Annotated in this window: 60 protein-coding genes and 1 pseudogene (1 of these 61 only partly in view); 28 read left to right on the top strand and 33 right to left on the bottom strand. The window is 69.0% G+C overall.

Annotated elements, in window-relative coordinates:
• Window positions 1-612 (bottom strand): glucose-6-phosphate dehydrogenase (coenzyme-F420) (gene fgd / locus RHCRD62_RS10120; protein WP_084734188.1); only part of this gene is annotated, 612 nt, incomplete at its 3' end.
• Between the two features lie 171 nt (window positions 613-783).
• Between fgd and RHCRD62_RS10125 the strand changes: the two genes are divergently transcribed.
• Window positions 784-1548, top strand: coding sequence for a DeoR/GlpR family DNA-binding transcription regulator (locus tag RHCRD62_RS10125; protein ID WP_050064608.1), 765 nt, complete (start codon window positions 784-786; stop codon window positions 1546-1548).
• On the opposite strand, the gene RHCRD62_RS10130 is transcribed toward RHCRD62_RS10125, so the two are convergent.
• A complete protein-coding gene (locus tag RHCRD62_RS10130) occupies window positions 1545-2393 on the bottom strand; it encodes an SDR family oxidoreductase (RefSeq protein WP_050064609.1) in 849 nt (282 codons plus the stop codon). The two genes, RHCRD62_RS10125 and RHCRD62_RS10130, sit on opposite strands and share 4 nt — an antisense overlap.
• A gap of 154 nt (window positions 2394-2547) precedes the next feature.
• On the opposite strand from RHCRD62_RS10130, the gene RHCRD62_RS10135 reads away from it, so the two are divergent.
• Entirely contained in the window at window positions 2548-3111 is a 564-nt protein-coding gene (locus RHCRD62_RS10135; protein WP_253277275.1) for a TetR/AcrR family transcriptional regulator, read from the top strand.
• Window positions 3112-3195: 84 nt separating this feature from the next.
• Here RHCRD62_RS10135 and RHCRD62_RS10140 read toward each other — a convergent pair whose 3' ends face one another.
• Window positions 3196-3867 carry a TetR/AcrR family transcriptional regulator gene (locus tag RHCRD62_RS10140; protein WP_050064611.1) on the bottom strand — a complete coding sequence of 224 codons (672 nt, stop codon included), beginning with the start codon at window positions 3865-3867 and terminating at the stop codon, window positions 3196-3198.
• Window positions 3868-4033: 166 nt separating this feature from the next.
• Between RHCRD62_RS10140 and RHCRD62_RS10145 the strand changes: the two genes are divergently transcribed.
• Entirely contained in the window at window positions 4034-5263 is a 1230-nt protein-coding gene (locus RHCRD62_RS10145) for an oxygenase MpaB family protein (protein ID WP_050064612.1), read from the top strand.
• Window positions 5264-5395: 132 nt separating this feature from the next.
• Here RHCRD62_RS10145 and RHCRD62_RS10150 read toward each other — a convergent pair whose 3' ends face one another.
• The 7 genes from RHCRD62_RS10150 to RHCRD62_RS10180 form a co-directional block, all read right to left on the bottom strand.
• The gene (locus RHCRD62_RS10150; protein ID WP_050064613.1) at window positions 5396-6193 is read right to left on the bottom strand and encodes an SDR family NAD(P)-dependent oxidoreductase; all 798 of its coding nucleotides are present in this window, start codon (window positions 6191-6193) and stop codon (window positions 5396-5398) included.
• A 122-nt stretch (window positions 6194-6315) separates the two neighbouring features.
• Complete coding sequence (locus RHCRD62_RS10155; protein ID WP_050064614.1) at window positions 6316-6744, bottom strand: MaoC/PaaZ C-terminal domain-containing protein; 429 nt, start codon at window positions 6742-6744, stop codon at window positions 6316-6318.
• Window positions 6741-7190, bottom strand: a complete 450-nt coding sequence (locus RHCRD62_RS10160; protein WP_050065193.1) for an FAS1-like dehydratase domain-containing protein — start codon at window positions 7188-7190, stop codon at window positions 6741-6743. Before RHCRD62_RS10160 ends, RHCRD62_RS10155 begins: the two co-directional genes overlap by 4 nt.
• Before the next feature lie 30 nt (window positions 7191-7220).
• Window positions 7221-7781 carry an LppU family putative lipoprotein gene (locus tag RHCRD62_RS10165; protein WP_253277276.1) on the bottom strand — a complete coding sequence of 187 codons (561 nt, stop codon included), beginning with the start codon at window positions 7779-7781 and terminating at the stop codon, window positions 7221-7223.
• A gap of 63 nt (window positions 7782-7844) precedes the next feature.
• Entirely contained in the window at window positions 7845-8438 is a 594-nt protein-coding gene (locus RHCRD62_RS10170) for a TetR/AcrR family transcriptional regulator (protein WP_253277277.1), read from the bottom strand.
• Window positions 8439-8573: 135 nt separating this feature from the next.
• Window positions 8574-8840, bottom strand: coding sequence for a hypothetical protein (locus tag RHCRD62_RS10175; protein ID WP_050064616.1), 267 nt, complete (start codon window positions 8838-8840; stop codon window positions 8574-8576).
• 324 nt (window positions 8841-9164) lie between these two features.
• On the bottom strand, window positions 9165-10919 hold the full coding sequence (locus RHCRD62_RS10180) for an N-acyl-D-amino-acid deacylase family protein (protein ID WP_050064617.1): 1755 nt from the start codon (window positions 10917-10919) through the stop codon (window positions 9165-9167).
• Between the two features lie 202 nt (window positions 10920-11121).
• Between RHCRD62_RS10180 and RHCRD62_RS10185 the strand changes: the two genes are divergently transcribed.
• Window positions 11122-11958, top strand: coding sequence for an alpha/beta fold hydrolase (locus RHCRD62_RS10185; protein WP_050064618.1), 837 nt, complete (start codon window positions 11122-11124; stop codon window positions 11956-11958).
• Window positions 11959-11972: 14 nt separating this feature from the next.
• Here RHCRD62_RS10185 and RHCRD62_RS10190 read toward each other — a convergent pair whose 3' ends face one another.
• Complete coding sequence (locus tag RHCRD62_RS10190) at window positions 11973-13214, bottom strand: MFS transporter (protein ID WP_050064619.1); 1242 nt, start codon at window positions 13212-13214, stop codon at window positions 11973-11975.
• A 48-nt stretch (window positions 13215-13262) separates the two neighbouring features.
• Between RHCRD62_RS10190 and RHCRD62_RS10195 the strand changes: the two genes are divergently transcribed.
• The gene (locus RHCRD62_RS10195; RefSeq protein ID WP_050064620.1) at window positions 13263-13586 is read left to right on the top strand and encodes an ArsR family transcriptional regulator; all 324 of its coding nucleotides are present in this window, start codon (window positions 13263-13265) and stop codon (window positions 13584-13586) included.
• A 34-nt stretch (window positions 13587-13620) separates the two neighbouring features.
• Window positions 13621-14772: an NADH:flavin oxidoreductase gene (locus RHCRD62_RS10200; protein ID WP_050064621.1), complete on the top strand. Its 1152-nt coding sequence runs from the start codon at window positions 13621-13623 to the stop codon at window positions 14770-14772.
• A 92-nt stretch (window positions 14773-14864) separates the two neighbouring features.
• Here RHCRD62_RS10200 and RHCRD62_RS10205 read toward each other — a convergent pair whose 3' ends face one another.
• On the bottom strand, window positions 14865-15398 hold the full coding sequence (locus RHCRD62_RS10205) for a hypothetical protein (protein ID WP_253277278.1): 534 nt from the start codon (window positions 15396-15398) through the stop codon (window positions 14865-14867).
• Window positions 15399-15490: 92 nt separating this feature from the next.
• Between RHCRD62_RS10205 and RHCRD62_RS10210 the strand changes: the two genes are divergently transcribed.
• From RHCRD62_RS10210 to RHCRD62_RS10230, 5 genes are all read left to right on the top strand, one after another.
• Complete coding sequence (locus tag RHCRD62_RS10210; RefSeq protein ID WP_050064622.1) at window positions 15491-16246, top strand: IclR family transcriptional regulator; 756 nt, start codon at window positions 15491-15493, stop codon at window positions 16244-16246.
• A 150-nt stretch (window positions 16247-16396) separates the two neighbouring features.
• Window positions 16397-17197, top strand: a complete 801-nt coding sequence (locus RHCRD62_RS10215; RefSeq protein WP_050064623.1) for a 2-keto-4-pentenoate hydratase — start codon at window positions 16397-16399, stop codon at window positions 17195-17197.
• 5 nt (window positions 17198-17202) lie between these two features.
• A complete protein-coding gene (locus RHCRD62_RS10220; RefSeq protein ID WP_050064624.1) occupies window positions 17203-18153 on the top strand; it encodes an acetaldehyde dehydrogenase (acetylating) in 951 nt (316 codons plus the stop codon).
• Window positions 18150-19175: a 4-hydroxy-2-oxovalerate aldolase gene (gene dmpG / locus RHCRD62_RS10225; protein ID WP_050064625.1), complete on the top strand. Its 1026-nt coding sequence runs from the start codon at window positions 18150-18152 to the stop codon at window positions 19173-19175. The genes RHCRD62_RS10220 and dmpG overlap by 4 nt, the downstream gene beginning before the upstream one ends.
• 162 nt (window positions 19176-19337) lie before the next feature.
• Window positions 19338-20090, top strand: coding sequence for a GTP pyrophosphokinase (locus RHCRD62_RS10230; RefSeq protein WP_216596628.1), 753 nt, complete (start codon window positions 19338-19340; stop codon window positions 20088-20090).
• An 86-nt stretch (window positions 20091-20176) separates the two neighbouring features.
• Here the strand turns inward: RHCRD62_RS10230 and RHCRD62_RS10235 are convergent, their stop codons facing one another.
• From RHCRD62_RS10235 to RHCRD62_RS10245, 3 genes are all read right to left on the bottom strand, one after another.
• Window positions 20177-20668 carry a DUF1990 domain-containing protein gene (locus tag RHCRD62_RS10235; protein WP_050064626.1) on the bottom strand — a complete coding sequence of 164 codons (492 nt, stop codon included), beginning with the start codon at window positions 20666-20668 and terminating at the stop codon, window positions 20177-20179.
• 85 nt (window positions 20669-20753) lie between these two features.
• On the bottom strand, window positions 20754-21941 hold the full coding sequence (locus RHCRD62_RS10240; protein ID WP_050064627.1) for a CaiB/BaiF CoA transferase family protein: 1188 nt from the start codon (window positions 21939-21941) through the stop codon (window positions 20754-20756).
• 1 nt (window position 21942) lies between these two features.
• Complete coding sequence (locus RHCRD62_RS10245) at window positions 21943-23145, bottom strand: acyl-CoA dehydrogenase family protein (protein ID WP_050065197.1); 1203 nt, start codon at window positions 23143-23145, stop codon at window positions 21943-21945.
• Window positions 23146-23334: 189 nt separating this feature from the next.
• Between RHCRD62_RS10245 and fabG the strand changes: the two genes are divergently transcribed.
• From fabG to RHCRD62_RS10275, 6 genes are read left to right on the top strand one after another with little or no spacing between them, the layout of a single operon-like run.
• On the top strand, window positions 23335-24075 hold the full coding sequence (gene fabG / locus RHCRD62_RS10250) for a 3-oxoacyl-ACP reductase FabG (RefSeq protein ID WP_050064628.1): 741 nt from the start codon (window positions 23335-23337) through the stop codon (window positions 24073-24075).
• A gap of 48 nt (window positions 24076-24123) precedes the next feature.
• Window positions 24124-25335, top strand: a complete 1212-nt coding sequence (locus RHCRD62_RS10255; RefSeq protein WP_050064629.1) for an acetyl-CoA C-acetyltransferase — start codon at window positions 24124-24126, stop codon at window positions 25333-25335.
• Between the two features lies 1 nt (window position 25336).
• A complete protein-coding gene (locus RHCRD62_RS10260; protein WP_050064630.1) occupies window positions 25337-25792 on the top strand; it encodes a MaoC family dehydratase in 456 nt (151 codons plus the stop codon).
• On the top strand, window positions 25789-26310 hold the full coding sequence (locus RHCRD62_RS10265; protein ID WP_050064631.1) for an acyl-CoA thioesterase: 522 nt from the start codon (window positions 25789-25791) through the stop codon (window positions 26308-26310). Before RHCRD62_RS10260 ends, RHCRD62_RS10265 begins: the two co-directional genes overlap by 4 nt.
• 35 nt (window positions 26311-26345) lie before the next feature.
• Window positions 26346-27230, top strand: a complete 885-nt coding sequence (locus RHCRD62_RS10270) for a LysR family transcriptional regulator (protein ID WP_050065198.1) — start codon at window positions 26346-26348, stop codon at window positions 27228-27230.
• Window positions 27230-28096: a LysR family transcriptional regulator gene (locus tag RHCRD62_RS10275; protein ID WP_050065199.1), complete on the top strand. Its 867-nt coding sequence runs from the start codon at window positions 27230-27232 to the stop codon at window positions 28094-28096. Before RHCRD62_RS10270 ends, RHCRD62_RS10275 begins: the two co-directional genes overlap by 1 nt.
• On the opposite strand, the gene RHCRD62_RS10280 is transcribed toward RHCRD62_RS10275, so the two are convergent.
• Entirely contained in the window at window positions 28093-28692 is a 600-nt protein-coding gene (locus tag RHCRD62_RS10280; protein WP_050064632.1) for a TetR/AcrR family transcriptional regulator, read from the bottom strand. The two genes, RHCRD62_RS10275 and RHCRD62_RS10280, sit on opposite strands and share 4 nt — an antisense overlap.
• A 69-nt stretch (window positions 28693-28761) precedes the next feature.
• Here RHCRD62_RS10280 and RHCRD62_RS10285 point away from each other — a divergent pair, with 69 nt between their 5' ends.
• Complete coding sequence (locus RHCRD62_RS10285; protein WP_253277279.1) at window positions 28762-29307, top strand: hypothetical protein; 546 nt, start codon at window positions 28762-28764, stop codon at window positions 29305-29307.
• Here RHCRD62_RS10285 and RHCRD62_RS10290 read toward each other — a convergent pair.
• A complete protein-coding gene (locus tag RHCRD62_RS10290; RefSeq protein WP_050064633.1) occupies window positions 29304-30068 on the bottom strand; it encodes an SDR family NAD(P)-dependent oxidoreductase in 765 nt (254 codons plus the stop codon). The genes RHCRD62_RS10285 and RHCRD62_RS10290 overlap by 4 nt on opposite strands.
• A 273-nt stretch (window positions 30069-30341) precedes the next feature.
• On the opposite strand from RHCRD62_RS10290, the gene RHCRD62_RS10295 reads away from it, so the two are divergent.
• The 5 genes from RHCRD62_RS10295 to RHCRD62_RS10315 are packed head-to-tail and all read left to right on the top strand — an operon-like array spanning window position 30342 to window position 36152.
• Window positions 30342-31601: a CoA transferase gene (locus RHCRD62_RS10295; protein ID WP_084734249.1), complete on the top strand. Its 1260-nt coding sequence runs from the start codon at window positions 30342-30344 to the stop codon at window positions 31599-31601.
• Window positions 31598-32788, top strand: coding sequence for an acyl-CoA dehydrogenase family protein (locus tag RHCRD62_RS10300; protein WP_050064635.1), 1191 nt, complete (start codon window positions 31598-31600; stop codon window positions 32786-32788). Before RHCRD62_RS10295 ends, RHCRD62_RS10300 begins: the two co-directional genes overlap by 4 nt.
• Before the next feature lie 31 nt (window positions 32789-32819).
• Window positions 32820-33977: an acyl-CoA dehydrogenase family protein gene (locus RHCRD62_RS10305; protein WP_050064636.1), complete on the top strand. Its 1158-nt coding sequence runs from the start codon at window positions 32820-32822 to the stop codon at window positions 33975-33977.
• A 31-nt stretch (window positions 33978-34008) separates the two neighbouring features.
• Window positions 34009-35151, top strand: coding sequence for an acyl-CoA dehydrogenase family protein (locus RHCRD62_RS10310; protein ID WP_050064637.1), 1143 nt, complete (start codon window positions 34009-34011; stop codon window positions 35149-35151).
• Window positions 35152-35177: 26 nt separating this feature from the next.
• Entirely contained in the window at window positions 35178-36152 is a 975-nt protein-coding gene (locus RHCRD62_RS10315) for an acyl-CoA dehydrogenase family protein (protein WP_050065201.1), read from the top strand.
• On the opposite strand, the pseudogene RHCRD62_RS10320 reads toward RHCRD62_RS10315, so the two are convergent.
• A pseudogene (locus RHCRD62_RS10320) lies at window positions 36142-37208 on the bottom strand (enoyl-CoA hydratase/isomerase family protein). The gene RHCRD62_RS10315 and the pseudogene RHCRD62_RS10320 sit on opposite strands and share 11 nt — an antisense overlap.
• A gap of 89 nt (window positions 37209-37297) precedes the next feature.
• Here RHCRD62_RS10320 and RHCRD62_RS10325 point away from each other — a divergent pair.
• The 3 genes from RHCRD62_RS10325 (at window position 37298) to RHCRD62_RS10335 (ending at window position 40691) form a co-directional block, all read left to right on the top strand.
• A complete protein-coding gene (locus tag RHCRD62_RS10325; RefSeq protein ID WP_050064638.1) occupies window positions 37298-38425 on the top strand; it encodes a CoA transferase in 1128 nt (375 codons plus the stop codon).
• The gene (locus RHCRD62_RS10330; RefSeq protein ID WP_050064639.1) at window positions 38422-39831 is read left to right on the top strand and encodes an amidohydrolase family protein; all 1410 of its coding nucleotides are present in this window, start codon (window positions 38422-38424) and stop codon (window positions 39829-39831) included. The genes RHCRD62_RS10325 and RHCRD62_RS10330 overlap by 4 nt, the downstream gene beginning before the upstream one ends.
• Window positions 39832-39896: 65 nt before the next feature.
• Window positions 39897-40691, top strand: a complete 795-nt coding sequence (locus RHCRD62_RS10335; RefSeq protein WP_050064640.1) for a FadR/GntR family transcriptional regulator — start codon at window positions 39897-39899, stop codon at window positions 40689-40691.
• 12 nt (window positions 40692-40703) lie between these two features.
• On the opposite strand, the gene RHCRD62_RS10340 is transcribed toward RHCRD62_RS10335, so the two are convergent.
• Window positions 40704-41717, bottom strand: a complete 1014-nt coding sequence (locus RHCRD62_RS10340) for a MaoC family dehydratase (RefSeq protein WP_050064641.1) — start codon at window positions 41715-41717, stop codon at window positions 40704-40706.
• Between the two features lie 3 nt (window positions 41718-41720).
• Complete coding sequence (locus RHCRD62_RS10345) at window positions 41721-42605, bottom strand: HpcH/HpaI aldolase/citrate lyase family protein (protein WP_050064642.1); 885 nt, start codon at window positions 42603-42605, stop codon at window positions 41721-41723.
• Between the two features lie 51 nt (window positions 42606-42656).
• On the opposite strand from RHCRD62_RS10345, the gene RHCRD62_RS10350 reads away from it, so the two are divergent.
• Window positions 42657-43838, top strand: a complete 1182-nt coding sequence (locus RHCRD62_RS10350) for an acyl-CoA dehydrogenase family protein (RefSeq protein WP_050064643.1) — start codon at window positions 42657-42659, stop codon at window positions 43836-43838.
• A gap of 4 nt (window positions 43839-43842) precedes the next feature.
• Here the strand turns inward: RHCRD62_RS10350 and RHCRD62_RS10355 are convergent, their stop codons facing one another.
• The 12 genes from RHCRD62_RS10355 to RHCRD62_RS10410 all read right to left on the bottom strand — a co-directional run bounded on the left by RHCRD62_RS10355 (window position 43843) and on the right by RHCRD62_RS10410 (window position 54587).
• A complete protein-coding gene (locus tag RHCRD62_RS10355; RefSeq protein WP_050064644.1) occupies window positions 43843-44610 on the bottom strand; it encodes a 2-phosphosulfolactate phosphatase in 768 nt (255 codons plus the stop codon).
• A 66-nt stretch (window positions 44611-44676) separates the two neighbouring features.
• Window positions 44677-45060, bottom strand: a complete 384-nt coding sequence (locus tag RHCRD62_RS10360) for a PaaI family thioesterase (RefSeq protein WP_050064645.1) — start codon at window positions 45058-45060, stop codon at window positions 44677-44679.
• A 76-nt stretch (window positions 45061-45136) separates the two neighbouring features.
• Window positions 45137-45913 carry an enoyl-CoA hydratase gene (locus tag RHCRD62_RS10365; RefSeq protein WP_050064646.1) on the bottom strand — a complete coding sequence of 259 codons (777 nt, stop codon included), beginning with the start codon at window positions 45911-45913 and terminating at the stop codon, window positions 45137-45139.
• Between the two features lie 154 nt (window positions 45914-46067).
• Window positions 46068-46364 (bottom strand): putative quinol monooxygenase, encoded by a 297-nt coding sequence (locus tag RHCRD62_RS10370; protein WP_050064647.1) that lies wholly within the window; start codon window positions 46362-46364, stop codon window positions 46068-46070.
• Window positions 46365-46479: 115 nt separating this feature from the next.
• A complete protein-coding gene (locus RHCRD62_RS10375) occupies window positions 46480-47034 on the bottom strand; it encodes a DUF1707 SHOCT-like domain-containing protein (RefSeq protein WP_050064648.1) in 555 nt (184 codons plus the stop codon).
• A 77-nt stretch (window positions 47035-47111) separates the two neighbouring features.
• The gene (locus RHCRD62_RS10380) at window positions 47112-48902 is read right to left on the bottom strand and encodes an acetyl/propionyl/methylcrotonyl-CoA carboxylase subunit alpha (protein WP_050064649.1); all 1791 of its coding nucleotides are present in this window, start codon (window positions 48900-48902) and stop codon (window positions 47112-47114) included.
• A gap of 202 nt (window positions 48903-49104) precedes the next feature.
• Window positions 49105-50415: a condensation domain-containing protein gene (locus tag RHCRD62_RS10385; RefSeq protein WP_253277280.1), complete on the bottom strand. Its 1311-nt coding sequence runs from the start codon at window positions 50413-50415 to the stop codon at window positions 49105-49107.
• Between the two features lie 139 nt (window positions 50416-50554).
• On the bottom strand, window positions 50555-50968 hold the full coding sequence (locus RHCRD62_RS10390; protein ID WP_050064651.1) for a SufE family protein: 414 nt from the start codon (window positions 50966-50968) through the stop codon (window positions 50555-50557).
• Window positions 50965-51861 (bottom strand): sulfurtransferase, encoded by an 897-nt coding sequence (locus RHCRD62_RS10395; protein ID WP_050064652.1) that lies wholly within the window; start codon window positions 51859-51861, stop codon window positions 50965-50967. The genes RHCRD62_RS10390 and RHCRD62_RS10395 overlap by 4 nt, the downstream gene beginning before the upstream one ends.
• A gap of 109 nt (window positions 51862-51970) precedes the next feature.
• The gene (locus tag RHCRD62_RS10400) at window positions 51971-52615 is read right to left on the bottom strand and encodes a Maf family protein (RefSeq protein ID WP_050064653.1); all 645 of its coding nucleotides are present in this window, start codon (window positions 52613-52615) and stop codon (window positions 51971-51973) included.
• Entirely contained in the window at window positions 52612-52896 is a 285-nt protein-coding gene (locus RHCRD62_RS10405; protein ID WP_249353284.1) for an acyl-CoA carboxylase subunit epsilon, read from the bottom strand. The genes RHCRD62_RS10400 and RHCRD62_RS10405 overlap by 4 nt, the downstream gene beginning before the upstream one ends.
• A gap of 50 nt (window positions 52897-52946) precedes the next feature.
• The gene (locus tag RHCRD62_RS10410) at window positions 52947-54587 is read right to left on the bottom strand and encodes an acyl-CoA carboxylase subunit beta (RefSeq protein ID WP_050064655.1); all 1641 of its coding nucleotides are present in this window, start codon (window positions 54585-54587) and stop codon (window positions 52947-52949) included.
• Between the two features lie 136 nt (window positions 54588-54723).
• Here RHCRD62_RS10410 and RHCRD62_RS10415 point away from each other — a divergent pair, with 136 nt between their 5' ends.
• On the top strand, window positions 54724-55566 hold the full coding sequence (locus RHCRD62_RS10415) for a biotin--[acetyl-CoA-carboxylase] ligase (protein WP_050064656.1): 843 nt from the start codon (window positions 54724-54726) through the stop codon (window positions 55564-55566).
• A gap of 75 nt (window positions 55567-55641) precedes the next feature.
• Here RHCRD62_RS10415 and RHCRD62_RS10420 read toward each other — a convergent pair whose 3' ends face one another.
• On the bottom strand, window positions 55642-55749 hold the 3' portion of the coding sequence (locus RHCRD62_RS10420) for a DUF7144 family membrane protein (RefSeq protein WP_050064657.1). The gene runs 312 nt beyond the window's last position; the window shows 108 of its 420 coding nt (coding positions 313-420); the start codon falls outside the window, past its right edge — the gene reads right to left on this strand; the stop codon is at window positions 55642-55644.

The raw sequence follows: 55749 nt of genomic DNA on the forward strand, positions 1-55749 counted from the left end.
GTACAGATCCATACCCTTACCCGAAGTACAGATGAACCCATCCCCCGCCCGACCCGCATACCGCGCCACCACCGGACCACCCGCCGCGATGTACACCGGAATCCCACCCTCCGGCACGTCATAGATCGACGCCCCCACCGTCTTGTAGAACTCCCCCTCGAAATCCACCCGGTCACCGGTCCACAACTCCCGCATCAACCGCACCGACTCCCGCAACCGCGCAAACCGCTCCTTGAACTCCGGCCACTCCCCGGAGTAGCCGGTGGCGATCTCGTTGAGCGCCTCACCCGTCCCCACCCCGAGCATCACCCGCCCCGGATACAGGCACCCCATCGTCGCGAACGCCTGCGCAATCACCGCCGGGTTGTACCGAAACGTCGGCGTCAACACACTCGTCCCCAACTGCAGAGTCGACGTCCGCTCCCCCACCGCCGTCATCCACGCCAACGAAAACGGCGCATGACCACCGTTGTGCCGCCACGGCTGAAAATGATCCGACACCGTCGCCGAATCCATCCCCCGCGACTCCGCCAACACCGCCAACTCCACCAACTCACGCGGACCGAACTGCTCCGCCGACGCCTTGTACCCCAGCTTCAATGCCACTGTCATCCTCCGGTCGGTGGTGCTGCGCGCGGCGGTCGCGCACTTGCGCGATTTCGCGCACTAGTTGCCCGTAATCATGCAAAGGGGGTGTTCGGCTGTCAATACGCGAGCAGCAGGCGGCTAGTATCGGCGGGCGTCGCCCACGAAGAAGCCGGTCATCGCCCGAGGAGGAACCGCTTGTCCGCGAGCACCAGACGACACCAGATACTCGAGCGACTCCTCGCCGACGGCTACGTCGAGGCCAAGACACTCTCGCGTGACCTCGATGTCGACGCGTCGACCATCCGCCGCGACCTCGACGCCCTCGTCCGCCTCGGCAAGGCGGAACGAACCCACGGTGGCGCGCGGCCGATCGAGGGTGCACACTCCGAAATACCCTATGCGGTAAAGGAACACGTCAGTCGGGACGAGAAGATGGCCATCGCACAGGAGGCGTCCGCACTTGTCAGCGACGGCGACAGCGTCATCCTCGACAGCGGCTCGACCACATATCAGGTCGCTGCCGCTCTGCGGAACCGGTCGGGGTTGACCGTCATCACCAACGACCTGCGGATCGGGAAGTTCGTGGCGACGTTCCCGGACGTCCGGCTTCTCGTCGCAGGCGGCGAACTCCTCGGCTCGGTGTTCACCCTCGTCGGCGAGCGGACTGTCGAGTTCCTCTCCGACTACTCCGTCGACTGGACGTTCCTCGGGGCCGATGCCATCGACCCCGTCGCCGGAATCACCAACACCAACACCCTCGAAATCCCCGTCAAGCGGGCCATGATCGCGGCGGCAGCCCGCACCGCCGTCCTCGCCGACAGCTCCAAGTTCGGTCAGCGCGCCCTGGCCCGCGTCGCGACGCTCGCGGAGGTGGACGCCATCGTCACGGACGCCGGACTGGACGCCGACGCGGCCGCACTCTACGGCGACCACCTCCGCAGGGTGGACCTGGCGCCTTAACGCCGAAAACGGACGAACCGGAACAGGTAGGTCGCGATCCGAGTCAGCGGAACCGGCCGCGGCCAGGCGTCCGGGCGGAAGTAGGCGTCCGAACCACCGTCGACGAAGACGACACTTCCGCAGAGGAAGTCCGCGGCGTCCGAGAGCATGAACACCGCCCAGTCTCCGAGCTGCCCGGCATCACCGAAGCCTCCGACAGGGACGGGGAAGGCCCGGACGGCTTTCGATTCGGTCGGGTTCGAGAGCTGCTCCTCCAGCAGTGGCGTCATGATCGCGCCGGGCGCGAGCGCGTTGAGGCGAATGCCCGCGCCTGCCCAATCGCCCCGGACGGCGGTGCGGCGAATCCACCTGCTGACGGCGATCTTCGAGCCCGCGTACATGATCGCGGACGCCCCGCGGCCGAACAGTCGCACGGACTTGACTGCCTTGTCCGCGTCCCCGCCCAGGAGGGCACGCACCGTGCGCCGAGGGACGGCGGGGGTGGTCGTGGTCGAGTTGCTGGAGAACACCACCACCTTGGCGGAGGCGGATGCCGCGAGCGCCGACCGCCATCCTTCGAGCAGGTCGACGACACCGAAGTAGTTGACCTGCGCGATGACCCTGGGGCGATCCTTGCCGGGTCCCGGCCCGAGACCAGCCGCCAGGACGGCGCCGTCGAGGCGTCCGTTCACGGCGGCGAGCACCTCACGCACGGCGCGTTGCCGGCCGCTGTCGGTGGACAGATCGGCAACGACGTCAGCTTCCTTGACATCGACTCCGATGACGGTGTGTCCGGCGGCTCGGAGCTTGTCCGCGACCGCGCGTCCCATACCCGAGGCGGATCCGGTCACCGCGTAGACACCCACAGTTGTTCCCCTTCATACTTTTTCGTGCCACTGTCGCCGTTCGTAGATATTTGACATACTATGCCAATAATGGTGTGCTCAGGACGTGAACCGGGAAGACGGCACGAACGCGACTCCCTCACCCACGACGACGCGAGGGCGAGGTCGTCCGACGGTGCTCGAACCCGAGGCCGTCGCCGAGACCGCATTCCGCCTGTGGGCGGATCGCGGCTACTCCGCCACGAGCTGGGCCGACCTCGCGGACGCCACCGGGATCAGCAGCCGCACGCTCATCAGGCATTTCTCGGCGAAGTCGGCGATCGCCTGGGTCGGTGTCGCATCCGCCACCGCCCGGCTTCGCGAGACCCTTTCCCGCACCGACGATTCGACGCCGCTGTCCGAGGCGGTACGGCGCGCTATCGTCGACTCCGTCTCTCACGATCCGCGCGTACAGCGCGCGAGCACCGACTGGTTGCGCCTGATCGCCGGCGAGCCCGAACTGTCCGCGATGGCGTCCACTGCCTATCGACCGTGGATCACGGAGCTCGCCGGATACATCGGCCGGCGCGCCCCCGAGATGCCGGACGCCGTCGCGCGGGCGCTGGCCACCGCATACCAGGCCGCATCGTTCGCGGCCCTCTCCGAGTGGGCCGAGGACGGCGGACACGGCGGTCCCGCCGACGCCGTCGACGCGATGCTCCGCTGGATGGACGTCGTATCCGGCTCCCCCGAACCCTGACTCCCGGTCACGGCCGCGGGGACGCAGAGATCGTGATGACAACCGCAGGCCAAATCACCGAGAACGAGACGAAACGTCTTGCTCTCAATGAGGTTCGACGGTCTCCACCATCGGAACCAGGTATCGCCGCGCGATGGCAGTGAGTTGCTCGTCGTCGTCGAGGTCGACGATCTGACTCGGCACCATCAGGAACGAGGCGGAGATCCGCACCATCAACTCGGCGGTGAGGTCGGTGTCGAGGTCGGCGGTGATGTTGCCCGCCTCCTGCTCGCGATGGAGCTGACCGGCGACGAACTCCCGCACAGCCGCGAGGGTGCGTCCGTCGTCACCGACGATGGAGCCGAGCAAACTCGGCTCGGAATCGAGGAGTCCACCGATGAGCGGGTTGCGGGAGATGGCCCGAAGTGAGCTGACGAATCCGAAGACGATGCGATCGGCGACGGTCTTGGCACTGGTGATGTCGACGATGTACTGCTCGAAGTAGCGGCGGAACTCGCGGTGGATCACCTGCTCGACGAGAACGTCCTTCGTCGCGAATCTCCGATAGAGCGTGATGCGGGAGAGGTTGGCGCGCTTGGCCACCTCTTCCATCGACGTGCGCTGGATGCCGGTGCGACTGAACTGCTCGTAGGCGGCGTCGAGCAGGCGAGCGCGCACGGAGTCGGCCTCGTCGGCCTGCTCGACGGCATCGACATACGCACGTTCGAGCAATGAGCGGGCGGTGGACGGGTCGTCACCGGGCGGAGCGGGTTCCACAAGCACCTCCTGGAGCGCCGTCTGATCGTATCCGCCCCGTGTCGTGGCCAACCAATTCCCTCTCTTGTGGCCCGGATCACATGCTGATACAAAGATACAAAGAAACGCTCTTTGTATCTTTGCACCACTCTTCGCGACATCTCGGCATCGACAATGGGGGTCACACATGGATCAGCTCAACCGGCGCACCGTCTTGAAGGCGGGCGGGACACTGGGCGCAGTCGGCGCCCTCGCGATGGCGGCACCCGCGGGGGCTCGCCCCCTGTGGACGTGGTCACCGAAGGGATCGGTCATCGGAACCGGAACCGGGGCAGATCCCCGAACCGTGTGGGACACCGAGGCCGACCCCCTGGTCGCGTCACTCTTCGCCCGCGGTGCGGTACCGAAAGTCAATGCGCTGCTACGCAATTGGAACAAGAACGGACAGCCGTTGCCGGACGGGCTGCCCGCAGACCTGCACGACTTCCTCGAACGCCACCGTCAACTCCCCGCGTGGGCCGACCCGGGCAAGTTCGCCGCCGCCGCGAGGTTCAACCAGAAGCGCGGCCTCTACCTCGGAGTCCTCTACGGCTTCGCCAGCGGCATGATGAGCACCGTCATCCCGAAGGAAGCGCTGGCGGTCTACTACTCCAAGGGTGGCGCGAACATGAAGCGCCGCATCTCCCGGACAGCGAAACTCGGCTACGACGTCGGCACCCCGAACGCCTTCCAGCCCGACGGCGAGATGATCGTGACCAGCCTCAAGACGCGCCTGGTGCACGCCGCTGTCCGGCATCTGCTTCCGCAGTCACCGCACTGGACCAACGCGGCACCCGAGGGCATTCCGATCAGCCAGCACGACATGATGGTCACGTGGCACAGTCTGCCCACGACGGTCATGCGAACCCTCAAGGAGTGGAAGGTCTCGATCCCCGCCGCGGAGTCCGAGGGGTTCCTGCACACATGGCAGCTGAGCGCCCACATGCTCGGCATCGAAGATCAGTACATCCCATCGACGTGGAACGAAGCCGAATCCCAGGCCACGCAGGTGCTCGACCCGATCCTCGCGCCCACCCCGGAAGGCATCAAGCTCGCCGACACCCTCCTCGACCTCGGCGCCGGACTCGACTTCACCCTGCTGAGCCGGCCCATACTCGGTGCTCTGACCCGATTCATGCTCGGCGACGAGGTCGCGGACTGGCTGCACATCCCCCGCGAGCTCCTCTGGGGCGGCCTCCTCGACACCGCTTGGGGTCCGTTCATCGCCGTTCGCGAGGGCCTGCTCCCGGTCCCGCTCGCCCCGGAGGCGTATTGGATGTTCGACGAGTTCCTCCGACAGTTCGTGCTGCTCTACATGAGCGAACTGCGACCGATCAAGATCGAGATCCCCGAATTCAACAACCCGAACCTGCGCTGACCGGCGCGGCCCACCGCGGAGGCACCCGAACCGTCCGCGGCGTGGCCGCCCACGACCCACGATGTGAGGGAAGCCCTCGCCTCCCTCACATCGTGGACTCCACGAACGACGCAGGCGTGCGCGGCGTTTCGGTCAGTAGTAGACGGCTCCGGGCACACCACCGCCAGCCGCGACGGCGTCGCCGGTGATGGCGATGCTGCGCGGCGACGCTAGGAAGGTGACGACGTCGGCAACCTCCGACGCGTCGACGAGGCGTCGAATCGAGTTGGTGGCGATACCGTCCTCGAGTTCCTCGACGGTGACGCCGTCGATCCTGGCCTGTTCGGTGAATCGTTCGGTCAGCCGTTCGGTGCGGGTGCGCCCGGGGTGGACCACCGTCACGTTGACGCCGTGCGGACCGAGCTCGTCCGCGAGGTTCTTCGTCAGCGCGGCGACACTGACGTTGCGGATGGTCTGCGCAATCGAACTCGCCTGCCGTGCACCGAGTCCGCTGATGTTGACGATCCTGCCCCAGCCCTGCTCTACGAAGTGCGGTGCCACGGCTCTCGCGGTGCGCAGGTAGCCGAGAACCTTGATCTCCACTTCCCCGCGAACCACGTCGTCGGTGGTGGAGTCGAAATCGGTTGGCTTGCCCGCACTCCACGGAGTCGCGGCAGCGTTCACGAGGATGTCCACACCCCCGAACTCGTCGACGGTGCGCTGCACGAGCGCACGGACCGCGTCCTCGTCGCCGGTGTCGGTGGGAACGGCGACGACGCGGCGGCCGGTCTCCTGCGCAAGTTCCTTCGCGGCGAGTTCGAGCGCTTCCGGATCGCGGGCGGCGATCACCACGTCGACGCCTTCGAGTGCGAGCCCCCGGGCGACGGCCCGCCCGATTCCCCGGCTGCCGCCGGTGACGATCGCTCGCTTGCCATCCAGTCCCAGATCCATACGCCCGCACCCTTCGTGAAGTCACCGTTGGTGTTGCCCCGTCGAACGTAGGCCGCGCCGGTTGCCCGGTCACGCCTTCCGTTCACGGTGAACGCAACCGCGTACCCGTGAAGCGCGCAGGCTCAGTCGCGTAGTTGCACGAGTGCCTGCGTCTTGCCGAGCACGGTCTGCCCGCCGTGACCGACGGTGATGTCGAGTCGGGCGGTGCGGGCCTCGGCGTCGAGTCGGCCCACCTTCACCGACACCGACACGGCAGCGCCGTCGAACGGGTCGACGACGACCGGCCGCGTGAAGCGGGTCTCGTAGGACACGACGGTGGACGGGTCCCCGATCCAGTCGACGACGACCTGCAGTGCGACACCCGCGGTCAGCATGCCGTGCGCGAGAACCCCCGGCAGGCCGACCTTCGCCGCGACGGCGTCGTTGTAGTGGATCGGGTTCGTGTCCCCGGACGCACCCGCATAGCGGACGAGGTCCTCACGCGTGAGGACCAGGTCGGACTTGGCGACGATGGTCCCGACCTCGAGTTCGGCGAACTTCGGGGCGCTCATGCGTCATCTCCTCGAACGAGCAGGGTGGAGCTGATGGTCGCAACCCGTTCGCCGTCGGCGTCCTCGATCGCGAAGACAGTGGTCAGGAGGGCATTGCCCGCACGCTCGGTCACCTCGGTCACGGTCATCGTCGTGGAGAGTTCGTCCCCCGCGACGATGGGACGCCGATGCTCGATCTTCTCGGAGCCGTGGACGACCCGACTGGGTTCGAGATGCACGTCGGGGTCGTCCACGAGCTGGAGCACCGCCCTGCCCTGCATGACGGACGTGAATGTCGTCGGTGCGATGACGTCGCCGAATCCGGCGGCGCGGGCGGCGTCGACGTCGTGGTGCAGCGGGTTCTCGGAGCGCAATGCGCGAGCGAACTCGCGGATCTTCTCGCGACCGACGAGGTAGCGCTGCGGCGGGAACACGCGTCCCGCGAGGTCAGGGCTGACTACTGGCATCGCCACAGCGTAGCGGCGGTCCGGAACGCACTACTGCGGGATCACCGACTCGGTGCACACCGTGAACCGGCGCTCGGGGTGTGTGAAGCCGCCCTCCGCGCAGTCGTCGACGTCGGTGGCGCCCTCGATGATCTCGGTCGCCCGTTCGATCTGGCCCGCGGCCGGGTCGCTGCATTCGACGCGGAACGGCTCGTCGTCCCCGTGGTCGGGGATGCTCATGCAGCCGCCGATCACCCAGTCGATGTCCAGGCACAGGGCGCCCTGCTCGATGTCGTGGAAGGTCTCGTAGTACACCTGGTCGGCGTCCGACGGGCACTCCGCGTTCTCCGTCGCCTTGCCGATGACCTTGTAGTTGGAGTCGGGGCCGCCGCACGCTGCGTGCTCGATCTCGGCTTCGTCGACGGTCCCGCCGAGCTTCACGCAGTCGCCGACGTCGGCCACGAAGTCGGTGCTGCCGCCGCCGTCGCCGACGTCCTGGCTGGCGATCACCGACGGCACGGCGACCGCCGTTCCCTCCACGGACTGCGACGAGCACGCCGCCGCGAACGCCACGAGGGCGACTCCCGCGACGATTCCCGCCGCCCGTCGCACTGCACTTCGACCTGTCTTCACACGCTCACCGGTTTCGCCCACTCGGCGATTGTGCCGGACTCGTCAGACAGAGTGCGGTCGGCGTTCCCCTTCGTAGCGGTGCAGCATGTCCTCGACCATCGCGAAGGTCTCGTCGTGCCCACCGGTGACACCGAGGTGCGACTCCATGACCATGACCCGGGACAGGCTGGTCATCAGCACCGACACCAGCGCGGGAGTCAACTGTGGATCGGCGCCGTAGCGCGGCAGGATCTCCGACAGGGCCTCGACCTGCGCCGCCCGGAACCGTTCGGAATAGTCGGCGATCTCCTGGCGGATGCCCGGCCGATGGTTGGCCATCGCGATGAACTCCTGGGTCACCACGACCGCGTTCGGATCGGTACTGAAGTCCCACAGCGCCCACAGCGGCTGCTCCGACTTCATCAGCTGCGCTTGGTACTCCAGACCCTGCTCGGCGCGCCGCCGGAAGACTTCGAGGAGCAGTTCGTCCATCGTGCGGAAGTAGTAGTACACCAGTTGCGGTTTGAGGCCAGCCTGTTCGGCGACCCGACGCGAGCTGACCGCCGCGTAGCCCTCCGCGAGGAGGAGCTGTTCCGCCGCGTCGAGCAGTACCCCTCGATTCTTCGCATCCGGCGCACCGATCCTGCGGGTCGTCACGCTTTCCCACCTCCGCCTCGACATCTCGCACTCATTCAGGGTTCCTGCGCAAAAATTCCCGCAGATTCTAGCGTGGGCTGACCGACCGCTCAGCGCCACGTCCGGAGCATCTGGGCCCGGGTATCCGTTTCGGACTCACGGCAGGTCCACGAGGATCAGGTACTGAATCGCGCGGATCCCGAGGACGGACTGCCCACCGACGGTCTCGAACGAGGCCACCGGGTGTCGCTGCAGGTAGCCGCGCATCCATCGGACTATCTCGGAGACCGAGGACCGTCTCGACTCCCCGGCAGAACCGGACACCCCCACCGCGTCCGGCCCCGCCCCGTCCGACCCCTCGCGCGCAGATGCGGCGACGACGTCGTCGCCGGTCACGTCCGTGCGGACCTTCACCTGTGCCATCGAGCCTCACCACCATCCCGCGTGTCGTCGGGGCCGATTTCCGCCGCGGCCGGGGCAGCCGATCGTGACCCGAAAGACCTTCCGGCCCGCTCCCCCAACCCACATGCTGACCGAGTGCTCAGCATGTGGGGCAAATGCGCATCACGGCCCTCGCAATGTGGTCAAGGACACACGCTGCGACGGTTCGCGACGGGGCGGCGAGCACCGCCGCGGAAAGCTCATGTGGACAATTGACCAACTGCGACAGTCGATCTCGCGGTCGGGAGAGGACGCGCCTACGGAAGCGGCGAGCGAAGCCCGGGGCATTGCCCGGGACGGGATCGATCAGCGGGCGGTGCGCTCCCCGGCATGCAGGAAGCGTCCGGTCCGCGTCACGCCGAGCACGTCGGCGGCCACGCCCGCACCGAAGACGTACTCGCCACCGACGAGGACAGCGGTGACGGCGTCGTCGTTGCGGTTCACCATCCGCGACAGGTTGTCGTACGCGGGCATCGCGGACTCGGCGTAGGCGTCGAGGGTGTCGTCGAGGTGCGCCGGGTCGATCACGACGAGGTCCGCGCGGTCGCCCTCACGCAGGTGCCCGGCGTCGATGTCGTACCAGTCGGCGAGTTCACCCGTCAGCCGGTGCACGGCCTGCTCCAGCGTCACCGACGGACGACCCGCCCGCTCGGAATCGCGGACACGGCGCAGGAACCGCAGGCCGAAGTTGTAGAACGCCATGTTCCGCAGGTGCGCGCCCGCGTCCGAGAACCCCAGTTGCACACCGGGAGTCCGCGCGAGCATGTCCAGGATCTCGGGACGATGACCCGAGATGGTGGTGCGCCAGCGCAGTTTCGTTCCGTACTCGACGACGAGGTCGAGGAACGCGTCGACGGGATGGACCCCGCCGCGTTCGACGCCGACCTGACCGAACGTCTTTCCGATCACCGACCCATCGGGGCAGGCGACGATGTCCGCGTCGAAGAAGTCGCGGTGCCACACCTTGACCCCGAACCTCTTGTCGTAGTCCTTGCGGAACCAGCGCCGATACTCCTCGTCCCGCAGCAGGGCATTGCGCTCGATCTCGTCCGACAGGTGCAATGCCGCAGCCACGGAACCGAACTCCTCGAACACCACGAGGTCGATGCCGTCGGCGTACACCTCGAACGGCACCGGCAGGTGCTGCCACCGCAGATCGCCGCGGAGCCGCTTCACGATCGCGGCGATCGGTCCGAGAATCCGGATGGTGTACGGGTTGGACTTGATGTCGGCGGCCGACAGCAGGCTCGTCTTGAGCTTCGTCCGCCCGAGACCCGTGCTGCCGAGGATGAGACTCGCGAGGCTGAACGGACTCGTCAGGTCGGGCCCGGCCTGCAGTGCCCGACCCCGGCGACGCAGGATCGTGTTGAGCCGTCGCCGTTCCCGCGACTTCGCGTAGGTGGACGGGAGCGTGCGCGACCGGCAGGTGACGCCGTCGAGCTTGTCGAACAGCAACTGCTGCGTCGACATCCCCACGAACCCGGCATCCAGCGCCTCGGTGAGCATGGCCTCCATGTTCGCGAGTTCGAAATCGCTGGGGCGCACATCCTTCCGAGTAGCACGGTTGAGACCCATCTGCGCGGCGCGCATGTCGGAATGACCGAGAAACGCCGCGACGTTCGGACCGAGGGGCAGAGCCTCGAGCGCGTCGACGTAGTCCCGCGCCGACATCCACGTCTTCGCTTCCTCCAGGGCGCCGACGACGTGACGCCGCGGGATCGCCTCCACTCGAGCGAACAGGTCCCCCGCATCCGACGGGGAGGCATGCACGGTCGATAGCGAACAGGACCCGAGGAACACCGACGTGACGCCGTGCCGCACCGACTCCGACAGCGAGGGCGACTCCAGGATCTCGACGTCGTAGTGGGTGTGGATGTCGATCAGGCCGGGCAGCACCCACTTGCCGGACGCATCGATCACCCGGGGGCAGCCACCCTCGTCGAGCGGCTGCGCGGACACGACGGCGACCTTTCCGTCACGGATGCCGAGGTGCCTGGTCGCGGAGGGCGCGCCGGTGCCGTCGAACCATCGGCCGCTCCTGACGATGACGTCGTAGCTCATATCCACCGCTCCGTTCGAGGCCGGGCACTCGGCTGTCACACGGATTATCGACCCGGCGCCGGACCCGGTCGGCACTTTCACCGGATTCGGGCCCAGCCGCACCGTCGGGTGACAACCGTGCACGCACAGTCAAGGCACGGGGCCCGCCCGTGGCTATGCTCCGCCCCAGCAGGCTTGACGCCCCGGCGACAGGAGACCGATCGTGCCCACCATCACGACCACTGACGGAGTCGACCTCTTCTACAAGGACTGGGGCAGCGGCCAGCCCATCGTCTTCAGCCACGGCTGGCCACTGTCAGCCGACGACTGGGACACCCAGATGCTGCTCTTCCTGCAGCGGGGCTACCGGGTGATCGCCCACGACCGCCGCGGCCACGGTAGGTCCACACAGGTCGCCGACGGTCACGACATGGACCACTACGCCGACGACCTCGCCGCGCTGGTGGACCATCTCGATCTCTCGGACGCCGTCCATGTCGGCCACTCCACCGGAGGCGGCGAAGTGGTGCGCTACCTGGCCCGCCACGGCGAGGACCGGGCGGCCAAGGCCGTGCTCATCGCCGCTGTCCCGCCGTTGATGGTGAGAACGAAAACGAATCCCGAAGGCCTGCCCAAGGAGGTGTTCGACGATCTGCAGGCACAACTGGCGGCGAGCCGTTCCGACTTCTACCGCGCCCTGCCGTCGGGACCCTTCTACGGCTACAACCGGCCGGGAGCGAAGCCCTCGGAGGCCGTCATCGACAACTGGTGGCGTCAGGGCATGATGGGCGGAGCGAAAGCTCACTACGACGGGATCGTCGCCTTCTCCCAGACCGATTTCACCGAGGACCTCACGAAGATCACCGTGCCGGTACTGGTGATGCACAGTGAGGACGATCAGATCGTTCCCTACGTGGCCTCCGGCCCGAAGTCCGCGGAACTCCTGAAGAACGGAACCCTCAAGACGTACAAGGACTTTCCGCACGGCATGCCCACCACGCATGCCGACACGATCAACGCCGATCTCCTGACCTTTCTGCAGACCGGCACCGTCGGCTGACGGTCGGCGTCCCGTCAGTCGCGGGAGCCGAACCTGCGCAGCAGCGCGGCCGTCGTCGCGAGGATGACGATGACGACGCCGTACCCGTACGCGGTCGTCGCCAACCCGAGGTGCGGGACGAGCAGTCCGGCAACCACCGCGGGAACTCCGAACGCGACGTAGCTGACGACGAACACCGCGGCGAACACCTCGGCCCGGTCGTCGGGCCGGGTCAGCGGCGTGATCGAGCGCAGCACCCCGAAGAACGCCGTACCGAAGCCAGCCCCGGCGACGATCACGGCGAGGTAGTACGCGGGCAGTGAACCGACCGCGAGAGCGACCAGTGTGGCCGCAGTTCCGACCGCGAGCGCGATCGTCCCGAACAGGGTGATGACGCGCGGAGTGCGGTTGCGGATCAGGTAGGCGGCGGGCGCGCCGGTGCCCGCGAGAAGCGTCACGACGAGTCCCTGCGACAGATGCGACGTGCCGTGGAGTTCCGAGGCGACGATCGCCGGTCCGAGCGAGAGGTACAGGCCGCCGGTGGCCCAGCCCGCGAAGACGGCGGGCGCGCTGCGCACGAACACCGTCCGCACGTCCCGCGGCAGCGCGACCCGCGGCCGCAGCGACGCGAGCAGTCCTCCGTGGCGCGGGGCCGTCTCCGGCACGGTCCACACTGCCGCCGCCAGCACGAGGTAGAGGACCGTCAGCGTGCCGAAGACCGCCCCGGCGGCGGCGTGACCGGACCGGTCGAGGACGATCCCCGACACGAGCGCGCCGACCGCGAGTCCGACCATCGGCGTCACGGCGTTCCACACTGCGGCGGATCCGGGCCGGTCGCGGGGTTCGAGGTCGACGACGGCCGCCGACAGCGCGGACAGCAGCAGCCCGCTCGCGACGCCCTGCAGCACGCGGGCGGCCACGAAACCGGTGACGGCGTCGGCGTGCCAGAACAGGACGACGCTGAGCGCGAGAATCACGAAGCCGACGGAGATCGCGGGGCGCCTGCCGACGTGGTCGGAGACCGATCCGACCACGAGGAGGGTGGCGAGCAGGGCGATCGCGTAGACGGCGAAGACCACGGTCGTGGTGACAGGCGTGAATCCGAGTTCCGCCTGGATGACGGGATAGAACGGGGACGGCGCGCTCGCCCCGGCCATCATCGCGGTGGCCGCGAACAGGACCAGTCGGAATCCGCGTGCACCGGGACGTCCGAGGTCGCGAGGGGCCGTGACGGTGGGCGGCGCGTCGACCAAACGGTTCGACTTGATTGGAACCATTAGCTCAAGTTACGGTATGGGCCGTGAAGGTTCAACTATTCTCGAACCATGCCTGAGATTTCCAAGCTGCCTCACCCCGACCGCGAGGACATCGAACTCACGGCCGTCCTGTTCGCGCTCAGTGACGACGCCCGACTCGCACTGGTTCGCGAACTGGCGGCAGGCCCGCAGGACATGGTCGACTGCGCCGCCCTCGGCACCGACCTGCCGAAATCCACGAAGTCGCACCAGGTGAAGGTGCTCCGAGAAGCCGGAGTCGTCGACAGCGAACTACGCGGACGCAACCGCAGGCTCGCCCTGCGCCGCGCCGACCTCGATGCCCGCTTCCCCGGACTGCTCGACGCCGTTCTCACCGCGAACGACCGACCCTGACCCACCGCCCGACCCCGACGCACACGGAGATCACATGACCGACCTGCGCAACGAGACCACCGGCAGCACCCCGGCGAGCACCCTGCTCGACGGCACCGACATCGCGCCGCTGCTCGCCCCCGCCACGGTGGGCGGCCTCGAGCTGTCCAACCGCTTCGTGATGGCCCCGATGACGCGGAAGTTCTCGCCCGCCAACACCCCCGACGACGCCGTCGCCGAGTACTACGCGCGGCGCGCTTCCTCGCTCGGCCTGATCGTCACCGAGGGCACCTACGTCGACGAGTTCTCCGCGGGCGCCAGCGGCAAGGTCCCCGTCTTCTACGGCGAGGACGCACTCGCCGGCTGGCGGCGGGTCGTCGAGGCGGTGCACGCGGAGGGCGGTCGGATCGTCCCGCAGCTGTGGCACCTCGGCGTCACCCGGATCGCGGGCGCGGGTCCCAACCACGACGCACCGGTGATCAGCCCGTCCGGGATCGGACTCGGGGGTGAGCCGGCCGGTGAGACCGCGACCGACTCCACCATCGAGGGCATCATCGACGCGTTCGCGCGCGCCGCGGTGGACGCGAAGGAGATCGGCTTCGACGGCATCGAGCTGCACGGCGCGCACGGCTACCTGCTCGACCAGTTCACCTGGGCTCGCACGAACCGGCGCACCGACTCCTACGGCGGGTCGATCGCGAACCGGATGCGCCTCGGCGCGGAGATCGTCACCGAGATCCGGCGGCGTGTCGGTGCGGACTTCCCGATCCTGTACCGGTTCTCGCAGTGGAAGGGCGGCCACTACGACGCCCGCATCGCGGAGAACCCGGGCGAACTCGAGCAGACCCTCACCCCGCTCGTCGAGGCAGGCGTGTCGGTGTTGCACGTCTCGACGCGCCGCTACTGGCTACCCGAATTCGACGACTCCGACCGCACCCTCGCCGGATGGACGAAGCACCTGACAGGGCTGCCGGTCATCGCACTCGGGTCGGTCGGCGTCGCGGCTCCGTTCCTCGGGGACGCCGCCGAGGGCCAGGCGTCGCTGTCACTCGCGCCGCTGCTGGACCTGTACGAGCGAGGCGAGTTCGACCTCGTCGGCCTCGGCCGCGCCGTCCTCGCCGACCCGTACTGGGTGAAGAAGGTCGCCGCAGGCGATCTCGACGGAATCCGTCCGTACAGCAAGGAACTCGAGTCGGTCCTGTTCTGACACGACTCCGCTTCGCACACAGCGCCTCCGACGAGAAGCGCTGTGTGCGAAGCGGAATGGATCTGCCTGGTTTCTCGATTCCCGACCTGGCGTCAGGGTACGACGACGTCGGTGGACATGGGGATGCTCGGCGTGTCGGTCCGGACGGTGAGCCGCACACGCCCCTGGCCCGTCTCCACCGGCACGATCTCCGGACTGACACTCGTCTTGTGCGCCGGGATGTGCCGAGTCACCGAGCCGCTTCGCCCGGTGTCGAAGTTCTGCCAGTCGACGATCGCGGTCGCGTCGCATGCCCCGACCGTCGATCCCCACTCGCCGAGCGGTGAGTAGCCCTGCGAGATGCGAAGTTCGACGGAATGCACAGCACCCGCAGGGGTCGACCACCCGCCCAGCGGTCCGTCGAACGCGGTCCCGGACGCCATCAGAATACCGGGGCAGATACCGTTCCCCAGCGTCAGAACCGGAGCTATCGAGACGGGCGTCATCACGCATGCGCGCGGTCCCGTGTTCGACCATCCGAGTGTGCACGGATCCGCGGCGCTCGCCACACCCGGTGCCGTCACGGACAACGCCGCCCCCAACAATCCGGCAGCTGCAACCGATGCGATTCGATGTGAAATTTTCATGACCCCGAGAATGACACAGGTTCCACCTTCGGGAAGTCGTGCACTTTCGGACGGCGCGTCGCGGAGGTGACAGCACTGCGTAGTCTGCATCCATGAACACCGTGCTCGGCAAGGCGATGGTGGTCCTGTCCGCCTTCACCGCCGACGACCACGGCGTCGGGTTCGCGGAACTGCAGCGCAGGACCGGTCTGCCGAAGGCGACACTGCACCGCCTGCTCACCGAACTGGTCGCGGTACGACTGCTCGACCGCGACGACTCCAGATACCGCCTGGGCAGGCAACTGTTCGAGCTGGGGATGCGCGCCTCCGTCGAGCGCGGTCTGATCGAGGTCGCGACGCCCTTCATGGAGGACCTCTACGAACGCACCCACGAGACGGTGCACCTGGGCGTCCTCGAGGACGCGGAGGTCGTGTACGTCGCGAAGATCGGCGGGCACCGGCAGGCGAGCTCGCCGTCGCGAATCGGCGGCCGAATGCCGTTGCACTGCACGGCGATCGGTAAGGCACTGCTGGCGCACGCACGCGACGAGCTTCGTTCCGAGGTCCTGTCCGGGCCCCTCCCGCGCCGTACACCGCGCACCATCACCGCGCCCGGAATGCTCGCCAAGCAACTCGACACCATCGTCGAGGCCGGCGTGTCGTTCGAGTTCGAGGAAGCGGCCGTCGGGATCGTGTGCGTCGCGGCGCCGGTGCTCGACGCATCCGACCGTCCCATCGCCGCAGTCAGTGCGACCGGGCCCATCACTCGATTCCGTCCTCAGGCCCATGCCACCCAGGTGCGGGCGGCGGCGGCCGGGATCTCCGCGACCCTCGCGCGCCGACCCCGAACCGAATCGCACACGCCCTGAACCGGTAGCGTCCTGACCTGCAAAGTTCCGCTCTTCGGAACTCGACCCTCGCGCTGGCCGTGACACGGCGGGCACAGTCGTCGTCAGCGCTCATCCACAGGACCCGATGCGCTTCACACTCCGACGAACACGACGACGAGGATTACTTCGATGACGCCACTCGACGGCTCCGTAGCAGTCTCGGACGCCTTGGCACGATTGACCGCGGCCGCCGACACCGGTGTGCCGTGCGCACCGGTCCGGGACGTACTCGGCTCCACCGACATCGCCGCCGCCTACGCGGTGCAGCAGCAGTTGATCGCGGCCCGGGTCGCCGCGGGTGCTGTCGTGGTCGGCCGCAAGATCGGCGCAACCTCAGCCGCTGTCCAGCAGCAGCTCGGTGTCACGCAGCCCGACTTCGGAGTCCTGCTCGACGACATGGACGTCTCAGGCTTGACGGAGGTCCCCAGCGACCGCCTGCTCCAGCCCCGCGCCGAAGCCGAGATCGCGATGCGCCTCGGCGCCGACCTGGTCGACGGCGACCTCGACGACGCGCAGATCCGCGCCGCCGTCTCCGGCCTCGCGGCCGCCATCGAGATCGTCGACTCCCGCATCACCAACTGGGACGTCCACATCACCGACACCGTCGCCGACAATGCGTCGTCCGGCCTGTACGTGATCGCCGACAACTGGCTGACCCTCGACGAGGTCGAACCCGTCGGCGTCACGATGCAGATGTGGATCGACGACGAACTGGCTTCCGAGGGAACCGGCGCGGCCTGCCTCGGCGACCCGCTGGTCGCACTCGGTTGGCTCGCCCGCACCGCCCGCGAGTACGGCCAGCCCCTACTCGCCGGGCAGGTCGTCCTCACCGGCTCCCTGGGGCCCTTGGCCCCCACCCCGCCCGGCTCGGTCGTCCGCGCCGAGCTGTCCACTCTCGGCACCGTCAACGCCACCTTCTCGAAGGACTGACTCCTATGACAGACAAGCGAACCAAGGTCGCCATCATCGGCTCCGGCAACATCGGCACCGACCTGATGATCAAGGTGATGAACCACTCCGAGAACCTGGAGATGGGCGCGATGGTCGGCATCGACCCCGCCTCCGACGGTCTCGCCCGCGCCGCCTCGCTCGGCGTGCCGATCACGTCCGACGGCGTCGAGGGCCTCGTCGCCCTCCCGAACTTCGACGAGATCGAGATCGTCTTCGACGCGACGTCCGCGAAGGCGCACGTCGTGAACAACGAGCGTCTCGGCGCGCTCGGCAAGCGCCTCATCGACCTCACCCCCGCCGCGATCGGCCCGTTCGTGGTGCCCGCCGTCAACGCCGACGAGCACCTCGACGCACCGAACGTGAACATGGTGACGTGCGGTGGCCAGGCCACCATCCCGATGGTCGCGGCCGTCTCCCGCGTCGTCCCGGTCGCGTACGCCGAGATCGTCGCGTCGATCGCGTCGAAGTCCGCAGGCCCGGGCACCCGCGCCAACATCGACGAGTTCACCGAGACCACGTCCAGCGCGATCGTCTCCGTCGGTGGCGCCAAGCGCGGCAAGGCGATCATCATCCTCAACCCGGCCGAGCCGCCGCTGATGATGCGCGACACGGTCTTCTGCCTCGTCGATGCGCCGGACCCGGCCACCCACGACGAGATCCGTCAGTCGGTCGAGAAGATGGTCGGCGACGTCGCGGCGTACGTGCCCGGCTACCGCCTCAAGCAGCAGGTCCAGATCACCGAGATCCCGTCCGACCAGCCGGTCGAGACGCTGCTCGTCGACAACAACCGTCCCACCCACCAGGTCTCGATCTTCCTCGAGGTCGAGGGCGCCGGACACTACCTGCCCACCTACGCGGGCAACCTCGACATCATGACCTCCGCCGGCATGCAGATCGCGGAGCGGATCGCCCAGAAGAAGGAAGCCACCCGATGAGCGCCAACCCCACCGTCTTCGTCCAGGACGTCACCCTCCGCGACGGCATGCACGCGGTGCGCCATCGCATTTCGCCCGAGGACGTCAAGCGGATCGTCACCGCCCTCGACGACGCGGGCGTCGACGCGATCGAGGTCGCGCACGGTGACGGCCTCGCGGGCGGATCGGTGAACTACGGCCCCGGCTCGAACACCGACTGGGAGTGGATCGAGGCCGCGGCGGACGCGATCAAGAACGCCCGCCTCACCACGCTGCTGCTGCCCGGCGTCGGCACCATCGAGGAACTCAAGCACGCCTACAAGCTCGGTGTGCGCTCGGTGCGCATCGCGACACACTGCACCGAGGCCGACGTCTCCGCACAGCACATCGAGACCGCACGCGAGATCGGCATGGACGTCTCGGGCTTCCTGATGATGAGCCACATGGCGCCCGCCGAGGAGCTGGCGAAGCAGGCGAAGCTGATGGAGTCGTATGGCGCGCACTGCGTCTACGTCACCGACTCGGGCGGACGACTGACGCTGACCGGCGTCCGCGACCGCGTCCGCGCGTACCGCGACATCCTCAACGAGGGCACCGAGATCGGCATCCACGCCCACGAGAACCTCTCCATGTCGGTGGCCAACTCGGTCGTCGCAGTCGAGGAGGGTGTCTACCGTGTGGACGCGTCGCTCGCCGGGCACGGCGCCGGCGCGGGCAACTGCCCCATCGAGGCGTTCGTCGCGGTGGCGGACCTCTACGAGTGGAAGCACGGCTGCGACGTGTTCGCACTGCAGGACGCCGCCGACGACATCGTCCGCCCGCTGCAGGACCGCCCGGTCCGCGTCGACCGCGAGACCCTGACCCTCGGCTACGCCGGTGTCTACTCCAGCTTCCTGCGGCACGCAGAGATCCAGTCGGCGCGCTACGGCGTCGACGTCCGCACCCTCCTCCTCGAGGCGGGCAAGCGTCGCCTCGTCGGCGGCCAGGAGGACATGCTCATCGACATCGCGCTCGACCTTCAGTCGAAGTCCGCTTCGGCGTAGTTCGCCGCGTTCGCACGCCGTTTCCCGCGTCCGCACCTCTTCTGCCTGTACAGAGGGGGTGCGGACGCGGGATTTCGTGTGTGGAGGGCTCTCGCTCACAGGCTGCACACATGGTCGACGGGCACAATGGGTGGCGAGCAATCGAAGTGAGGACGATTCCACGTGAGCACCCACCTGACCGATGGCGGCATCGAGCCCGAACTGGTCATCCTCGGCGACCTGTTCCGCGATCTGACCGGAATGGAGCTGGAGGCGCCGCCGGAACCCCCGACCCTGGAGACACTGCGAGAACTCCAGCAACGCCTGGCCGGCTTCCGGCTCAACTACAAGTTCGCAATCGACGCGACCCTGACGAAGATCAACATCCTGCGTGAGGAGTTCGAGCAGTCGCACGACTACAGCCCGATCGAACACGTCAACACCCGACTCAAGTCGATGGAGTCGCTGGTGACGAAGGCCGTGCGGATCGGCTGCCCGCCGGACATCGAGTCGATTCGCGAACAGATCCGTGACATCGCCGGAATCCGCGTCACCTGCGCCTTCGTGTCCGACGCGTACTGGGTCGCCGAGATGCTCACCAGCCAACCCGACGTGACGCTGGTGCAGGTCAAGGACTACATCGCGAACCCGAAGCCGAACGGCTACCAGAGCCTGCACCTGATCGTGCAGGTGCCGGTGTACCTGTCGGACCGCACCGAGCCGACGTACGTCGAGATCCAGATCCGCACCATCGCGATGGACTTCTGGGCCAGTCTCGAGCACAAGATCTACTACAAGTTCGACCGCGCGGTCCCGCCACGCCTGCTCGACGAACTCAAGCAGGCCGCCGACGCCGCCGCCGAGCTGGACCGGACGATGGCCCGCCTGCACGACGAGGTGACGGCACTCGACAAGGGTGCGCCCATCGTCGACTGACGGCGTGCACACACGTCTCCCCGTATGCACTGGGGCATTGCGCGCGCACCGGGGGTGCGGACGCAGGAAAAGGGCTGCGCGACACGTCAGAGGGCGGCGAGGTAGCGGTCGCTGATGCGACGCTGAACCGATCGCGCCGGCACGGCGCCGAGACGCGACCACCAGAGCGCGGGACGCGAGAACGCGGTGATCGTGAGGACGACCGAGTCGTCGGCGCACCATTCGACGCAGAACAGTTCCTCCCCGCGTTCGGGGTGACCGGTCAGGGTGCCGTACGCGAAGCCGCGTCTGCGGGGCTCGTCGACGACGTACACGATCTCGCAGTGCGCGACGACCGGCAGCGGGCCCACCCGGATTCGGAGGCGCACCCGGTCCCCGACCTCGACACGACCACCCGACACCCGCACTCCGGCGCGCTCGTGCAGCGTCCACGAGCGCAACTCGTCGGCAGCGCGCTCGAACAGCGCGCCACCGGTCCCGAGCACGCGCGAACGCTGCACGTGGTGGTACCCGTCCGGCAGCTCGTGCGCGGTGGCGCCGACTTCCCGGTAGGTGAGGCGTCGCTCGCGAGTGCGCATGGTTATCGACCATTGCACACGGGAATTGACCGCGCAGCGCAGGTGCGGACGCGGCGAACGGGGTGCGCCAACCGCACCTCGAACGTCAGCCCACGACCCCCGTACCGCGCAGTGCGGCGATCCGGTCGCCGTACCCGAGTTCGGTGAGCACGGCATCGGTGTGCGCGCCGAGCGGCGGCACGTCACCCATGCGAAGTTCGGTGTCGCGGAACGTCATCGGCGGCAGCAGCGCCCACACCGGCCCTGTGGGGGTCTCGACCTCACGCCATCGCTCCCGCTCCTGCAACTGTGGGTGCGCGACGAGACCCGCCACGTCGCGGACCTGCGCAGCGGGAACCCCGACCTCCGCGAGCCGGACGTCGAGGTCGCGGGTCGTCCAGCCGGACGTCTCCGCGGCGACGGCGGCATCGCACTTCGTGCGGTTGCGGACCCGGTCGACGTTGGTGCGCAGCTCCGGGTCGTCGGCGAGGTCAGGACGGCCGAACACATCGACGACGAGTGCACGCCAGCCGCGATCGTTCTGGACGCCGATCAGGATCTCGCCGTCACAGGTCGGATAGGCGTCGTAGGGCGCGATCGTCGCGTGACTCAGACCCATCCTCGGGACCTGCCGGTCGGCGTACATCTGCACGTACATCGGGTGGCCGAGCCACTCCGCGGTCGCGTCGAACATCGAGACGTCGACGGTCGCGCCGACCCCGAACCGTTCGCGGCGCAGGAGCGCGGACACCACCGAGTTCAGCGCGTACATCCCTGCGGCGATGTCGGCCGTCGGGATTCCCGTCTTCGTCGCGGTCTCGGGGGTTCCGGTGACCGACACGAGTCCCGCTTCCGCCTGGATCAGCAGGTCGTACGCGCGACGGTCCCGCATCGGTCCCGCCGTCCCGTAGCCGGACAGGTTCACCACCACGAGACGGGGATCGCGGTCGCGCAGTGCGTCGGCGTCGAGTCCGAGACGGTTCACGGCGCCGGGCGCGAGGTTCTGCACGAACACGTCCGCGCGGGCGACGAGATCCCGGACGAGCGCGACGCCCTCCGCCGACTTCAGGTCGACGGCGACCGACTCCTTGCCGCGGTTCAGCCAGACGAAGTGCGACGCCTGACCTCGCACGGTGTCGTCGTAGGCGCGCGCGAAGTCGCCCTCACCGACCCGTTCGATCTTGACGACGCGGGCCCCGAGGTCCGCGAGGTGCCGCGTCGCGAGCGGGGCCGCGACGGCCTGCTCGAGAGCCACCACCAGGTAGCCCTCGAGCGGAAGCGGACCGGTCGCCACGTCAGACGGCCTTCGAGGCGGCCCTGAGGAGTCCGCGGCCGATGATCGTGCGTTGGATCTCGCTGGCGCCCTCGTACAGGCGCAGCAGGCGGACGTCGCGGTAGATCCGCTCGACGGGAACGTCCCGCATGTAGCCGCTGCCGCCGTGGATCTGCACGGCGAGGTCCGCGACCTTGCCGACCATCTCGGTGCAGTACAGCTTCGCCACCGATGGCGCGATGCGCCGGTCCGTCTCCTCGACCCACGCCCGCGCCGCGTCTCGGACCAGCGCACGGCCCGCCATGACTCCGGTCTGCTGGTCGGCGAGCATCGCTTGCACGAGCTGGAACTCCCCGATCGGGCTGCCACCCTGGGTGGCGGTCGCGGCGTAGGTGACGGACTCGTCGAGTGCGCGCTGCGCCTGCCCGACCGAGAGCGCGGCGATGTGCACCCGGCCCCGAGCCAGAGACGTCATTGCGGCGCGGTAGCCGGCGTCCTCGTCGCCGCCGACGAGCGCGTCCGCGGGCACCCGCACGTCACTGAAGTGCACGTCCGACGTCCAGGCACCTTCCTGCCCCATCTTGCGGTCCTTCGCCCCGACAGCGACACCCGCTGTGTCGGCGGGGACGAGGAAGACGGCGATGCCTTCGCCGTTCGCGTCGCGGGGCCGGGTGCGGGCGAACACCACGAACAGGTTCGCGAGCGGGGCGTTGGTGATGAACCGCTTCTCCCCGGTGATCACCCAGTCATCGCCGTCGCGGACCGCCCTGGTGCGCAGGCCTGCCGGGTTGGAGCCCGCGCCGGGTTCGGTCAGTGCGAACGACGCGACGACGTCGCCGGACGCGATCGGCTCGAGCCACCGCTTCTTCTGCTCGTCGGTGCCGAACCCGACGAGCACCTGCCCGGCGATGCCGTTGTTGGTACCGAACATCGACCGCAGCGCCAACGACGTGTAGCCGAACTCCATCGCGAGTTCGGCATCCTGCGCGAGGTTCAGCCCGAGTCCGCCCCACTGCTGCGGGATGGCGTACCCGAACAGACCCATCTCCTTTGCCGCGTCGCGGATGTCGTCCGGGATCGCGTCGGTGTCGGCGATCTCCTGTTCCCGCGGGACCACGACGGAACGGATGAAGCGCCTGGTCTGCGCGAGGATCTCGGCGAAGTCCTCGGCGCCGACCTCGGCTCCACCTGGAATCACGGCACCGGCCGGAACAGCAGTCGTCATGTCATCCACCATCACCGGCCGGCGCGCCCGCGTCCAATACGAATCGGCCTACCCCTTCGTTAGTCAATTCGGATCGCGGATCCGGCGCTCGACCCTTCCTTCGCGAACGGGGCCGTGGTTAGGGTGAATTCGGCCCGCGCCACGTCACGTTCGGCGGCGCCCCACCCCGTACCGATTCGAGGAGTTCCCATGCAATTGCTGTCCGACCGTACCGCCGTGATCACCGGTGGTGCACAGGGAATCGGCTTTGCGATCGCCGAGCGCTTCATCGCCGAGGGTGCTCGCGTGGTTCTCGGTGACATCGACGAGTCAGCCGTGCAGGAGGCGGCGAACAAGCTCGGCGGCGCCGAGGTGGCGCGCGGCGTGCGCTGCGACGTGACCTCCGGCGACGACGTCCAGGCGATGCTCGACACCGCCCTCGAGGCGTTCGGCGGCCTCGACGTGCTCGTCAACAACGCAGGCATCACCCGCGATGCCACGATGCGGAACATGACCGAGGAGCAGTTCGACCAGGTCATCGCCGTGCACCTCAAGGGGACGTGGAACGGTCTTCGGCTGGCGTCGCCGATCATGCGCGAGCGTAAGTCCGGCTCGATCGTGAACCTGTCGTCCCTGTCGGGGAAGGTCGGCCTGGTCGGGCAGACGAACTATTCGGCCGCGAAGGCGGGCATCGTCGGCATGACGAAGGCGGCAGCGAAAGAACTTGCGCACCATGGTATTCGCGTCAACGCGATCGCACCGGGCCTGATCCGGTCGGCGATGACGGAGTCGATGCCGCAGAAGGCGTGGGATCAGAAGATGGCGGAGATCCCGATGGGTCGTGCGGGCGAGGTCGAGGAGGTCGCGAATGTCGCCCTGTTCCTGGCATCGGACCTGTCGTCCTACATGACGGGCACCCGGCTCGACGTCACCGGCGGACGATTCATGTGACATCCGCTGCGTCAAAGCTTGATTCACCCACTCGAAGGAGACATCACCATGCGTGAAGCAGTGATCTGCGAGCCGGTGCGTACCCCGATCGGTCGCTACGGCGGAACGTTCAAGGCCCTCACCGCCGTCGACCTCGGTGTCACCGCATTGCGGGGCATGATCGAGCGCACCGGCATCGCGCCCGGCGACATCGAGGACGTGATCCTCGGCCACTGCAACGGCAACAGCGAGGCCCCCGCCATCGGCCGCGTCGTCGCACTCGACGCCGGACTGCCCGTCACCGTGCCCGGCATGCACGTCGACCGTCGCTGCGGCTCCGGCCTGCAGGCCGTGATCCAGGCGGCGATGCAGGTGGCGGCCGGCGACAACGACCTCGTCGTCGCGGGCGGAACCGAGTCCATGAGCAACGCGGCGTTCTACTCCGTCGACATGCGGTGGGGCGGCTCCCGCGGCGGAGTGCGGATTCACGACGGCCTGGCGCGCGCCCGCGAGACCGCGGGCGGTCGCCACCACCCCGTCCCCGGCGGGATGCTGGAGACGGCCGAGAACCTGCGCCGCGAGTATGCGATTCCCCGCGAGGAGCAGGACCGGCTCGCGATGAACTCGCACCTTCGCGCGGTCGCCGCGCAGCAGTCGGGTCTGCTCGCGGAAGAGATCGTGCCGGTCACGGTGCCCGGTCGGCGCGGCGACACCGTCGTCGACACCGACGAGCACCCCCGCGCCGACACCACGATGGAGTCGCTCGCCGCGCTCGAGCCGGTCCTGGCGAAATCCGATCCGGCCGCGACCGTCACCGCGGGCAACGCCAGCGGCCAGAACGACGCCGCCGCGATGTGCATCGTCACCACACCGGAGAAGGCGGCCGAACTCGGACTGCGTCCTCTGGTGAAGCTGGTGTCCTGGGGCCTGGCCGGTGTCGCTCCGAAGGTCATGGGCATCGGACCCGTCCCGGCCACGGAAGTGGCGCTGCGCAAAGCGAATCTGACACTCTCCGACATCGACCTCATCGAACTCAACGAGGCGTTCGCCGCGCAGGCACTGGCCGTGATGCGCGAGTGGAAGTTCACCGACGCCGACCAGGACCGCACCAACGTCCTCGGATCCGGTATCTCCCTCGGCCATCCCGTCGGCGCGACCGGGGTGCGCATGCTCGGCACCCTGGCCCGCGAATTGCACCGCCGCGGTGGCCGATACGGTCTCGAGACGATGTGCATCGGCGGCGGCCAAGGCCTGGCCGCGATCTTCGAAAAGGTGGCGTGACGTGACAACGACCTTCGACAGCCTCGACGCGCTGGACGCCGCACTCGGCGAGCCCCTCGGCCCCGGCGAGTGGCTGACCGTCGAGCAGGACCGGATCGATGCCTTCGCCGACACCACCGGCGACCACCAGTGGATCCACGTCGACCCCGAGCTGGCGGCGTCCGGGCCGTACGGCGCGCCCATCGCGCACGGCTACCTGACGCTCTCGCTGCTACCGATCCTCGGCGGCGGCCTGTACACGATCGGCACGGGCTCGGCACGGGTCAACTACGGCAGCAACAAGGTTCGCTTCCCGTCCCCGGTCCGCGTCGGATCCCGGATCCGGGCGACCGCGACGCCGGTCGCGCTCGACCGCAAGGATTCGGGAGCATTCCTGACCACGAAGTTCGTCGTCGAGATCGAGGGCTCCGACAAGCCGGCCTGCGTCGCCGAAGTCGTGACGCTGATCGTGCCATGACCGTCGCCGGGCGGGTGGACGGTCACCCGGTCACGCGTCGGGTGACCGTCCACCTCCGGCAGCAGGACCTGAGCCCGTCGGGGCACGTCGGCAACGCGTCGACGGTCGGTGTGCTCGAGGAGGCCCGCACGGTCTTCCTCGGGCACGCCCGGCCCGGCCGCGTCGGCTACGTCGACGGCATCCTGGAGGTCCTCGGCGAGCGGGCCCGGATGCTGATAGGGCAGCAGACCGTCGAGTACACCAGCGAACTCTGGTACACGCATGAACCCCTGTTGGTGTCGCTGTGGATCAGTCACATCGGGCGCTCCAGCTTCTCCGTCGCCGCCACCATCGCCGACCAGTCCGATCCGACGGCGCAGGCGGCAGTGTCGTCCGAGGCGACGATCGTCCTGGTCGACCGCCTGACCGGCAGGCCCTGGCCCATCACCGACGACGTCCGGGACGTCTTCGTCCGGCATCACGGCGACCCGGTCGCGCTGCGGCCTCGCCCCGGTCCGGACGCAGCCGCCGGGCCGTGACACGGGCCGGGCTCCGCCGGTTCTACGATGGTCCGGTGGATCTGCACCTCGCCGCCTACTTCGTCGCGGTGGTCGACCATGGCGGCATCACGAAGGCAGCCAACGCCCTCTACATCTCGCAGCCGTCCCTCTCGCAGGCGATCCGCACCCTCGAACGCCGCCTCGGCACGACCCTGTTCGACCGCAGCGGACGCCAACTCGAACTGACCGAGGACGGCCGCAGACTCGACGTCGCAGCCCGGCAGATCCTGTCCGACGTCGAACGCGCCAAGGAGCGGGTCGCGGCGGTCCGCGAACTCGACGCCGGACGGGTCGACGTCATCGCCTCTTCCACGTTCTCCATCGATCCGATGGTGCGCGTGGTGCGCCGGTTCCGGGACCGGCATCCGCACGTCACAGTGCGCATCCACGACACCCCGGGCGTTCTCGGTGTGCTCGCCGGGCTCCGGCGCGGCTCGGCGGAGATCGGGATCGTCGACCTGGCGACGACGGACACGGCGTCGCTGCGGACGGTGCCGCTGGTGACACAGGAGATGGTGTTGGCCCTGCCGCCTGCGCTGGCGGGCGACGTCCCCGACCCCGCGCCACACGAGCAGGTGCGGGCGCTGCCGCTGATTCTCGACGTCTCCGGGCGCGGCGGCACGAATCCGATCGTCGAGTCGCTCGGCGACGACGCCGCCGTGGTCGTCGACTGCGCACACCCGACCGCGACCTGGGATCTTGTCTCCCGCGGCGCGGGCGTCGCTGTCGTACCGCGGTCGGTGGCGGAACAGCACATCCCCGGTGCCACGATCCGTCGCGTGCATCCGCCGCTGACCAGACAGGTCGGGTTGGTGCTTCGGTCCGGTCCCGCCTCCCCCGCCGCGGAGGCGTTCGTGGAGGCCGCCGTCGACGCGTGCCGCGGCACGGAGGCCGGCTGATGGAGCGCCGCGAACTCGCCTACTTCCTTTCCGTCGCCGAACACGAGGGCATCGGCGGTGCCGCCGCTGCGCTCGGGGTGGCGCAACCGACGATCTCGCAGGCATTGCGCGGGCTCGAACGAGAACTCGGCGTCGCGCTGTTCGTGCGGGTCGGTCGCGGGATGGTGCTCAGCGCGGCAGGGCGCAGCCTCGTCGGGCCTGCGCGCAAGATCCTCCGCGACATCACGGCGGTGCACGACATGCTTGGTGCGTTCGAGGGCGGGCTCACCGGGCACCTCGACATCACCGCGTTCCCGGCGCTGGCACCCGAGGTGGTGCCGCTGGTGGCAGAGTTCCGGCGCGAATACCCCGACGTCGTCGTCGGATTCGGCGAGATGGTCGAGGAGTCGACAGCGGCAGCACTGATCCGGGACGGTCACAGCGAGTTCGTCGTCGCCCACCTTCCGATCGACGACCCGCGACTCGAGGTGATCGAGATCGGCAGTCAGGAGTACTGGCTGGCGTACCCGCCGGGGACACCGCTGCCGGACGGGCCGATTCCACTGGCGGACCTGCCCGACATTCCGATGGTGTTCGTGCCGCAGGGGCCGTCCGTCGCCGACGAGATCCAGGAGGCGATTCGCGACGCCGGGGTGCGGCCCGACCTGGCAGTGCTCGTGGAGCACAGGGAGGCCCGAATCCCCATGGTGCTCGCCGGAATCGGCGGAACCATCATCGAGCGGTCCCTCGCGGAGGCGGTCGCCGACCGCGCCGTGGTTCGGCCCGTCGAACCCCCGATCACCCGGTCCTTCGGGGTCGCGTTCGACGCGGCCACGCTGTCCCCGGTCGGGCAGGCGTTCGCCGACCTCGTTCGGGGTCGCGCCTAGGGGCTGCCGCCCGCCACCAACGCATCGATGTGCGCGTCGAGCACGGCACCGATCCGGGCGGCGTCCATTCGACGGGGATGGTTGACACCGTGGGCCGCGAGCCCGTCGACCAGAGCGTGCAGCCGCATCGCCTCGACCTCCGCCGACGCCCCGCGCAGAATCCCCGCATCCTGCAGTGCCGTGGTGACCTGCAGCATCGCGTCGTACACCGCCTCGTCACTGCGGTCTCGAACCTCCGCGAGAGTGGGATCGGTTCGTGCCGCGACGACGAACGACTGCCACACGTCCATCTCCACCCGACGGGTGTCGTCGAGAGGGACGAACTGGTCGACGAGGACCCGCGCGTCGACAAGCAGTTCACCCGTTGGCTCGATGTCCGCGATGCGCTCGGTGACCCGGCGGATCACCAGTTCCATCGCGAACAGCAGCAGTTCGGACTGCGTACCGAAGAAGTGTCTGAGTGAGCCCGTGGACATGCCGGCCTCTTCTGCGACGGTCCGCACGCTCGCGGCGCCGACACCGGCCCGCCGGATCACTCGCAGTACGGCGTCGGCGATCTCCTCGCGACGCTCCTCGGGGTCAGGGCGCTTCACCACGAATCAAAACTAACACAGTCGTGCTAGCGTTCGGGACATCGCTAGTACAGTCGTGACAGAAATGGGGGAATGGTTGTGATCGTCCAGCTGATCGTTGCGTGCGAGATCCTGTTCTGGGTGTTCCTCGGAGCCGGCCTGATCGCGCGCTACCTCTTGCGTCTGCCCTCGGTCGGCACTGCGCTTCTCATCGGCGCCCCCCTTGTGGACGTCGTCCTGCTCGTCGCCACCGCGATCGACCTCCGAAGCGGCAGCACCGCGTCGTGGAGTCACGGTCTCGCCGCCGCCTACATCGGGTTCTCGGTCGCCTTCGGCCACAGCATCATTCGGTGGGCAGACGGCCGGTTCGCGCACCGGTTCGCCGGAGCGCCCGCACCCGCGAAGCCGCCCCGATACGGCCGGGCACGGGCCGTGCGGGAGTGGCGCGAATTCGGCAAGGCGGTGGTGGCGTCGGCGATTGCGTGTGGACTGCTGTTCGCCGCGATCACCTTCGTCGACGACCCCTCCCGCACCGCCGCCCTCACGGACTGGATCCGAACGCTCGGCGTCGTGGTTGCCCTGTGGGGCGTTGTCGCCGCGAGCTACACGGTCGCTCCCGCCAGGGCCAAGTCGCCCTAACGCGGCGCCATCCTGATCGCGCCGTCGAGGCGGATCGTCTCCCCGTTGAGATAGCCGTTCTCGAGGATCGAGCACGCCAGATGCCCGAACTCGGCGGGACTGCCGAGCCGCGACGGGTTCGGCACCGACGCCTCGAGTCCCGCGCGCACGTCGTCGCGCAGCCGGGCCAGCAGCGGGGTGTCCATGATGCCGGGGGCGATGGTGTTGACGCGGATGCGTTTGCCTGCGAGGTCGCGGGCCGCGACGATCGTCATACCGACCACGCCGCCCTTCGATGCGCTGTAGTTGATCTGCCCGATCTGCCCTTCGAAGGCGGCGACCGACGCCGTCATGACGATCGCGCCGCGCTCGCCGTCCCGCTCGTCCTGGCGCGCGATGCGCTCGGCGCCGAGACGCAGCGCGTTGAACGATCCGATCAGATTCAGCCTGATCACGAACTCGAAATCCTCGAGCGAACCGGCGTTGCCGTCCTTGTCGAGGATGCGCATCCGGCGGCCCGCGCCCGCGCAGTGCACGACTCCGCGCAGGCCGTCCTTCGCATCGGCGACGTCCAGTGCCGCGGCGAACTGCTCCGCGTCGGTGATGTCGGCGGCGACGAACTCGGTGGGACCGCCGAGCTCCTTCGCGACCTCCGTCCCGTCGGAGGTCGGCAGGTCGACGATCGTGACGAGTGCGCCCGCGTCGACGAGCCGGCGTGCGGTGGCCAGACCCAGCCCGGAGGCGCCGCCGGTGACGGCGACCGAGGTTCCCTTGAGCTCCATTGGTGTGCTTTGCCTTTCACTTTCGAGGTCGGCTCGACGTCCGCCGAAGCACTGCAGTCGAATCAAGCACGCGCCGCGCGCACCGGGCAATGACTTTCCACGGATACGCGACATAGGCGCAGGCTATGAACGCCGCGTTCATTGGCACCCGCTAACCCGCCGATAGGCAAGTGTGAGGGGGCACCGGCTCGATATCGGGGCACGATGGACGGGGCACGTTGCGACGCGCCACAGACCACGACGCGAACTGGTTCAGGCAAAGGAGTGCACCCGGTGACCGACCCCACGACACAGCCCCTGACGGGCACCCGGATCGTCGAGGTGTCCAGCTTCGTCGCGGTTCCGCTCGCCGGGATGACGCTCGGCCAGCTCGGCGCCGACGTCACGCGCGTCGACCCGATCGGCGGCGCCGCCGACTACAAACGCTGGCCGCTGACCTCGGACGGGGAGTCGATCTACTGGGCGAGCCTGAACAAGGGCAAGCGGTCGCTGGCCGCGAACTTCCGCGACCCCGAGGCTCAGGCGCTGATCGCCGACCTGGTCGTCGACGCGGGCGTCTTGATCTCCAACGTCGCCGGCCGCGACTGGATGGACTACGACACGCTCGCCGCGCGCCGCCCCGACCTGGTGCACGTCCAACTGCTGGGCCGCGCGAACGGCGGAGCCGCGGTGGACTACACCGTCAACGCCGCCATGGGGTTTCCGCTCGTCACCGGACCCGTCGGAACGTCCTCCCCCGTGAACCACGTCCTCCCCGCCTGGGACATCGCCGCGGGCCTGTACACGGCCCTGGCTGTGTCGTCCGCGATCCGTCGTCGTGACGCGACCGGCCAGGGCGCGCGCATCGTGCTACCCCTCGAGGATGTTGCGCTGGCGACCGTCGGCAACCTCGGCTACCTGGCGGAAGCCCAGTTCGGCGGCCCCGACCGCGAGCGGCTCGGTACTGCCGTGTACGGCACGTTCGGCACCGACGTCGTGACCTCCGACGGCGTCCGCTTCATGCTCGTGGCCCTGACCCCGCGACATTTCGCGGATCTGACCGGTCTGACCGGAACGACCGATGCCGTCAAGGCACTGGAAACCGCTCTCGGCGTGGACTTCCGCGACGAGGGGACACGGTTTCGACACCGAGACACCCTGTCCAGCCTGATCCGCTCGTGGTTTCTGGAACACACCGCGGAGGAAGCAACCGCCGCGCTGGCGTCGAGTTCGGTTCTGCACGAACGGTATCGGACGTTCCGCGAACTGGCCGCCGACCCGCTGGTCACCGACAACCCGATGTTCTCCGTGCTGGACCAGCCGCGAATCGGACCGCACCTCGCCGCCGGCCTGCCGATGTCGATCGACGGCGGCCGCGCCGCGCCCCGGCCCGCGCCGGCGAACGGTGACGACACCGCCGAGGTGCTCACCACGCGTCTCGGGCTGGATGCCGATCGCCTCGCCGACCTCACCGGCCGCGGAGTCGTGAAGGTCGCCGCGGCGAAGGCCGCAATGGACAATTTCGCCCCGAGAGAGACGAAGGACCACGCATGACCAGACTCGCCCAGACCCCCGGACTGACCGAGTTCCAGTCCGACATCCTCGGTGCGGTGCGGACATTCGTGGACAAGGAGATCATCCCGAACGCGCAGGAACTCGAGCACTCGGACACCTACCCGCAGGCGATCGTCGACCGGATGCGGGAGATGGGCCTGTTCGGTCTGATGATCCCGGAGGAGTACGGCGGCCTCGGCGAGTCACTGCTCACCTACGCGCTGTGCGTCGAGGAACTGGCGCGCGGCTGGATGAGCGTCTCCGGTGTCATCAACACCCACTTCATCGTCGCGTACATGATCCGCCAGCACGGCACCGAAGCGCAGAAGCAGCACTACCTGCCGCGCATGGCGACCGGTGAGGTCCGCGGCGCGTTCTCGATGTCGGAACCCGAGCTCGGATCCGACGTCGCGGCGATCCGCACGCGCGCCACCCGCGACGGCGACGGCTACGTGATCAACGGCCAGAAGATGTGGCTGACGAACGGCGGCAGCTCGACTCTCGTCGCCGCGCTGGTGAAGACGGACGAGGGCGCCGACAGGGCACACCAGAACCTGACGACGTTCCTGATCGAGAAGCCCGCAGGCTTCGGCGAGGTCGTCCCCGGCATCACCATCCCCGGGAAGATCGACAAGATGGGCTACAAGGGCATCGACACCACGGAGCTGGTCTTCGACGGCTACCGCGCGTCGGCCGACGACATCCTCGGCGGCACACCGGGGCTCGGGTTCGGCCACATGATGGACGGCGTCGAGGTCGGACGCGTCAACGTCTCCGCCCGCGCCTGCGGGATCGCGATCCGCGCCTTCGAACTCGCCGCCCGCTACGCCCAGCAGCGCACGACGTTCGGGAAGCAGATCGTCGAACATCAGGCGATCGCGTTCAAGCTCGCGGAGATGGCCACCAAGGTCGAGGCCGCGCACCTGATGATGGTCAATGCGGCCCGGCTCAAGGACTCCGGCGAACGCAACGACGTCGCGGCCGGGATGGCGAAGTACCTCGCCAGCGAGTACTGCGCCGAGGTGACGCAGGAGAGCTTCCGCATCCACGGCGGCTACGGCTACTCCAAGGAGTACGAGATCGAGCGGCTGATGCGCGAGGCCCCGTTCCTGCTCATCGGCGAGGGCACCAGCGAGATCCAGAAGACCATCATCAGTAAGGGCGTCCTGCGCAGCTACCGCATCTGACGCCCGCACCACCGACTGAATCGAGACCCCGATGCAACGAAGCATCCTCCGACCCGAGCACGACGAGTTCCGTTCCATGGTCCGCGATTTCATCGCCAAGGAGGTGGCGCCGCACCGCGAGGAGTGGGACGAGGCGGGCAACCCGCCGCGCGAGTTCTTCCACCGACTCGGCGAACTCGGCATCCTCGGAGTCCAGGTACCGGAGGAGTTCGGCGGCGGTGGCGAGTCGAGCTTCATCTACAACAGCATCGTGTTCGAGGAGATCGCCAAGGCAGGCGTCTCGTTCGGCTCGTACACGGTGCACTGCTGCCTGATCCTGCCGTACCTGATGGAGTACGGCACTGACGAGCAGCGCAAGCGGTGGCTGCCCGACTTCGCCTCCGGCCACCTGATGACGGCGATCGCGATGACCGAGCCGGGCACCGGGTCGGACCTCGCCAACATCGCCACCACCGCCCGTCTGTCCGATGACGGAAGCCACTGGATCGTCAACGGCGCCAAGACGTTCATCACGGGTGGCGCGACCGCCGACCTGGTGCTGACGGTGTGCCGCACCGCACCGTTCGACGCGGACGACCGGCGTGCGGGCCTGTCGATCATCTGTGTCCCCACCGAGTCGGAGGGATTCACCGTCGGACGCAAGCTGAAGAAGATCGGCCTGCGACAGCAGGACACCGCCGAACTGTCGTACAGCGATGTCAGGGTTCCGGTCGAGAACCTGCTCGGTGAGGAGGGAGCCGGGTTCGGCTACCTCACCCACAACCTGCCCCAGGAACGACTGAGCATCGCGCTCAACGGTGTCGCGCACGCCGAAGCCGCGATCGGACACGCCACCGCATACGTGAAGGAGCGCACCGTGTTCGGCCGACCGGTCGCCGACTTCCAGAACACCAAGTTCGTGCTGGCGGAGTGCTCCGCCGAGGTCCAGGCGGCCCGGATCTATGTCGACCAGGCACTGCTCGCCCTCGACGCGGGCGAACTGTCGGTACCGGACGCGGCGCGGGCGAAACTGTTCTGCACGGAGATGGCGGGACGCGTCATCGACAAGTGCCTGCAACTGCACGGTGGATACGGGTACATCCAGGAGTACCCGATCGCCCGTCTCTACGAGGACACCCGGGTGAGCAGGATCTACGGTGGAACCAGCGAGGTGATGAAGACGATCATCTCGAAGGACCTGGGACTGTAGACACCCGCAGCGCACACCTTCCGGAGGACACATGCACTCACCGCTGGTCCCGGCGGCGACCACACCCGATCCCGCGACCGAGACTCTGCGCGCCGAGGTCCGCGCCTTCCTGCGCGAGCAGATCGACGCAGGCGTCTTCATCCCCGGCGTCGACACGTGGCTGACGCGCTGGGACCCGGAGTTCACCCGAGCGCTCGCCGAACGCGGCTGGGTCGGCATGACGATCCCCACCGAGTACGGCGGTCACGGCAGGACGTTCATGGAACGGTTCGTCGTCACCGAGGAACTGCTTGCGGTGGGTGCTCCCGTCGCCGCCCAGTGGGTCGCCGACCGGCAGGCGGCTCCGTCGTTACTCAAGTACGGCACCGAGGAGCAGAAGCGGCGGTTCCTGCCCGGAATCGCGCGCGGCGAGATCTGCTGGGCCATCGGCATGTCCGAGCCGGAGTCGGGATCCGACCTGGCGAGCGTCCGTACGAAGGCGGTGCGCGTGAACGGCGGCTGGGCGATCACCGGAACCAAGCTGTGGACGTCCGGCGCGCACCACGCGGACGCCTTCTTCGCGCTCGCCCGGTCCGCGCCGCTCGACCCGGCACACCGACACGACGGACTCAGCCAGTTCATCGTGCTCCTCGACTCCCCCGGTGTCACGATCCGGCCGATCCTGTCGATGTCCGGCGATCACCACTTCAACGAGGTGCTGCTGGACAACGTCGTCGTCCCCGACGAACTGGTGCTCGGCACGATCGGTGACGGGTGGGCGCAGGTCACGTCCGAACTCGGCTACGAACGCAGCGGACCGGAACGGTTCCTGTCCACGTTCACGCTGCTCGGAGCGACGGTCGACGAGATCGCGGCGGGCCGGATGCCCGCCGATCCGCGGGTCGGGGCCCTTGTCGGCCGGCTCGTCGGCCTGCACCACATGTCGACGGCAGTGTCGGAGGCGCTCGAGCGTCGGGAGAAGGCGGACGTCGCGGCGTCGGTCGTGAAGGTGCTCGGCACCGCCACCGAGGGAGACGTCGCGGATCTCGCCGCCGAACTGAGCGACGAGGACGCCCCCGCCGCCTTCAGAGAACTCGTCGACGCGGGAGCGATGCAGCGGCCGGGATTCACCCTCCGCGGTGGAACGAGTGAGATTCTGCGCGGCGTGATCGCGCGGGGACTGGGGATGCGGTGAGCACCGAACTGGACGACCTGACCCGCATGCTGGACGAGGTCTTCGAAACCGCCGGGACGGCACCGGATTTCGACCCGACCCTGTGGAAGACGCTGACGGACCTCGGCCTGACCCGGTTGACCGGCACCGAGGACGTGGGCGGCAGCGGCGGCGACTGGACCGAGGCAGCCGTCCTCCTGGCCGCCGCCGGCGCGAGCGCCGCACCCGCTCCCCTCGCGGAGAACGACCTGCTCGCCGGCTGGCTCGCCGACTCCGCAGGACTGGACCCGGTTCACGCCGGTACGGTGCGCACGGTCGCGGTGCTCGGATCCGACGGTGTCGCACATCATGTTCCGTGGGCGCGGACTGCCGACCTGCTGGTGCTGCTGTGGCCGAGCGGCGACGGCTGGCGGGTCGGGCAGGTCGAACGCACGGACGTCGATCTCGTCGAGGGCACCAACCTCGCCGGTGAGCCCCGGGACCGGGTGACCGTCGACCCGGCATCCCGGAGCGGGGTCGCGACCGCGGGCACCGTCGCACGGGAGCTGCACCTGCGCGGCGCACTGGCCCGAGCGCTGGCGATGACCGGGGCGTCGGGCCGGGTACTCGACATCGTCGTCGCTCACACGACCACCCGAACCCAGTTCGGCCGGCCCGTCGCCGCGTTCCAGGCCGTTCAGCATCTCGTCGCGGACATCGCCACCCACGACGCGCTCGGCCGCGCCGCCACCGAGGCCGCTGTCGCCGCGGTCCTCACCCACGGATTCGATTCCACGGCAACCGAGTTCGCGATCGCGGCGGCACGATCCTGCACCGGGCACGCCACCGCGACGGTCGTCCGCAACGCCCATCAGGCGATGGGCGCCATCGGGTTCACCGCCGAGCACGACCTGCACCGGTTCACCAACAGGCTGCTGTCGTGGCGCGGCGAGTTCGGCTCGCTGCGCTCCTGGGACGACGCCCTCACCAGCGCCGCCGCCGTCGCGGGCGGAGATGGCCTGTGGGAGTTGATCAGCGGCTGATCTCGTCGATCAACGACCACGCGAGCGCCGTCTCGGTGTCGAGTGCGGCGCCGGTGACGCACAGCCAGTAGGCACGGTGCCGCCCGATCCGGCGCGGGATGCTGACGCAGCCGCCTGCCCCGGGGATCAGTCCCATCGACACCTCGGGCAGCCGGAACACGGTGCCCTGCGCGGCGACGATGCGGGATGCGAAGGCGGGCACCTCGATGCCCGCTCCCACGCAGCTGCCGTGCACGCGGACCTCGACGCGGTCGGCGAGCGCGGCGACCGGTAGCGCGGCCCCGGCTCTCGTCCGGATCAGGTGCGCGGTCCCCAGGTCGGGAGTGGTACCGAACTCGTCGAGGTCGCCGCCCGCCGAAAACACCGGGCCCGCGCCGTCGAGCAGGACGGAGGTAATGGTGTCATCGGCCAACGCGAGGCGCAGCGCCTCGACGAGACCGTCGCGGACCTCGGCGCCGTACGCGTTGCGGCGTTGCGGCGTTCCGGCCGGTTGAGGGTGATGTGCAGGCGGTCGCCGTCCCGGTCGACGAGCACCGGCTGCTGCGGGGACGGCGGCGGCAGCGGCCGTGGCCCCCGGCCGACGATCCACCGCCGGAACCCGGGCGTCCCGAGAAGTGTGGAATAGCCGAGGGATTCGACGTCGAGGGCCTCCGGAACCGACAGCGTTTCCGATGCCCGGAGCACATGCGCGAGGACCATCGCCGCATGCTCCTGGTCCGCGACGGCACCCACCAGGTCGTCCAGAGCGGACACGGGATCGGGCGCGGCGACCACCGGCGTCTGCGACGCCGACCCGAGCGGGGCGACGGTGGTGTCGAGCGCCGCGGCAACCGCGAGCTGTTCGGGCGTGAGCGGCTCCGGTCGGGTGCGGAGCCCGACCAGCAGCCGCACCGGGGTACGTGCCCGGTACACGGCGCGTGCGGCGGTGGCCGCGTCGACGTCGGCGTCGAGGTCCACGACGACCAGCGGCTCGTCGACCGCGGCGTCGTCGGTGAGCAGCGGCAGATCGGCGGCCCCGTCGGCGAGCGCGGCAGGGGTGACGACAAACAGGCCCATCGCCCCAGCGTGCCAGACGATCGCGCCGCGCTGGGCAGTCCCACCTGCACGACAACGGTCCACCGGCAGCGGGCGGTGCCCGCCGTACGATCGGGCCCGCTGCCGAGACTCCCCCGTCCCGCCGGGTACGTGACTGGGCGGAGTCCGGTGTCGCGGCGCTCACCGGTCGCCCGGACGGGCCACCGCTCGTGCCGCCCGGGGATGCCGCGACCGTCGGCGGCAGCGGCAGGCTGCTCCGCACGGCCGACGGCTTGGCTGCGGTGTCCTGCGCCCGTCCCGACGACCCGGCGCTGCTGGGGGCGCTCATCTGCGCAGAGGTGGACCCGGCAGATCCGTGGCCCGCGGTGACGGCGTGGCTGGCGTCCCATTCGGGTGCCGAACTCGCCGATCGCGCGGAGATGCTCGGGATCGCCGCGGCTCCCGTGCAGCCGCCCACCCCGCCGGAGCCGCTGCCCCTCGCTCCCCCGCGGTCGGTGGACGGACTGCTCGTCGTGGACTTCGGGTCGCTGTGGGCGGCGCCGCTGTGCGCGCACCTCCTCGGTCTGGCGGGGGCGCGGGTGGTGAAGGTCGAGACGCCGTCGCGGCCGGACGGTGCACGTCGCGGGAACCCCGGCTTCTACGCCCTGCTGCACGGCGGCCACGAATCCGTGTGCCTCGATCCCGGCCGGCCCGCGGACCGTGCCGCTCTGTCGGAACTGGTGGCCGCCGCCGACGTCGTCGTCGAGGCGTCGCGCCCGCGCGCGCTGGCCGGGTTCGGGCTCGACGCCGAGGAATCGGTGGCGCGGGGCACGACCTGGGTGTCGATCACCGCGGCCGGGCGGGCAAGCGGGCGTGTCGGATTCGGTGACGACGTCGCGGCCGCGGCCGGCCTGGTGGCCCGTGACGCCGACGGACCGATGTTCGTGGGCGACGCGATCGCCGATCCCCTGACCGGCCTCGCCGCGGCCGCGCTCGCCTGCTCCGCCGATGCGCCGGGACGGCTGATCGAGGTGTCCATGACCGATGTCGTGGCCGCCACCCTGACCGACTCCCGGGAGGCGTCCCCCACCGCCCGGCAGGACGGGCACCGCTGGGTGGTCGACACCGAGAACGGGGTGGCCGAGATCGTCAAACCGCGGACCCGCCCGGCGACCGGGGAGGCCCCGGAACTCGGCCGCGACACCGCCACGGTGCTGCGTTCACTGGGCATCCGGACCTCGGGAGTGTCGACGCTGTGACCGAGCCGCTGCTGATCGTGGATGCCGAGGTCGACGGCCTCGCCGGCGTCGATGTCCGCGTCGAGGGCGGCCGGGTGGTCGAACTCGGGCACGGCCTGTCCCGCCGCGGCGCCGAGGTGGTCGGCGCGGCAGGCGGCGCCCTGATCCCCGGCCTCACCGATCATCACCTGCACCTGCACGCGACCGCGGCCGACGCGGTGTCGGTGCGCTGCGGGCCGCCCGCGGTGACCACCCGGGATGCACTACGCGACGCCCTCGCGTCGGCGCCCGCGGACCCCGCGGGGTGGGTGCGCGGGGTCGGGTACGTGGAGTCGGTCGCCGGTGACCTCGATGCCGCTGCCCTGGACCGGCTCTGCCCGGACCGGCCGGTCCGGATCCAGCACCGCAGCGGGGCGATGTGGATGCTCAACTCGGCGGCGGCCCGCGCGGCCGGGCTCGCGACCACGGACCATCCGGGGGCCGAGCGGGACGGCACGGGCGAACCGACCGGCCGGGTGTGGCGGGCGGACAGCTGGCTGCGAACCCGCCTGCCCGCGACTCGGCCACCGTCGCTTGCGACGGTCGGGGCGGCACTGACGGATTTCGGGATCACCTCGGTGACGGACGCGACCCCGGACCTGGCGCCGGAGTCGCAGAGCGCGATCTCGGACGCGATGACGTCCGGCGAGCTGCCGCAACGGGTGCACCTGCTCGGGGCTCCGCTGTGTGGCCACGTCCCCGGCACACGGCATCTGACAGTCGGTCCGTACAAGATCGTGCTCGCGGACTCCGGTCTGCCCGAACTGTCCACCCTCGCGGACACGATCGCCGCCGCGCATGCCGTCGGCCGTCCCGTCGCGGTGCACTGTGTGAGCCGCGAGGCCCTGCTGATCCTGCTCGTCGCGCTCGACGACATCGGCACGATTCCCGGAGACCGGATCGAACACGGCGCGTTGGTTCCCCGTGAAACACTCACGCGCATAAGAGCTCTCGGGCTGCGGGTCGTCACCCAACCCGGGTTCCTCTGCGACCGGGGCGACGACTACCTGCGCGACGTCGACCCGGTCGACCTGCCGGACCTGTACCGGTGCCGGTCACTCGTCGACTCGGGCATCCCCCTCGCCCTGTCCAGCGACGCACCCTACGGACCGCTGGACCCGTGGCAGGTGATGGCCGCGGCCGTGGACCGTCGGGCCCGCACCGGCGCGACCGTCGGCGCGGGCGAGCGGCTCACCGCCGCGGAGGCACTGGACGGCTACCTCGCACCCGCAACCGATCCGGGCGGTGCGCCGCGCCGCGTCGTGGTGGGCGCCGACGCGGACCTGGTACTGCTGCACGGTCCTCTCGCCGATGTGCTGGCGACGCCGTCCGCCGACGCGGTGCGACGAACCTGGACGCACGGCGACGCCGACGCGTTCGGCCGCTGAACCCCAGATGGTTTACTGAGTGGACGACGTCCGGGCGAGGCGGACGCACTGGCGGGAGGGCACCGGTGGCTGACAAGACGTTTGCGCCGGTCTTTCACTCCCCCAGCGCCGCCACCAGGCCGATCCGGACGCCGAAAACCGCCGAGATCGTCGCGAACACACTGCGCAAGATGATCATCGACGGGGCGCTGAAGGACGGCGACCACCTACCCCACGAAGCCGATCTGATGGACCGCTTCGCCATCAGCAGACCGACATTGCGGGAAGCGATCCGCGTACTCGAATCCGACGGCCTCGTTGCGGTCCGGCGCGGATCACGATCCGGCGCCCGCGTGTGCGTCCCCGGCCCCGAGGTCGTGGCCCGGCCCGCGGCCCTGCTGATGGAACTGTCCGGTACGACGGTCGCCGACCTGTTCGTGGCCCGCGAGGCCGTCGAACCCGACGCGGCCCGCGTCCTCGCGGTGGCGGGCACCGACGAGGACTTCGACGAACTGGCCCGGATGGTCGAGGAGGACCTGCCCGCGTCCTACGCGTCGAAGACGCTGGTCGCGGGACTGTCGGCGTTCCACCTGCGGGTGGTTCAGCTGTCCGGCAACGCACCGCTCGCGATCACCGCGGGGATGCTCTTCGAACTGACCCGACACGACACCGGCCCCGCGGTCCTCGAGACGTCCGAGGAACGTGAGCTGTACGCGGCGAACCTGAAGCTCGCGGTCCGCTCCTGCCGCCGCCTGATCCGCCTGCTACGCGCCCGCGACGCCGACGGCGCCTTCTCGCACTGGCGCAAGCACGTCGTCAACGCGCGCCCCTTCCTCATCGACGGACGCGACGAGGAAGAGGTCCGGGACGCGCCGAACTGATTCGTCCGTTCCTCAGGCGAACAGCGCCGTGAACCGCCAGTCCAGCACCGGCGCAGGCTCTGAGCCGCCCCGGTGCACGTGCACGATCGACCTCAGGTCGAGGGTGCCGCCGCCCCCGGACAGCGGCGTCGCCGACACGACGTACAGGTCGCTGGTGAGGGTGTCGCCCTCCGCGACGGGTCCGGTGTGATCGCACGACTGCCAACCGAGGACCGTAACCATGTTCGGCAAGGCGCGTGCGGCCTGCCCGAGCGCGACGCCGATCGTGTGCCCGCCGTAGACGAGTCGGCCTGCGGCACCGACCCGCTCGTCGTGGTGGGTGGCGGCGATGTTGAGCGTCAGCCGCGCGAGCTCGGGCGCGCTGGTGACGACGTCACCGCTGGAGGTGAATCGAGTTCCGACCAGGTCGGCGTCGAAATGTGCTCCGGGAACCCGATTTCGGAAGGCAGCCAGGTCGATCCCCTCGGGCGTCGACCAGTCGAGCCTCCCACCCGAACCGATCGCGGACAGGTCCGCGGAGCGCACCACGGTCGCCGGATCAACCCCTGGATGCACCGGCAGCATCGCGCAACGGTGGAAGTCGAGGACCGTGCGATCGTCCTGGTCGACGGTCGTCATCCGCAGTGCCGCAAGTCCCGTCGCGGCACGGCCGGGCTTGACCGAGTTGCTCTTGAGTCCGACCACCTCGGTGGTGGTCCGCAGGGTGTCGCCGATCAGCGGCAGACGATGCAACTGCAGTCCGCGATAGAAGAGGTTCGCCTTCACGTGGTGGGTCGCCAGAGTGGACTGGCCGATCGCGACATCGGTGACCAGGCCTGGATGCGCGAGCGGGCCGCCCGCGACGGCCGTCGACAGGTGGGCGTCGAGCGGCAACCGCAGCCGGTCGCCGAGGATCGCGTGGTGCGTGGCGGCGAGCCCGTCGGTGAGGGTGACGGCGGGCGCGGTGTCGAAGACCTGCCCGACGCCCAGTTCGTCGAAGTAGGGTCCGCCGACGGCGACGGTGCGGGTGAACTCGGGTTCGGTCACAGGTCAGGCTCCGATCTGGGCGAGGGTGCGGCGGGCCGCGACGGCGACGGCCTGGTCGAGCATCCGGCCGTCGAGAAGTGCTGCGCCCACACCGCGCCCGGCGGCGGCGTCCAGCACCTCGAGAACGCGGCGGGCGTGCTCGATCTGGGTGGCGGTCGGGGTGAAGGTGTCGATGGTCGTGGCGATCTGCGCGGGATGGATGACCCACTTGCCGTCGAACCCTAGGTCGGCGCTCCAGTGCGCGGCGCGGCGGAACTCCTCGTCGTCAGCGGTACCGAGGTGCGGCCCGTCGATCGCCTGCACGCCGGCGGCGCGCGCGGCGTGCAGAATCCGATCCTGGACGTAGAGCCACTGCCGCGGCGGCGCGGTCGCCGAACGCCCCAGTGCGGCACCAAGATCCGCGTAGCCGATGATCACCGAGTCCACTCGCGGACCACGGACGATCTCGCCGATGTTCTCGACGCCTGCGGGTGTCTCCACCAGGGCCTGGATGCGAAGGTCGCAGCCGGCAGGCAGTCCGTTGGCAGCGACCGTCAGGGGTGCGGCCGACTCGACCTTGGGGATCACGATCGACGCCAGTCCGGGTGCCGCTGCCACGGCGGCGAGGTCGGCGGCGAACCACTCGGTGTCGGGCCCGTTCACTCGCACCGAGACGGTGCGGTCGCGTCCGAACTCGGCGGCGAGCGCGACGGCGAGGTCGCGGGCCGCGTCCTTCTCGGCCGGCGTCACGGCGTCTTCGAGGTCGAGGACCACCTCGTCGGCCTGCGAGGCGAGCGCCTTGCGGGCCTTGCGGTCGTCGGAGCCGGGCGCAACCAGCGCTGCTCGGCGGCGTACTGCTTTCACGGTTGATCCCTCACGTTCGGCAGGCAATGCGGTACGTACAGCCATTGACATTTGTACCACTCCTCAATGAATATGGCCGTACAAAGTTGCCCCAGCATGCTGCCCGCTGATCGTGAGGACGCCGTGAGCCACAACCTGAACGCCGAAGAAGCCTTCCTGGTCAGAACGGTGCGCGAGTTCGTCGACCGCGAGGTCAAGCCGAGGGTGCAGGAGGTCGAGCACGCGAACGAGTACCCCGAGCAGTGGATCGACCAGATGAAGAAGATCGGTATCTACGGTCTCGCCATCGACGAGGAGTACGGCGGCGCCCCGGTGTCGATGCCCTGCTATGTGCAGGTCACCGAGGAATTGGCCCGCGGCTGGATGACACTGTCAGGAGCGATGGGCGGGCACACCGTCGTCGCGAAACTGATCGGGCTGTTCGGGACCGAGGAACAGAAGCAGAAGTATCTGCCGCGGATGGCAACCGGCGAGGTCCGCGCGACGATGGCGTTGACCGAACCGGGTGGCGGCTCCGACCTGCAGGCCATGTCGACCAACGCCAAGCGCGACGGCGACGACCTCGTCATCAGCGGCGCGAAGACGTGGATCACCAACGCACGACGGTCCGGTGTCATCGCCCTGCTGTGCAAGACCGATCCGGCAGCGACGCCGCGCCACAAGGGGATCTCCATCGTGCTCGTCGAGCACGGGCCCGGACTGACCGTCTCGCGGGACCTGCCCAAACTCGGCTACAAGGGCGTCGAGAGCTGCGAGCTGTCCTTCGACAACTACCGGATCCCGGCCACTGCCATTCTCGGAGGCGAACCCGGCAAGGGCTTCGGGCAGATGATGAAGGGCCTCGAGACCGGCCGTATCCAGGTCGCGTCCCGCGCGCTCGGCGTCGCGGCCGCCGCACTGGAGGACTCGCTTGCCTACGCACAGCAGCGCGAGAGTTTCGGGCAGCCGATCTGGAAGCACCAGTCCATCGGCAACTATCTCGCCGACATGGCCACCAAACTCACCGCCGCCCGGCAGCTCACGCGCTACGCCGCCGAGAAGTACGACGCCGGCGAACGCTGTGACATGGAAGCCGGGATGGCGAAGCTCTACGCGTCCGAGGCGGCAATGGAGATCGCGCTCAACGCGGTCCGAATCCACGGCGGCTACGGCTACTCCACCGAGTACGACGTCGAACGCTACTTCCGGGACGCCCCACTCATGATCGTCGGGGAGGGCACCAACGAGATCCAGCGCAACGTCATCGCCGGACAGCTGGTGTCGCGGGGCGGGATCTGACCGGTCACGAACCCGGCGACCGGTTCAGGAACCGGTCGCCGACGAGGACCGGAACGGCCCAGCTCGCGTCGACCTCAGCCGCGACCACGACATCGGATCGATAGCCGGAGGCGACGAGTTCCCGCCCGGAGGCGCACCGCTCCAACGCCTCCCCCACCCGACCGGAGACCGCGAGCCATGTCGCCGACGCCATCTCGGCCTCCGGCGAGGGATCCAGATCGGGCCGGAGCGCGAGCAGTTTCGCGATCACCGCGCCCGCACCCCACACGTCCTCGGCAGCAGGCCGCAGGGTTCCGTCGCGCCAGCGCTCGCCGGCGGCGATCACGGCGATCGCCGTTCCGCCGACGTGGTTTTCGGCGATCCACGACGCAACGGCGGACGCGTTCCGCAACGCGGCCCCGACGCAGACCCCCGACGCGGCGGCCAACGAATGCGCGATCGAAGAGCCGTTCGGGGACGGCAGGACCAGCCGCTCCAGCACGCCGGCCGAGCGGACGGTGCCGGGCGAGAGGCTCACCTCGCCGTCGGCCGCCGCGTGTCTGCTGACAGCGAGCACCGCGTCGCGGTCGGCCGCGTACTCACCCGCCGAATCGTCCTGCCACCGATAGGGATACACCTCGGTCCCCCTGTCCGCGGCAACCGACAGGGTGGTGGTGAACGACAGCACGTCGACCACCACCGCGACACCGGCGTCGGAGCCGACCGCAGATGCCCCGGTCAGACCCCAGTCGAACCGGATGGAGTGGCCACGCTGCTGATGGGCGGGATTCATCCGCCCACTCTCACACGACGACCCATCCTGCCGGGACAACTGGCATCACCCGGAGTCGAATCCACGCTACGAGGTGGGGCGCTCCAGGTTCGCCAGCCGCACCTGGCCACGCGCGACGAGCTTGCCGTCCTCACCGGTGAGAGTGACGGCCCACAACTGCTGGGTGCGCCCGCGATGGATCGGCAGCGCCTCCGCCGACAGGGTGCCCTCGCTGACCGCGCGCAGGAAGTCGGTGTTGTTGTTGACGCCGACGACGGTGCGGCCGGGGCCCGTCCAGTACTCGGAACCACCGATGCTCGCGAGAGTCTCGACGATCGCGCAGTACACGCCGCCGTGCACGATGCCGAACGGCTGATGATGCTCCGGACCGAGCACCACGGTCGCGGCGACCCGCTCGGGTCCGCTGTCGGTGATGGTGAAGCCGAGGTGTTCGTTGAATCCTGCTGCCATGCTGCTTCTCCTCAATCTCGCTGTCCCACCGGCACTGTCGCCGCGGGATCAGACGTACGAAATCAGACGTACCGAGTCAGGCGTTCTGGGCCCTACCCCGGTCGATCACGGCGGCGCGTCGCTCGGCAACGGTCGCCGGCTGGAAGCCCGCCATCCAGGCCCGGGATGTCGCCTGCTCGACCGCCAGCGCCGGATCCAGCAGATGCGACTCCGCGTCGCGGTAGGAGCGCAGAAGCGTCCGGACGCCCGGCTGATCGTTGCCCGCGACCGCGGCGGCGACCTCCAACGCGGCGGGCAGAAGACGCTCGTGCGGCACGACCTCGGTGACGAGGCCGACGCGCAACGCCTGCTCGGCGTCGACGAAGTTCCCCGACAGGCTCATCCTGCGGGCGAAACCGGGGCCGACGGCCGCGGGCAGTCGGGCCGTCAGTCCCCACCCGGGCAACACCCCGACCCGGGCGTGGGTGTCCGCGAAACGTGCGCGCTCGGACGCGATCAGGAAGTCGCACGCGAGGGCCAGTTCGAGGCCACCGGTGATCGCAGCACCGCCGACGGCGCCGATCAGCGGCTTGGTCAGCGGGCGCCACGGATGCCCGACCGGGATGTCGGCATCGACGATGTCCAGGTTGTCGGCGTTCGCCCCCAGTTCCCGCAGGTCCAGTCCGGCGCAGAACGCCGGATCGGTGCCGGTGAGGACCACCACGTCTACGGCGTCGTCGGCGTCCGCGGCGGCGAGAGCTGCGCGGAGGTCACGGATCAACGCCGCCGACAATGCGTTTCGCGCTTCCGGCCGGTTCAGGGTGAGGACGCGGACACGGCCGTGCTGCGCGGTGAGGAGGATCTGGTCGGGCATCGGGCGCCTCCAGTGGTCGCGGACGATTGTCCCGTCAGCTTACATAACGCTCGCTCAGTTGATGGGCACGGTTTCGCGCACGCGTTCCCATGAACGCCGACAGCGCACGGGACCGTTGCCCCGTGCGCTGTCTGTGGTGCCTACGCAGTCGCCGTCAGACGTCCGCGTCGACGGTGCCGAGCGAGAGGGAGGGCGCGCCCGCGAGCAGCGGGCCGAGGTCGGTGATGGCACCCTCGCCCGCGCGGAACTTGCGGTACTCGGCGTCGCGCTCTGCCGACTCCCAGGTCTCGATGAAACGCCAGGTGTTCGGGTCCTGCGCGTCGACGACGGAGTCCACGCGGACGCAACCGGGGAACGCGCGGGTCTCCTTGAGCACCCGGCTCATGACCTCACGTGCCGCGTCTGCCGCCTCCGGCTTGAAGGTCAACTGCAGAATTGCGATTACCGCCATTGTTCACTCCTCGATGTCATCCTCCGCGAAAACTGTTGCCGCGGTTGAATACCGACACTACGGGCGCGATGCGGCCCGTGTCACGCACGAATTTGCGCAGCGTGAAGTCGGGCGTCTATTCGATGCCCCGGACCACCGAGAAGATCAGGAAACCGGCCGCAGCCAGAACGAGAACGGGCTGCCTCAGCATCAGCGCGGGCGCCAGGAGGACGAGCGCGTAGGGGACGTAACCGAACCGCGACGGGGTCCGCGTCACCGCCGGTCCCGGCAGGTCGGGCGCGGCGCTGCGCAGGAACTCCGGTACGCGTGCGCGCCTGCGGCGGGTACCGAGGTACACGACCCCCGCGCCGACGAGCAGAACGAGTGCGACGGGAAAGAACCACGCCACCAGGTCAGCGGCGGCGAACGAGAAGTAGCCGGCGACGAGCGCGATCGGCAGGAGAAGCCACACGAGGCGACGACGCGCAGGCTGTGGCAGCGGCGCCGCGAGCTCCGGAAGATCGGTGAAGAGTACGGCCAGGTCGTGATTGGTGCGGGCCGCCTCCACGAGCGCGCAGCGATCCCCGAACTCGGCGAGCGACAAGCGCCCTTCACCGAGGTGCCGGGTCAGGAGCTCGACCGCCTGCTCGCGTTCGAGAGTCCCGATGCGGGTGTCGGGGAGTTCGGCCATGTCACCAGCGTAGGCGCTGCGCGCTCGTGCGGGTGTGGTGGTCCGGAGACCACCACACCCGCACGAGCAGCGTGTTGTTACTTCAGTTCGGCGAGGACGGTGCCCTGCGTGATCGCGGCACCCGGCTCGACAGCCAACCCCGTCACGACACCCGCCTTGTGCGCGGTCACCGGGTTCTCCATCTTCATCGCCTCGAGGACCACGATCAGATCACCCTCGGCGACCTCCTGACCCTCCTCGACAGCAACCTTGACGACGGTGCCCTGCATCGGCGCGGTGACCGCATCACCCGACGCGGCACCCGCACCGCCGCCACCACGCTTACGGGACTTCGGCTTGCGGGTGATCGCCCCGACCCCCGGAGCGGCGGTCCCGACCGAGAACTGACCCGGCAGCGACACCTCCACCCGACGCCCACCGACCTCGACGACCACCTTCTGCCGCGGCAGGGTCTCCTCGTCGTCGGCGACCGCACCGGCACCGGCGTACGGCTCGATGACGTTGTCCCACTCGTTCTCGATCCACTTGGTGTAGACCTCGAAGCCCTCACCGTCACCGACGAACGCCGGGTTCTCCACGATGTGCCGGTGGAACGGCAGCACCGTCGCCAAACCGTCGACCTCGAACTCGGCGAGCGCACGCGCCGCACGCTGCAACGCCTGCTCACGGGTTTCACCGGTGACGATCAGCTTGGCGAGCATCGAGTCGAACTGACCACCGATCACATCGCCCTGCACGACACCGGAGTCGACACGCACACCGGGACCGGTCGGCTCCTTGTACACGCTGATGGGGCCCGGCGCGGGCAGGAACCCGCGGCCGGCGTCCTCACCGTTGATGCGGAACTCGAAGCTGTGTCCGCGCGGGGCGGGGTCCTCGGTGATGGTGAGCTTCTCACCGTTGGCGATGCGGAACTGCTGACGCACCAGGTCGATGCCCGCGGTTTCCTCGGTGACGGGGTGCTCGACCTGCAGGCGGGTGTTGACCTCCAGGAAGGAGACGGTGTCCCCCTGCACCAGGTACTCGACGGTGCCGGCGCCGTAGTAGCCGGCTTCCTTGCAGATCGCCTTCGCCGAGTTGTGGATCCGGTCGCGCTGGTCGTCGGTGAGGAACGGGGCCGGGGCCTCCTCGACGAGCTTCTGGAAGCGGCGCTGCAGCGAGCAGTCGCGGGTGCCGGCGACGACGACGTTGCCGTGCTGGTCGGCGATGACCTGCGCCTCGACGTGGCGGGCCTTGTCGAGGTACTGCTCGACGAAGCATTCACCGCGACCGAACGCGGCGATCGCCTCGCGGGTGGCGGAGTCGAACAGCTCGGGGATCTCCTCGATGGTGTGCGCGACCTTCATGCCGCGGCCACCGCCACCGAACGCGGCCTTGATCGCGACCGGGACGCCGTACTGCTTGGCGAACTCGACGACCTCGTCGGCGCCCTTGACGGGGTCCTTGGTGCCGGCGGCCATCGGGGCGTTGGCGCGTTCGGCGATGTGGCGGGCGGTGACCTTGTCACCGAGGTCGCGGATCGACTGNGGAGACGGTCCGATCCAGATCAGTCCGGCGTCGATGACGGCCTGCGCGAAGTCGGCGTTCTCGGACAGGAATCCGTAGCCGGGGTGGATGGCGTCGGCGCCGGACTTGGCGGCGGCGTCGAGGATCTTGTCGAACACCAGGTACGACTCGGCGGAGGTCTGCCCGCCGAGGGCGAATGCCTCGTCGGCCAGCTTCACGAACTGGGCGTCGGCGTCGGGTTCCGCGTACACCGCGACGCTGCCGTACCCGGCGTCCTTCGCGGCCCGGATGACCCGCACAGCGATCTCGCCGCGGTTCGCGACGAGCACCTTCGTGATGTGCGCGCTGGCATGACTGGGCACGGAGCCTCCTGTAGATCGCAGCGGGGCGCCGCAGGCGGGCGTCCCTCCCGGGGATCAGTCCCGGCTGGTGTGTTGTCGGCAGTCCTCGAAGTGTATGCACCGGTCGAGAAGCGAACGTAATCGGCTGGGGCGACTGCTTGCGGAACCGGTGAACACCCTAATCCCTACTGACCAGTAGTTTTCCCGGATCGTCCGGGGGAGGTCACCGGGTGGCGGGAGCGGGAAGCGTGCAGGTCCCCGTGCCGACCGCTTCCTCCATCAGGCTGCGCAGCCGCGCGACATACTGGTGGACCGCCGCGGTCGCAGTGTCCGTCGCGGGAAAGCGCGCCGCGATGTTCACTCCCTGCGGGGTTCGGTTCACCCAGATGTAGACGTCGTTGGTGTACTGCTTGCTGCGCAGTGCACGCGCATTCCAGTCCGGCCACTCCGTCGCCGCAGGCACGAACCGTATGTCCATGTAGGAGACCACGAACCGGGGAAGCGGAACGGAGCCCAGCGCGGCACCGACCCATTCGAAGGGCACCTGCGATGCAGGTTTCGCCGCGGCGATCTGAACGGACGCCCGACGCACCAGATCGGCGAACGAGCCGGCGCCGCGGACCCCGAAGCTGACCGGACTGATCCCCACGAACCAGCCGATCGAGCCGGACCAGCTCGGCTCGTCACGTGTGTGCATCGGCGTGACGGCGTCGAATCTGTCCGCGCCCGCGAGTTCCGTGCCCGCGATCGCCAGACACGCCAGGGTCCCCGCGAAGAAGCCGTGCCCGATCTTGCGGCACATCACCGCGAACGCGTCGGCACCGTCCCGGTCGAGGACCCACGCGGAGAGGCCGCGCTGCGCGGCCGGATGGTCGGGCAGTTCGCCGAGGTCGAGCGGAAACTCGGGGAGCTTCCCGGCGCAGCGATCGAGAACCCCACGCCACAACGCGACCGCGGGATGGTCGAACGGAAGGTCTCCGACGCGGGCACGCTCCCTGGCTCCGAAGTCGAGGTAGCTGCCCACCGGAAACAGTGCCGGATCGACACCGCCGCGTTCGGCGCGATAGAGGGCCTCGATCTCCTGCGCGACGAGGACGACCGAATAGCCGTCGACGAGCGCGTGGTCGGCAGCGAAGTACACGGTGAACGCTCGGTCGCGGTCCGGAGGCTCGACGGTCGCGAACGCGAACGCAGGCCACGACGTGGGGGACGTGCACCCGTCGAACAGCGCCTGCAGCCGATCGCAGTTCTCGGCACCGGACGTGCGGTAGCCGTGCCGTTGGGAGTCGACCCGCACGCGCCCCGGCACCACGGTCCGGCGGCGCAGTTCATCAGCGCCGGGCGGAAGACCTGCGTGACTGCGCAACCCCTCGTGCCGGTCGATCCAGGTGTTCAGCGCCCGACCGAATGCCTCGGGGTCCAGCCGCCCTGCGATCTCGAATGCCGTCCCCAGCCACGACTCGTGTTTCGCGACGGTGTGCGCCTCGCGCAGTCGCGACTCCTGCACGAACGACGTGGGTCTGGCATCGGTCACCCATGGATTCGAGTCGTCACACGGAGCGGTAGGAATCCACTCCGTCAACGTCCCCGGGGTGACGGGGTAATCCACAAGTTCGGTGAATTCCATACGCAGGACCCATCTCTCGAGATCTGCGCAGACGAATGGATCGCATTCACTCCCGCAGATGACGTTTGATGCGTGTGAGCATCGCTGACATGCCTCGAAGTCGCAGCGGGCTGACGGCGTCGGCCAGACCCAGCGCGGAATAGAAATCTCCGGGCACGTCCAGTATCGCCTCCGCGCTCTGTCCGTCCAAACCCTGGTGAAGGATCGACGCGAACCCGCGTGTCGTCGGGGCCTCCGGCGGCGCACTGAAGTACAGGCGGACGTTCCCGCGGTCGGCGGCGTCGACGGACAGGAACAGCGGCGACTGGCATTCCGGCACCGGCTCCATCGCCGCTTCCTGTAACTCCGTGGGCAGGGGAGGCAGCTCGCGGCTGAACTCGAGGAGCAACTGCAACTTCTCCTGATCGGAAACCGATGCGAAGTCGTCGACGATCTCGGCGAGGGCGGCGGGCAGCGTCATGCGATCGCCGGAAGCTCGCCGGGCTCGTCGCCCTTGACGATCGGCACCCGCACTGCGTTGCCCCATTCCGTCCACGAGCCGTCGTAGTTGCGGACCTTCTCGAAACCGAGCAGATAGGTGAGCACGAACCAGGTGTGGCTCGATCGTTCGCCGATCCGGCAATACGCGACGACGTCGTCGGTCGGCGCCAGCCCGCCGTACACCTCGTCGAGTTCCGTACGTGACCGGAACCGACTGTCCGGGGCGGCCGCCTTGGCCCACGGAATCGACACCGCGGTCGGAATGTGGCCGCCGCGCAGCGCGCCCTCCTCCGGGTAGTCGGGCATGTGGGTCCGCTCGCCCGTGTACTCCTGCGGCGACCGGACGTCGATCAGCGGTCCCTGCCCCAGATGTCCGACGACCTCATCCTTGAAGGCCCGGATCAGGGCGTCGTTCCGCTCGACGACCGGGTAGTCCGTCGTCGCGTTCTCGGGGACGTCGAACGTGGTGTCGCGGTTCTCCGCGATCCATGCGTCCCGGCCGCCGTCGACCAGGCGCACGTCCTCGTGCCCGAACAGGGTGAAAACCCACAGGGCGTACGCCGCCCACCAGTTGCTCTTGTCCCCGTAGATCACGACCGTGTCGTCCCGGCGAATGCCCTTGCGGCTCATCAGGTCCGCGAATGCCGCACCGTCGATGTAGTCGCGGGTCACCGGATCGTTGAGGTCGGTGTGCCAGTCGATCTTCACCGCACCCGGGATGTGTCCGATGTCGTAGAGCAACACGTCCTCGTCGGACTCGACGATCTTGATTCCGGGGGCGCCGATGTGCGCACCCAACCATTCCGTCGTGACGAGCCGTTCGGGGTGTGCGTAGGCCGCGAAGGACGGGTTGGGATCGGGCGCAACTGGCACGAGCGGGCTCCTGACGGTCTGGCGACGAGATGGACAGGCGCAAGTCTAGGTGTTGCGCACCGTCCGCCGCCTGGCGGACGTTCGGTCCTCGTGTGGAGCGTTGCGGGCGTCAGATCACGCTCGGTGACGCCGTCCACAGTTCGGCGATCCCCACCCCGACCTCGCCGAGGAGGCGCCGCACCAGTGGTAGCCCGATGCCGATGACGCTGGACGGGTCGCCCTCGATCCGGTCGATGAACCAACCACCGAGCCCGTCGAGGGTGAAGGCGCCGGCGACCTGCATCGGCTCACCCGAATCGAGGTACGCCTCGAGATCGTCGCCCGACGGGGTGCCGAAATGCACCACCGTCGCGCTGTCCGCGGCTGTCTCGGCGACCTGGGCGCCGTCGCGGACCCGCAGCACACAGTGCCCGGTCAGCAGGGTGCCGCTGCGTCCCGCCATCGACCTCCAGCGTGCCCGCGCCACGTCGGCGTGATGTGGCTTGCCCTGCAGCTCGCCGTCGATCAGCAACATGGAGTCGCACCCGACGACCACCGCATCCGCGACGATGTCGGCCGGGAGTGCGGGGAGCACCGCAGCGGCCTTCGCCCGGGCGAGCTCCGTCACCACGTGCTGCGGCGTCGCTCGAGGTCCGAGTGCGGCCTGGATCGCGTCCTCGTCCACCCCGGAGACGTGCACGTACGGCTCGATCCCCGCCTTGCGCAGCACCGTCCGGCGCGCAGGCGAGGCCGACGCGAGGACCAGTCGCGTCACGTCCGGTTCTGGAACGCGTAGGGCGAGAACGCCGTGCGTCCGCGGTGCATCTTGACCGGCTCGCCCCAGTGATCGGGGGGAGTGGTGTCGACGGGTGCCGCGCCCGAACCGGCGGCCGCGAGGACCGCGACGAGCGCGGCGATCTCGACGTCGGAGGGATTGCCCTTGAGCACCTTGATGACCGGCAATTGCTCACCTTCGGTTGCGGTGGCCGCGTCAACGGTCTCGGCGGCTGCGGTGAGCACCTCGACCTCCGCGAGTGCGTTGTCCGTGATTGTCACGGCTTCAATGTATTCGCTGGCGGTCACAGCCACGAACGGCTCGCTGACGCTCACAGCGGGATGTTCCCGTGCTTCTTCGGAGGCAGAGTCACCATCTTGCGTTCGAGCAAACGCAACGCGGCAACGATCTGACCACGGGTGTGCGACGGCGGAATCACCGCATCGACGTAACCACGCTCCGCGGCAACGTACGGGTTCACCAGGGTGTCCTCGTACTCGTTCTGCAACTGCAGACGCAGCGCGTCGACATCCTGACCGTTCGCGGCGGCGTCCTTGAGCTGCTTGCGGTACACGAACCCGACAGCACCGGAGGCGCCCATGACCGCGATCTGCGCGGTCGGCCACGCCAGGTTCACGTCGGCACCCATGTGCTTGGAGCCCATCACGTCGTACGCGCCGCCGTACGCCTTGCGGGTGATGACGGTGATCTTCCCGACCGTCGCCTCCCCGTACGCGTACAGCAGCTTCGCGCCCCGGCGGATGATGCCGTTGTACTCCTGGTCGGTGCCGGGCAGGAACCCGGGCACGTCCACCAACGTGACGATCGGGACGTTGAACGCGTCGCAGGTCCGCACGAACCGGGCGGCCTTCTCGGAGGCGTCGATGTCGAGGCATCCCGCGAACTGCATCGGCTGGTTCGCCACGATGCCCACCGAGCGGCCGTCGATGCGGCCGAACCCGACGATGATGTTCGCGGCACGCCCGGCCTGGACCTCGAGGAACTCGTCGTCGTCGAGGAGACGACGGATCACCTCGTGCATGTCGTACGGCTGGTTCGCCGAGTCNGGGATGATCGTGTCCAGTTCGAGGTCCTCGTCGGTCAGCGAGTCCTCGATGGACCCGGCGATCGGGTCGGACGGCGNCAGCCGGGGTGCGGCGGCCTGGTTGTTCGACGGCAGGTACGAGAGCAGGTCCTTGACGTAGTCGAGGGCGTCCTGCTCGCCGGAGGCGACGTAGTGGGCGACACCGGAGCGGGCCATGTGGGTGTGCGCGCCGCCGAGGTCTTCCATGGTGACGTCTTCACCGGTGACGGTCTTGATGACGTCGGGGCCGGTGACGAACATCTGGGAGGTCTGATCGACCATCACCACGAAGTCGGTCAGGGCCGGGGAGTAGACGTGGCCGCCGGCGGCGGGACCCATGATCAGCGAGATCTGCGGGATCACCCCGGACGCCTGGACGTTGCGGTGGAAGATCTCGCCGTACAGGCCGAGGGAGACGACACCTTCCTGGATGCGGGCGCCGGCGCCTTCGTTGATGCCGATCAGCGGGCGTCCGGTCTTGAGGGCGAGGTCCATGACCTTGACGATCTTCTCGCCGTAGATCTCGCCGAGGCTGCCGCCGAAGACGGTGGCGTCCTGGGAGAACACGCACACGTCGCGGCCGTCGACGGTGCCGTAGCCGGTGACGACACCGTCGCCGGCGGGGCGGTTGTCGCCGAGACCGAAGTTCGTGGACCGGTGCCGCGCCAGCGCGTCCAGTTCGACGAACGATCCCTCGTCGAGCAGCGCCTCGATGCGTTCACGGGCCGTGAGCTTGCCCTTGGCGTGCACCCGCTCCACAGCGGCTTCGCCGGACGGGAAGTGTGCCTCGGCCTGGCGGCGGTGCAGATCCGCGAGCTTGCCCGCGGTGGTGTGGATATCGGGGACGTTCGACGCCGCGGTGGCGGCGGACTCCTGGACGCTGGTCATGGGACCCGAGCTTATCGGCCGGTCGGGGAGCGGGGTCGCGGTAGGTCGGATTGCGGCGAATCGTCCAACCTAAGCTACCGGCGGGTATTTCCTGTGGTCGGGGGTTCGCACATCCGCGACGCCCTACGCTCGTCGCATGTACACGGACCTGAACCGGCCCCCGCTGAACGCCGACGCGCTGCGCACCGCGCTCGTGACCGGCGGTAGCGATCCGCGGGCGTTCTACTCCTCCCTCGACGTCGTCGCCGAGACCGGCTCGACGAATGCGGATCTGCTCGCCAGGTCCGTGGACAGCTCACTCGACCGCGCCGTCCTCATCGCCGAATACCAGGACCACGGCCGAGGCAGGCACTCCCGCAGCTTCGTCGCGCCGCCGCGATCGTCGGTGTCGGTGTCCGCGCTGCTGCGGATGCCGGGACTGCCGTTGGAGTCGATGGGGTGGTTCCCGCTCATGACAGGTGTCGCGGTGGTCGACGCACTGCGCACCGTCGCCGAGGTGGATGCCACGCTCAAATGGCCCAACGACATCCAGATCGGCGGGAAGAAGGTCGCAGGGATCCTCGCGGAGGTGGCCGCCACGACCCCCGCCCCCGCGGTCGTGATCGGTGTCGGACTCAACGTCACGCTGACCGAGGCGGAACTGCCCGTACCGACCGCGACGTCGCTCCAACTGGCAGGTGCCGCGACCACCGACCGCGACACGCTCGCCCGAGCACTGCTGCGGTCGCTCGCCGTGCAGTACACGGCGTGGCAGGCGGACGGATGGCGTGTCGACGGACTCGCCGCCGACTACCGCACCCGCTGCGGCACCCTGGGGCAGCGGGTGCGAGTCGAACTGCCCGGCGACACCGAACTGATCGGGACGGCGGCGGACGTCGACCTGCAAGGACGCATCGTGGTCCGGCCGGATGGCGGCGGGGACGCGGTGGCGGTGTCGGCGGGCGACGTGACGCACCTGCGTCCGCATCCCGCGTCCTGACACGGCGGGTGCCCTGACGAAGCGAGGGGCGCGGGCCCGCAGGCCCGCACCCCTCGCTTCGTCAGGGCGACGCGATCAGTACCGGTCGGTGTCCCAGGTGGTGACCGCCCAGATGACCACCACGTTCAGCGCGATGATCAGGATCGACCACAGCGGGTAGTACGGCAGCCACAAGAAGTTGGC

The sequence above is a fragment of the Rhodococcus sp. RD6.2 genome, assembly GCF_001040705.1.
Lineage (GTDB): Bacteria > Actinomycetota > Actinomycetes > Mycobacteriales > Mycobacteriaceae > Rhodococcus_G.

What these genes read in the sequence shown, in the direction of transcription:
- RHCRD62_RS10145 (WP_050064612.1), top strand. Translation starts at nt 4,034, where the DNA reads ATGGATCAGCTCAACCGGCGCACCGTCTTGAAGGCGGGCGGGACACTG.
- RHCRD62_RS10150 (WP_050064613.1), bottom strand. Translation starts at nt 6,193, where the DNA reads ATGGATCTGGGACTGGATGGCAAGCGAGCGATCGTCACCGGCGGCAGC.
- RHCRD62_RS10155 (WP_050064614.1), bottom strand. Translation starts at nt 6,744, where the DNA reads ATGAGCGCCCCGAAGTTCGCCGAACTCGAGGTCGGGACCATCGTCGCC.
- RHCRD62_RS10160 (WP_050065193.1), bottom strand. Translation starts at nt 7,190, where the DNA reads ATGCCAGTAGTCAGCCCTGACCTCGCGGGACGCGTGTTCCCGCCGCAG.
- RHCRD62_RS10175 (WP_050064616.1), bottom strand. Translation starts at nt 8,840, where the DNA reads ATGGCACAGGTGAAGGTCCGCACGGACGTGACCGGCGACGACGTCGTC.
- RHCRD62_RS10180 (WP_050064617.1), bottom strand. Translation starts at nt 10,919, where the DNA reads ATGAGCTACGACGTCATCGTCAGGAGCGGCCGATGGTTCGACGGCACC.
- RHCRD62_RS10190 (WP_050064619.1), bottom strand. Translation starts at nt 13,214, where the DNA reads ATGGTTCCAATCAAGTCGAACCGTTTGGTCGACGCGCCGCCCACCGTC.
- RHCRD62_RS10195 (WP_050064620.1), top strand. Translation starts at nt 13,263, where the DNA reads ATGCCTGAGATTTCCAAGCTGCCTCACCCCGACCGCGAGGACATCGAA.
- RHCRD62_RS10200 (WP_050064621.1), top strand. Translation starts at nt 13,621, where the DNA reads ATGACCGACCTGCGCAACGAGACCACCGGCAGCACCCCGGCGAGCACC.
- RHCRD62_RS10205 (WP_253277278.1), bottom strand. Translation starts at nt 15,398, where the DNA reads ATGAAAATTTCACATCGAATCGCATCGGTTGCAGCTGCCGGATTGTTG.
- RHCRD62_RS10210 (WP_050064622.1), top strand. Translation starts at nt 15,491, where the DNA reads ATGAACACCGTGCTCGGCAAGGCGATGGTGGTCCTGTCCGCCTTCACC.
- RHCRD62_RS10215 (WP_050064623.1), top strand. Translation starts at nt 16,397, where the DNA reads ATGACGCCACTCGACGGCTCCGTAGCAGTCTCGGACGCCTTGGCACGA.
- RHCRD62_RS10220 (WP_050064624.1), top strand. Translation starts at nt 17,203, where the DNA reads ATGACAGACAAGCGAACCAAGGTCGCCATCATCGGCTCCGGCAACATC.
- dmpG (WP_050064625.1), top strand. Translation starts at nt 18,150, where the DNA reads ATGAGCGCCAACCCCACCGTCTTCGTCCAGGACGTCACCCTCCGCGAC.
- RHCRD62_RS10235 (WP_050064626.1), bottom strand. Translation starts at nt 20,668, where the DNA reads ATGCGCACTCGCGAGCGACGCCTCACCTACCGGGAAGTCGGCGCCACC.
- RHCRD62_RS10245 (WP_050065197.1), bottom strand. Translation starts at nt 23,145, where the DNA reads ATGACGACTGCTGTTCCGGCCGGTGCCGTGATTCCAGGTGGAGCCGAG.
- fabG (WP_050064628.1), top strand. Translation starts at nt 23,335, where the DNA reads ATGCAATTGCTGTCCGACCGTACCGCCGTGATCACCGGTGGTGCACAG.
- RHCRD62_RS10255 (WP_050064629.1), top strand. Translation starts at nt 24,124, where the DNA reads ATGCGTGAAGCAGTGATCTGCGAGCCGGTGCGTACCCCGATCGGTCGC.
- RHCRD62_RS10265 (WP_050064631.1), top strand. Translation starts at nt 25,789, where the DNA reads ATGACCGTCGCCGGGCGGGTGGACGGTCACCCGGTCACGCGTCGGGTG.
- RHCRD62_RS10275 (WP_050065199.1), top strand. Translation starts at nt 27,230, where the DNA reads ATGGAGCGCCGCGAACTCGCCTACTTCCTTTCCGTCGCCGAACACGAG.
- RHCRD62_RS10285 (WP_253277279.1), top strand. Translation starts at nt 28,762, where the DNA reads ATGGTTGTGATCGTCCAGCTGATCGTTGCGTGCGAGATCCTGTTCTGG.
- RHCRD62_RS10290 (WP_050064633.1), bottom strand. Translation starts at nt 30,068, where the DNA reads ATGGAGCTCAAGGGAACCTCGGTCGCCGTCACCGGCGGCGCCTCCGGG.
- RHCRD62_RS10300 (WP_050064635.1), top strand. Translation starts at nt 31,598, where the DNA reads ATGACCAGACTCGCCCAGACCCCCGGACTGACCGAGTTCCAGTCCGAC.
- RHCRD62_RS10305 (WP_050064636.1), top strand. Translation starts at nt 32,820, where the DNA reads ATGCAACGAAGCATCCTCCGACCCGAGCACGACGAGTTCCGTTCCATG.
- RHCRD62_RS10310 (WP_050064637.1), top strand. Translation starts at nt 34,009, where the DNA reads ATGCACTCACCGCTGGTCCCGGCGGCGACCACACCCGATCCCGCGACC.
- RHCRD62_RS10315 (WP_050065201.1), top strand. Translation starts at nt 35,178, where the DNA reads ATGCTGGACGAGGTCTTCGAAACCGCCGGGACGGCACCGGATTTCGAC.
- RHCRD62_RS10345 (WP_050064642.1), bottom strand. Translation starts at nt 42,605, where the DNA reads ATGGCTGTACGTACCGCATTGCCTGCCGAACGTGAGGGATCAACCGTG.
- RHCRD62_RS10350 (WP_050064643.1), top strand. Translation starts at nt 42,657, where the DNA reads ATGCTGCCCGCTGATCGTGAGGACGCCGTGAGCCACAACCTGAACGCC.
- RHCRD62_RS10355 (WP_050064644.1), bottom strand. Translation starts at nt 44,610, where the DNA reads ATGAATCCCGCCCATCAGCAGCGTGGCCACTCCATCCGGTTCGACTGG.
- RHCRD62_RS10360 (WP_050064645.1), bottom strand. Translation starts at nt 45,060, where the DNA reads ATGGCAGCAGGATTCAACGAACACCTCGGCTTCACCATCACCGACAGC.
- RHCRD62_RS10365 (WP_050064646.1), bottom strand. Translation starts at nt 45,913, where the DNA reads ATGCCCGACCAGATCCTCCTCACCGCGCAGCACGGCCGTGTCCGCGTC.
- RHCRD62_RS10370 (WP_050064647.1), bottom strand. Translation starts at nt 46,364, where the DNA reads ATGGCGGTAATCGCAATTCTGCAGTTGACCTTCAAGCCGGAGGCGGCA.
- RHCRD62_RS10375 (WP_050064648.1), bottom strand. Translation starts at nt 47,034, where the DNA reads ATGGCCGAACTCCCCGACACCCGCATCGGGACTCTCGAACGCGAGCAG.
- RHCRD62_RS10390 (WP_050064651.1), bottom strand. Translation starts at nt 50,968, where the DNA reads ATGACGCTGCCCGCCGCCCTCGCCGAGATCGTCGACGACTTCGCATCG.
- RHCRD62_RS10415 (WP_050064656.1), top strand. Translation starts at nt 54,724, where the DNA reads ATGTACACGGACCTGAACCGGCCCCCGCTGAACGCCGACGCGCTGCGC.